The sequence below is a fragment of the Glycomyces niveus genome (assembly GCF_017592475.1).
GTDB classification, from domain to species: domain Bacteria; phylum Actinomycetota; class Actinomycetes; order Mycobacteriales; family Micromonosporaceae; genus Glycomyces; species Glycomyces niveus.
The window spans coordinates 385,259-441,509 of the sequence record NZ_JAGFNP010000002.1 but is presented as its reverse complement, the minus strand read 5'-3'; the positions used below and the strand labels follow the sequence as shown (position 1 = coordinate 441,509).

The 56,251-nt window shown below is 71.8% G+C and carries 53 protein-coding genes (2 of these 53 cut by a window edge); 24 read left to right on the top strand and 29 right to left on the bottom strand.

What is annotated here, in order from left to right:
* The 5 genes from J5V16_RS04985 to J5V16_RS04965 all read left to right on the top strand — a co-directional run.
* Positions 1-1,143, top strand: partial view of a carbohydrate-binding protein gene (locus tag J5V16_RS04985; protein ID WP_208494955.1) — the 3' portion only. It extends 288 nt beyond the left edge of the window; the window shows 1,143 of its 1,431 coding nt (coding positions 289-1,431); its start codon lies off the left edge, out of view; its stop codon occupies positions 1,141-1,143.
* A gap of 284 nt (positions 1,144-1,427) precedes the next feature.
* Positions 1,428-2,693, top strand: coding sequence for an extracellular solute-binding protein (locus J5V16_RS04980; protein ID WP_208494954.1), 1,266 nt, complete (start codon positions 1,428-1,430; stop codon positions 2,691-2,693).
* A gap of 74 nt (positions 2,694-2,767) precedes the next feature.
* Entirely contained in the window at positions 2,768-3,757 is a 990-nt protein-coding gene (locus J5V16_RS04975; protein WP_208494953.1) for a carbohydrate ABC transporter permease, read from the top strand.
* Entirely contained in the window at positions 3,754-4,695 is a 942-nt protein-coding gene (locus J5V16_RS04970) for a carbohydrate ABC transporter permease (protein ID WP_243900739.1), read from the top strand. Before J5V16_RS04975 ends, J5V16_RS04970 begins: the two co-directional genes overlap by 4 nt.
* A gap of 20 nt (positions 4,696-4,715) precedes the next feature.
* Positions 4,716-5,759 carry a LacI family DNA-binding transcriptional regulator gene (locus J5V16_RS04965; protein ID WP_208494952.1) on the top strand — a complete coding sequence of 348 codons (1,044 nt, stop codon included), beginning with the start codon at positions 4,716-4,718 and terminating at the stop codon, positions 5,757-5,759.
* Positions 5,760-5,771: 12 nt separating this feature from the next.
* On the opposite strand, the gene J5V16_RS04960 is transcribed toward J5V16_RS04965, so the two are convergent.
* Complete coding sequence (locus J5V16_RS04960) at positions 5,772-6,845, bottom strand: hypothetical protein (protein ID WP_208494951.1); 1,074 nt, start codon at positions 6,843-6,845, stop codon at positions 5,772-5,774.
* A 95-nt stretch (positions 6,846-6,940) separates the two neighbouring features.
* On the bottom strand, positions 6,941-7,084 hold the full coding sequence (locus J5V16_RS04955; RefSeq protein WP_208494950.1) for a GPGG-motif small membrane protein: 144 nt from the start codon (positions 7,082-7,084) through the stop codon (positions 6,941-6,943).
* Positions 7,085-7,174: 90 nt separating this feature from the next.
* Between J5V16_RS04955 and J5V16_RS04950 the strand changes: the two genes are divergently transcribed.
* From J5V16_RS04950 to J5V16_RS04930, 5 genes are all read left to right on the top strand, one after another.
* A complete protein-coding gene (locus J5V16_RS04950; protein ID WP_208494949.1) occupies positions 7,175-8,848 on the top strand; it encodes a bifunctional 3'-5' exonuclease/DNA polymerase in 1,674 nt (557 codons plus the stop codon).
* 246 nt (positions 8,849-9,094) lie between these two features.
* On the top strand, positions 9,095-10,015 hold the full coding sequence (locus J5V16_RS04945; RefSeq protein ID WP_208494948.1) for an ABC transporter ATP-binding protein: 921 nt from the start codon (positions 9,095-9,097) through the stop codon (positions 10,013-10,015).
* Positions 10,012-10,833: an ABC transporter permease subunit gene (locus tag J5V16_RS04940; RefSeq protein ID WP_208494947.1), complete on the top strand. Its 822-nt coding sequence runs from the start codon at positions 10,012-10,014 to the stop codon at positions 10,831-10,833. The genes J5V16_RS04945 and J5V16_RS04940 overlap by 4 nt, the downstream gene beginning before the upstream one ends.
* Positions 10,834-10,843: 10 nt before the next feature.
* Positions 10,844-12,055 (top strand): sensor histidine kinase, encoded by a 1,212-nt coding sequence (locus J5V16_RS25395; RefSeq protein ID WP_208494946.1) that lies wholly within the window; start codon positions 10,844-10,846, stop codon positions 12,053-12,055.
* Positions 12,052-12,726 carry a response regulator gene (locus tag J5V16_RS04930; protein WP_208494945.1) on the top strand — a complete coding sequence of 225 codons (675 nt, stop codon included), beginning with the start codon at positions 12,052-12,054 and terminating at the stop codon, positions 12,724-12,726. The genes J5V16_RS25395 and J5V16_RS04930 overlap by 4 nt, the downstream gene beginning before the upstream one ends.
* Before the next feature lie 191 nt (positions 12,727-12,917).
* Here the strand turns inward: J5V16_RS04930 and J5V16_RS04925 are convergent, their stop codons facing one another.
* Both J5V16_RS04925 and J5V16_RS04920 read right to left on the bottom strand, forming a co-directional pair.
* Positions 12,918-13,685 carry a class I SAM-dependent methyltransferase gene (locus J5V16_RS04925; protein ID WP_208494944.1) on the bottom strand — a complete coding sequence of 256 codons (768 nt, stop codon included), beginning with the start codon at positions 13,683-13,685 and terminating at the stop codon, positions 12,918-12,920.
* 31 nt (positions 13,686-13,716) lie between these two features.
* Positions 13,717-14,250, bottom strand: a complete 534-nt coding sequence (locus J5V16_RS04920) for a GNAT family N-acetyltransferase (RefSeq protein WP_208494943.1) — start codon at positions 14,248-14,250, stop codon at positions 13,717-13,719.
* Positions 14,251-14,400: 150 nt separating this feature from the next.
* On the opposite strand from J5V16_RS04920, the gene J5V16_RS04915 reads away from it, so the two are divergent.
* Entirely contained in the window at positions 14,401-15,051 is a 651-nt protein-coding gene (locus J5V16_RS04915; protein WP_208494942.1) for an HAD-IA family hydrolase, read from the top strand.
* A 102-nt stretch (positions 15,052-15,153) separates the two neighbouring features.
* Here the strand turns inward: J5V16_RS04915 and J5V16_RS04910 are convergent, their stop codons facing one another.
* From J5V16_RS04910 to J5V16_RS04900, 3 genes are all read right to left on the bottom strand, one after another.
* On the bottom strand, positions 15,154-15,726 hold the full coding sequence (locus J5V16_RS04910; protein ID WP_208494941.1) for an SWIM zinc finger family protein: 573 nt from the start codon (positions 15,724-15,726) through the stop codon (positions 15,154-15,156).
* Positions 15,723-17,636 carry a DEAD/DEAH box helicase gene (locus J5V16_RS04905; protein WP_208494940.1) on the bottom strand — a complete coding sequence of 638 codons (1,914 nt, stop codon included), beginning with the start codon at positions 17,634-17,636 and terminating at the stop codon, positions 15,723-15,725. Before J5V16_RS04905 ends, J5V16_RS04910 begins: the two co-directional genes overlap by 4 nt.
* A 526-nt stretch (positions 17,637-18,162) precedes the next feature.
* Complete coding sequence (locus J5V16_RS04900) at positions 18,163-18,573, bottom strand: hypothetical protein (RefSeq protein ID WP_208494939.1); 411 nt, start codon at positions 18,571-18,573, stop codon at positions 18,163-18,165.
* A gap of 189 nt (positions 18,574-18,762) precedes the next feature.
* Here J5V16_RS04900 and J5V16_RS04895 point away from each other — a divergent pair, with 189 nt between their 5' ends.
* Entirely contained in the window at positions 18,763-19,677 is a 915-nt protein-coding gene (locus J5V16_RS04895; RefSeq protein WP_208494938.1) for a sugar kinase, read from the top strand.
* Entirely contained in the window at positions 19,674-20,273 is a 600-nt protein-coding gene (locus J5V16_RS04890) for a bifunctional 4-hydroxy-2-oxoglutarate aldolase/2-dehydro-3-deoxy-phosphogluconate aldolase (RefSeq protein WP_307792859.1), read from the top strand. Before J5V16_RS04895 ends, J5V16_RS04890 begins: the two co-directional genes overlap by 4 nt.
* Positions 20,274-20,345: 72 nt before the next feature.
* On the opposite strand, the gene J5V16_RS04885 is transcribed toward J5V16_RS04890, so the two are convergent.
* The 12 genes from J5V16_RS04885 to J5V16_RS04830 all read right to left on the bottom strand — a co-directional run bounded on the left by J5V16_RS04885 (position 20,346) and on the right by J5V16_RS04830 (position 32,202).
* Entirely contained in the window at positions 20,346-20,861 is a 516-nt protein-coding gene (locus tag J5V16_RS04885) for an adenine phosphoribosyltransferase (RefSeq protein ID WP_208494937.1), read from the bottom strand.
* A gap of 142 nt (positions 20,862-21,003) precedes the next feature.
* Positions 21,004-21,390, bottom strand: coding sequence for a DUF4234 domain-containing protein (locus J5V16_RS04880; protein WP_208494936.1), 387 nt, complete (start codon positions 21,388-21,390; stop codon positions 21,004-21,006).
* A gap of 148 nt (positions 21,391-21,538) precedes the next feature.
* A complete protein-coding gene (locus J5V16_RS04875; protein ID WP_208494935.1) occupies positions 21,539-22,408 on the bottom strand; it encodes a carbohydrate ABC transporter permease in 870 nt (289 codons plus the stop codon).
* Positions 22,409-22,411: 3 nt separating this feature from the next.
* The gene (locus J5V16_RS24200; protein WP_208494934.1) at positions 22,412-23,380 is read right to left on the bottom strand and encodes a carbohydrate ABC transporter permease; all 969 of its coding nucleotides are present in this window, start codon (positions 23,378-23,380) and stop codon (positions 22,412-22,414) included.
* A gap of 13 nt (positions 23,381-23,393) precedes the next feature.
* Positions 23,394-24,692: an ABC transporter substrate-binding protein gene (locus tag J5V16_RS04865; RefSeq protein ID WP_208494933.1), complete on the bottom strand. Its 1,299-nt coding sequence runs from the start codon at positions 24,690-24,692 to the stop codon at positions 23,394-23,396.
* Positions 24,693-24,990: 298 nt separating this feature from the next.
* Entirely contained in the window at positions 24,991-26,196 is a 1,206-nt protein-coding gene (locus J5V16_RS04860; RefSeq protein ID WP_208494932.1) for an ROK family transcriptional regulator, read from the bottom strand.
* Between the two features lie 334 nt (positions 26,197-26,530).
* The gene (gene ptsP, locus J5V16_RS04855; RefSeq protein ID WP_208494931.1) at positions 26,531-28,186 is read right to left on the bottom strand and encodes a phosphoenolpyruvate--protein phosphotransferase; all 1,656 of its coding nucleotides are present in this window, start codon (positions 28,184-28,186) and stop codon (positions 26,531-26,533) included.
* A 9-nt stretch (positions 28,187-28,195) separates the two neighbouring features.
* A complete protein-coding gene (locus tag J5V16_RS04850; RefSeq protein ID WP_208494930.1) occupies positions 28,196-28,465 on the bottom strand; it encodes an HPr family phosphocarrier protein in 270 nt (89 codons plus the stop codon).
* A gap of 17 nt (positions 28,466-28,482) precedes the next feature.
* Positions 28,483-29,952: a PTS fructose transporter subunit IIC gene (locus J5V16_RS04845; protein ID WP_208494929.1), complete on the bottom strand. Its 1,470-nt coding sequence runs from the start codon at positions 29,950-29,952 to the stop codon at positions 28,483-28,485.
* Between the two features lie 31 nt (positions 29,953-29,983).
* Positions 29,984-30,433, bottom strand: a complete 450-nt coding sequence (locus J5V16_RS04840; protein WP_208494928.1) for a PTS sugar transporter subunit IIA — start codon at positions 30,431-30,433, stop codon at positions 29,984-29,986.
* 18 nt (positions 30,434-30,451) lie between these two features.
* Entirely contained in the window at positions 30,452-31,444 is a 993-nt protein-coding gene (locus tag J5V16_RS04835) for a 1-phosphofructokinase family hexose kinase (RefSeq protein ID WP_208494927.1), read from the bottom strand.
* Positions 31,441-32,202, bottom strand: a complete 762-nt coding sequence (locus J5V16_RS04830) for a DeoR/GlpR family DNA-binding transcription regulator (RefSeq protein ID WP_208494926.1) — start codon at positions 32,200-32,202, stop codon at positions 31,441-31,443. Before J5V16_RS04830 ends, J5V16_RS04835 begins: the two co-directional genes overlap by 4 nt.
* 199 nt (positions 32,203-32,401) lie before the next feature.
* Between J5V16_RS04830 and J5V16_RS04825 the strand changes: the two genes are divergently transcribed.
* Positions 32,402-32,908: an O-acetyl-ADP-ribose deacetylase gene (locus tag J5V16_RS04825; protein ID WP_208494925.1), complete on the top strand. Its 507-nt coding sequence runs from the start codon at positions 32,402-32,404 to the stop codon at positions 32,906-32,908.
* Between the two features lie 59 nt (positions 32,909-32,967).
* On the top strand, positions 32,968-33,843 hold the full coding sequence (locus J5V16_RS04820) for a hypothetical protein (protein ID WP_208494924.1): 876 nt from the start codon (positions 32,968-32,970) through the stop codon (positions 33,841-33,843).
* Between the two features lie 5 nt (positions 33,844-33,848).
* Here the strand turns inward: J5V16_RS04820 and J5V16_RS04815 are convergent, their stop codons facing one another.
* The 5 genes from J5V16_RS04815 to J5V16_RS04795 form a co-directional block, all read right to left on the bottom strand.
* Positions 33,849-34,412: a 3'-5' exonuclease gene (locus J5V16_RS04815; RefSeq protein WP_208494923.1), complete on the bottom strand. Its 564-nt coding sequence runs from the start codon at positions 34,410-34,412 to the stop codon at positions 33,849-33,851.
* 742 nt (positions 34,413-35,154) lie between these two features.
* Positions 35,155-35,799, bottom strand: a complete 645-nt coding sequence (locus tag J5V16_RS04810; RefSeq protein ID WP_208494922.1) for a class I SAM-dependent methyltransferase — start codon at positions 35,797-35,799, stop codon at positions 35,155-35,157.
* 91 nt (positions 35,800-35,890) lie between these two features.
* Complete coding sequence (locus tag J5V16_RS04805) at positions 35,891-36,079, bottom strand: hypothetical protein (RefSeq protein WP_208494921.1); 189 nt, start codon at positions 36,077-36,079, stop codon at positions 35,891-35,893.
* A 60-nt stretch (positions 36,080-36,139) separates the two neighbouring features.
* Positions 36,140-38,029, bottom strand: a complete 1,890-nt coding sequence (locus tag J5V16_RS04800; protein ID WP_208494920.1) for a hypothetical protein — start codon at positions 38,027-38,029, stop codon at positions 36,140-36,142.
* Between the two features lie 159 nt (positions 38,030-38,188).
* Positions 38,189-39,169, bottom strand: coding sequence for a sulfite exporter TauE/SafE family protein (locus J5V16_RS04795; RefSeq protein ID WP_208494919.1), 981 nt, complete (start codon positions 39,167-39,169; stop codon positions 38,189-38,191).
* 235 nt (positions 39,170-39,404) lie between these two features.
* On the opposite strand from J5V16_RS04795, the gene J5V16_RS04790 reads away from it, so the two are divergent.
* The 3 genes from J5V16_RS04790 (at position 39,405) to J5V16_RS04780 (ending at position 42,186) form a co-directional block, all read left to right on the top strand.
* Entirely contained in the window at positions 39,405-39,908 is a 504-nt protein-coding gene (locus tag J5V16_RS04790; RefSeq protein ID WP_208494918.1) for a DUF1269 domain-containing protein, read from the top strand.
* 109 nt (positions 39,909-40,017) lie between these two features.
* The gene (locus J5V16_RS25390) at positions 40,018-41,187 is read left to right on the top strand and encodes a PP2C family protein-serine/threonine phosphatase (protein ID WP_208494917.1); all 1,170 of its coding nucleotides are present in this window, start codon (positions 40,018-40,020) and stop codon (positions 41,185-41,187) included.
* A 48-nt stretch (positions 41,188-41,235) separates the two neighbouring features.
* Positions 41,236-42,186, top strand: coding sequence for a DUF4232 domain-containing protein (locus tag J5V16_RS04780; RefSeq protein WP_208494916.1), 951 nt, complete (start codon positions 41,236-41,238; stop codon positions 42,184-42,186).
* A gap of 65 nt (positions 42,187-42,251) precedes the next feature.
* Here the strand turns inward: J5V16_RS04780 and J5V16_RS04775 are convergent, their stop codons facing one another.
* Positions 42,252-43,022 carry a hypothetical protein gene (locus J5V16_RS04775; protein ID WP_208494915.1) on the bottom strand — a complete coding sequence of 257 codons (771 nt, stop codon included), beginning with the start codon at positions 43,020-43,022 and terminating at the stop codon, positions 42,252-42,254.
* A 155-nt stretch (positions 43,023-43,177) separates the two neighbouring features.
* Positions 43,178-44,764: a cation:proton antiporter gene (locus tag J5V16_RS04770; RefSeq protein WP_208494914.1), complete on the bottom strand. Its 1,587-nt coding sequence runs from the start codon at positions 44,762-44,764 to the stop codon at positions 43,178-43,180.
* A 464-nt stretch (positions 44,765-45,228) separates the two neighbouring features.
* On the opposite strand from J5V16_RS04770, the gene J5V16_RS04765 reads away from it, so the two are divergent.
* Genes J5V16_RS04765 through J5V16_RS04755 form a run of 3 tightly spaced genes read left to right on the top strand, consistent with a single transcriptional unit; the run spans position 45,229 to position 47,885 of the window.
* Positions 45,229-46,125, top strand: a complete 897-nt coding sequence (locus J5V16_RS04765; protein ID WP_208494913.1) for a dihydrodipicolinate synthase family protein — start codon at positions 45,229-45,231, stop codon at positions 46,123-46,125.
* A gap of 11 nt (positions 46,126-46,136) precedes the next feature.
* Positions 46,137-47,138: a proline racemase family protein gene (locus J5V16_RS04760; protein WP_208494912.1), complete on the top strand. Its 1,002-nt coding sequence runs from the start codon at positions 46,137-46,139 to the stop codon at positions 47,136-47,138.
* Positions 47,139-47,192: 54 nt separating this feature from the next.
* On the top strand, positions 47,193-47,885 hold the full coding sequence (locus tag J5V16_RS04755; protein ID WP_208494911.1) for a GntR family transcriptional regulator: 693 nt from the start codon (positions 47,193-47,195) through the stop codon (positions 47,883-47,885).
* 61 nt (positions 47,886-47,946) lie between these two features.
* Here J5V16_RS04755 and J5V16_RS04750 read toward each other — a convergent pair whose 3' ends face one another.
* Entirely contained in the window at positions 47,947-48,240 is a 294-nt protein-coding gene (locus J5V16_RS04750) for a hypothetical protein (RefSeq protein ID WP_208494910.1), read from the bottom strand.
* Positions 48,241-48,332: 92 nt separating this feature from the next.
* Positions 48,333-50,297, bottom strand: coding sequence for a glycoside hydrolase family 15 protein (locus tag J5V16_RS04745; protein WP_208494909.1), 1,965 nt, complete (start codon positions 50,295-50,297; stop codon positions 48,333-48,335).
* 213 nt (positions 50,298-50,510) lie between these two features.
* On the opposite strand from J5V16_RS04745, the gene J5V16_RS04740 reads away from it, so the two are divergent.
* From J5V16_RS04740 to J5V16_RS04730, 3 genes are all read left to right on the top strand, one after another.
* Positions 50,511-52,037, top strand: coding sequence for an ABC transporter substrate-binding protein (locus tag J5V16_RS04740; RefSeq protein WP_408612368.1), 1,527 nt, complete (start codon positions 50,511-50,513; stop codon positions 52,035-52,037).
* Positions 52,038-52,039: 2 nt separating this feature from the next.
* A complete protein-coding gene (locus tag J5V16_RS04735) occupies positions 52,040-53,773 on the top strand; it encodes an ABC transporter permease subunit (protein WP_208494907.1) in 1,734 nt (577 codons plus the stop codon).
* Positions 53,774-53,912: 139 nt separating this feature from the next.
* Positions 53,913-55,490, top strand: coding sequence for an ATP-binding cassette domain-containing protein (locus tag J5V16_RS04730; RefSeq protein ID WP_208494906.1), 1,578 nt, complete (start codon positions 53,913-53,915; stop codon positions 55,488-55,490).
* 310 nt (positions 55,491-55,800) lie between these two features.
* Here J5V16_RS04730 and J5V16_RS04725 read toward each other — a convergent pair whose 3' ends face one another.
* A protein-coding gene (locus tag J5V16_RS04725) for an NADH:flavin oxidoreductase/NADH oxidase (protein ID WP_208494905.1) crosses the window boundary here: on the bottom strand, positions 55,801-56,251 show its end. It continues 638 nt past the right edge of the window; the window shows 451 of its 1,089 coding nt (coding positions 639-1,089); its start codon lies off the right edge, out of view — the gene reads right to left on this strand; the stop codon is at positions 55,801-55,803.

Here is a 56,251-nt window from a genome sequence, read left to right as displayed (position 1 = left end):
GGCGAGATCGCCGCCCACACGAGCAACCCGGCGAACGTCGCCATGGACGGCAGCGGCAATCTCAAGATCACCGCGCTGCGCGATGGGGCCGGGCAGTGGACCTCGGCGCGGATCGAGACCGTCCGAGCCGACTTCAAACCGCCGCAGGGCGGGACGCTGCGCGTCGAGGGGCGCCTGCAGCTGCCGCAGGTGACCGGGGAGGCGGCGCTGGGCTACTGGCCCGCGTTCTGGTCCATGGGCGCGCCGTTCCGCGGGAACCACTGGAACTGGCCCGGCATCGGCGAGATCGACCTCATGGAGAACGTGAACGGTCTGGACTGGACGTTCGGGACCCTCCACTGCGGCGTCGCCCCGGGCGGGCCGTGCAACGAGTTCAACGGGCTCGCCGGGCAGACCTACTGCGGCGGATCGTGCCACAACGGGTTCCACACCTACCGGATGGAGTGGGACGAGTCGGGGGCGGCGGGCCAGCTGCGCTGGTACGTCGACGGGACGCTGTTCCACACCATCGACGAGGGCGACCTGCCGGCGGACACGTGGGCGCAGATGACCGACCACGCCGGGTACTTCCTGCTGCTGAACCTGGCGATCGGCGGGGCCTTCCCCGACGGCGTCTCGGGGCGGACGACGCCGACGGCGGCCACCGTGCCGGGGCACTCGATGCTCGTCGACTACGTGCGGGTGTTCACCGCCGGAGGCGGCGGCACCGGCGAGCCGACCGACCCGCCGACCACCGGGAACCCCGGCGGGGCGCGTGACGCGTATGCGGCGATCGCGGCGTCCTCGTTCAACGCGACCTCCGGTGCCACCGCGGGCGGTTCGTCCATCGGCCCGCTGGGCAACGGCGACTGGGTCCGGTACGACGACGTGAACTTCGGGTCGGCGAGCCCGGTGGACTTCGTCGCCCGGGTCGCCTCGGGCGCCGGCGGCGGGGTGAGCGGCCTCGTGGAGGTCCGCATCGACTCGGCGACGGCCGCCCCGATCGGCTCGTTCGCGATCGCGAACACCGGCGGCTGGACCTCGTGGCGGGACGTGCCGGGCAACGTCGCCTCGGTGACCGGCACCCACGACGTGTTCCTCACCTTCACGTCGGGCCAGCCGCAAGACTTCGTGTCCGTCCAGGAGTTCCGCTTCAGACGCTGATGCCGGCGGCGCGGCCGCGTGCTCCTGCCGCGGCCGCGTCTCCCCCGTCCCTCCTCAGTGGCACATCACATGTCACACGTGGCGCACCGGAGCCGACAGCTCCCGGGCGAAGCGACACACCGAAGGCCCCGCGAGCCGCGGGGCCGCCCCTTCGAGTGAGAGAGCGCTCTCTCACTCCGGCACCGATTTCGGCGCGGCTGTTCCGGCGGCGGCCGCGCCACCCGCTCCCGGGCCTTCCGGGCGCGGATCCCTCACCACCCATCGCACACAGTGGAGAACCACCGATGAAGACCAGACCGATCCGCACCGCGATGGCGGCCGCGGCCGCCGCGGCGCTCGCGTTGACCGCCGCCTGCTCCGGCGGCGGCGACGACGGCGGCAAGATCACCCTCAGCGTCGGCCTGTTCGGCGACTTCGGGTTCGGCCCCCTCTACGAGGAGTACTCGAAGCTGCACCCCGAGATCGAGTTCGAGGAGCGCATCGCCGAGTTCGCCGACCACCACACGAACCTGACCACGCACCTCGCGACCGGCTCGGGCGCCGCCGACATCGAAGCCGTCGAGGTCGGCTACATATCGCAGTACACCGCCCAGCCCGACCGCTTCCACAACCTCCTCGACCTCGGCGCGGCCGAGCTCGAAGGCCAATGGCTCGACTGGAAGTGGCAGCAGGCGCTCGCCAAGGACGGCGAGGCCCTCATCGGGCTCGGCACCGACGTCGGCGGCATGGCCATGTGCTACCGCCGCGACCTGTTCGAACAGGCCGGGCTCCCCGTCGAGCGCGACGAGGTGTCGGCGCTGTGGGCCGGGTCCTGGGAGGACTACGTGGCCGTGGGCCGACAGTACTCGGAGGCGACGGGCGGCGACTACTTCTTCGAGTCCTCGGGGAACATGTTCCGCGCCATGGTCGAGCAGGCCGACGAGGGCGTCTACGACCGCGACGACAACCTCGTCGTCGAGTCCAACCCCGCCATCGGCGAGGCCTGGGACCTCACCGTCGAGGCCATCGAGGCGGGCATGTCGAACCGCCTGCAGGCCTGGACGCCGGAGTGGAACGCCGGGTTCAACGAGGGCACCTTCGCGACCATCATCTGCCCGGCCTGGATGACCTCCTACATCGAGACGAACGCGCCCGACTCGGCCGGCCTGTGGGACATCGCCACCGTGCCGGGCGGCGCCGGGAACATGGGCGGCTCGCACCTGGTGCTGCCCGCGCAGGGCGACCACCCCGAGGAGGCCTACGCGTTCATCGAATGGCTCACCGCGCCCGAGCAGCAGCTCAAGGTGTTCGAGTCCACCGGGAACTTCCCGTCCACGCCGGCGCTGTACGAGGACGAGGCGCTCACCGGCATGACGAAGGCGTACTTCAACGACGCGCCCGTCGGCCAGATCTTCACCGCCGCCGCGCAGGCCGTCCGGCCGCAGTACCAGGGCCCGCTCCAGGGCGACGTGCTCGCCACGATCGGCCAGGGCCTCGGCCGCATCGAGGACGGCAGCCAGACGCCCGATGAGGCCTGGAGCCAGGTCCTCGGCGACCTCGAATCGTTCTAGCCCCCGAACGGGCCGGCCGGGCGCGCCCCCCGCGCCCGGCCGGCCCACCGCCCGACGATCCTGAAAGCGACCCGATGACCATCGCCGCCAAGCGCACCGGCCCCGCGCGCACCGCCGACCCGACCGGGCGGTCCTCCCCCGCCGGCCGCCGCTTCCAGCACCTGCGCTACCGCCTCGACCTCAAGGCCTCCCCGTACCTCTACATCGCCCCGTTCTTCGCGCTGTTCGCCGCGTTCGGACTCTTCCCGCTCGCCTACACCGCCTGGGTGTCCACTCACGAGTGGAGCCTGCTCTCCGACGAGCACGTCTTCGTCGCCTTCGGCAACTACCAGGCCCTCCTGAGCGACCCGTACTTCTGGAACGCCCTGGGCAACACCATGTCGATCCTGCTGCTCGCCACCGTTCCCCAGCTGCTCGCCGCACTCCTCCTGGCGCACCTGCTGACCCTGCGGCTGCGCGGGCAGACGTTCTGGCGCATGGGGATGCTCCTGCCCAACGTCGCCTCCGTGGTGGCCGTCGCCGTCATCTTCAGCCAGCTGTTCGGCCGCGACTTCGGCCTGGTCAACTGGGTCCTCGAATCCCTCGGGGCCGGGCGCATCGACTGGCAGTCCGGCAGTGCCACGTCACATATCGCCATCGCGGTTATGGTGGCGTGGAAGTGGACCGGATACAACGCCCTCATCTTCCTGGCCGCCATGCAGGCCGTCCCGCGCGACGTCTACGAGGCCGCGCACCTCGACGGCGCGTCGCGCATGCAGCAGCTGTTCCACGTCACCGTCCCGATGATCCGGCCCACGATCGTGTTCACCGTGATCGTCTCGACCATCTACGGGCTCCAGATCTTCGCCGAGCCGCAGCTGTTCGGCGGCGGCGGGCCCAACGGCGTCACCGGCGGCGCCTCCCGCCAGTTCCAGACGCTCACCCTCTACCTGTACGAGCACGGCTTCAACCGCGGCTTCGAGTTCGGCTACGCCTCCGCGGTCGCCTGGACGATGTTCCTCGTCATCGTCGTCGTCGCCCTCCTCAACTACCTGTTCATCCGCCGCATCAGGAGCGATTCATGACCCGTCCCGGCCTCGCCGTCCCGCCCGCGCCGGCCTCCGGTGCCGCAGTCCCCCGGCGGTCGGACCGCACCTTGCCGGGCCGGTCCGACCGCCGGGCACGGTCCCGGATGCGGGCGCTGCGCGAGCAGCCCGGCCGGCTCGTGTACCTGACCCTGGTCGCGGTGCTGTTCTTCTCGGGCTTCCCGCTGTACTACAGCTTCGTGGTCGCCTCGCGCGACAACTCGGCGCTCGCGCAGGTCCCGCCGCCGGTGCTGCCGGGGGCGAACCTCGTCGAGAACGTGGAGCGGGTCTTCGCGACGGTGCCGTTCGGGACGGCGCTGTGGAACTCGGTGGTCGTGAGCGCCTCGGTGACCGCGTCGGTGGTGTTCTTCTCGACCCTCGCGGGTTTCGCGTTCGCGAAGCTGGAGTTCAAGGGTGCCAAGGTGCTCCTGGTGACGGTGGTGGCGACGATGATGGTGCCGGTGCAGCTGGGCGTGATCCCGCTGTTCATGCTCATGATCGAGCTGGAGTGGACGGACACGCTGTGGGCGGTGGTCGCGCCGGGCCTGGTGAGCGCGTTCGGGGTGTTCTTCATGACGCAGTACCTGCGCGGCGCGCTGCCCGGTTCGCTCATCGAGTCGGCCCGGATGGACGGGGCGTCGACGTTCCGGATCTTCTGGCAGATCGTGATGCCCGCGGCGCGACCCGCCGCGGTCGTGCTGGGCGTGCTGACGTTCCTGACCTCATGGAACGACTACTTCTGGCCGCTGATCGTGCTCTCGAGCCCGGAGCGGCAGACGGTGCAGGTGGCGCTGTCGACCCTCAGCGGCGGGTACGTGACGGACCAGTCGTTGGTGCTGACCGGGACCATGCTGGCTACGCTTCCTCTGCTGGCGGTGTTCGCGCTCTTGGGCAAGTACATGATCAGCGGGATCATGCAGGGCGCGGTCAAGGGCTGAGACGTACGGAGGCGGAACGCATGCGGCGAGCGGAAGCGGTGCCCGGCGGCGGGGCGGTGCGGGCCCCCCGCACCGGCCGCCCCACGTTGGAGGAGGTCGCGGAGCGGGCAGGCGTGTCGCGCGCGACCGTGTCGCGGGTCGTCAACGGGCAGACGACGGTCGCCGAAGACCTGCGGCGGGCCGTGGAGGCGGCCGCGGCCGAGCTCGGGTACGTGCCGCACGCGGCCGCGCGGTCGCTCGTGACCCACCGGACCGATTCGGTGGCACTGATCCTGCCCGAGTCGCCGAACCGGGTGTTCTCGGACGACCAGTTCTTCCCGAGCGTCATCAGGGGCGTGGCCGGGGAGCTCGACGCGGCCGGAAAGCTGCTGGTGCTGCTGACCACCGGTTCGGCGGAGGCGCGGTCGCGGGCGGAGCGGTACGCGGTGGGCGGGCACGTCGACGGCGTCATGTTCGCGTCGCTGCACGACGCGGACCTGCTGCCGGAGCTGATGCTGCGCCGTGGTGTGCCGGTGGTGTGCAACGGGCTGCCGCATGTGGACGCCCCTTGCATCGACGTCGACCACGTCGGCGGCGTGAAGGCGGCGGTCGAGTTCCTGATCGCCAAGGGGCGCAGGCGGATCGCCACGGTCGCGGGCCCGCAGGACATGGTGGCGGGCCGCGAGCGCCTGGACGGGTACCGGGAGGCACTGGCCGCGGCGGACCGGCGCGCGATCGTCGCGGTCGGGGATTTCACCGCCGAATCGGGGCATGCGGGGATGCGGCAGCTGCTGGCGGACGAGCCGGACCTCGACGCGGTGTTCGTCGCCTCGGACCTGATGGCGCACGGTGCCCTGCAGGCGCTGCGCGAGGCGGGGCGGCGGGTGCCGGAGGACGTGGCGGTGGTCGGGTTCGACGACATCGCGCTGGCGACGTACTGCGATCCGCCGCTGACGACGGTGCGGCAGCCGATCGCGGAGATCGGCCGCAGCATGGCGCGGGCCATGCTGCGGCTCTTGGAGGGCCGTGAGGTCGCTCCGCTGCAGATCCTCCCGACCGAACTGGTGGTGCGAGAGTCCGCCTGAGGCCGGCCGCCCCTACAGGTAGTCCCCGCAGAGGATCGCGGTGGTCCGGCCTTCGATGTCGGTGACCTGCCAGAGGTAGGCGCCGCCGGAGCACGGGGCCGAGGCGGCGTCGGCCTCGTCGACCGTCATCTCGGCGGGCGGGTCCACGTGGACGGTGTCGACCACGGTGTACAGGGCGCCCCCGTCGCCGCAGGGCACGGTCCACCAGCGCTCGCTGTCGTCGAAGCAGTCGCCGGTGTCTGGCGTGATCGGGAGCCGGCCGAGCTCGTCGGGATTGCCGACGGCCTCGACGCAGTAGAACTCGGCCACGGACCTGGTGGCGTCTTCGTAGGTGAAGTAGAAGTCCTTCCAGAGCTCGCCGGGGTCGAACCGGCCGTGTTCGGGGCCGCAGACGTCGTACACGGTCTGCGGGTCCGAGATGGCGCCGTCGGCGTTCACGGTCGCGTCGACCGTGTCGCTGGCGGTGGTGACCTCCCAGAATGCCGCTGCGCTGTCGCAGGAGGTGGTGAGGTCGACGGTGACGCCGATGAGGACCGGTTCGAAGGGGAGGCAGGCGCCTACCGCTCCGGCGATGCCCGGTTCTTCCTCGCCTTCGACGTCGGGGCGCGGTTCGGCGTCCCCGGATTCGGTCTGCGATTCGGACGCGGACTTGTCGTCCTGGTCGCGGGTGAGGTTGAGCGCGATGAGCGCGAGGCCGCCGAGGACGAGCACGGCGGCGACGGCGATGACGGCGATGACGAGTCCGGTGCGGTGGGGTTTCGGCGGCGGCCCTTGCGGTGCCCACTGGTAGGTGTAGCCGCCGGTGGGCGGCGGGCCTCCGGGCGGGTAGCCGCCGCTGGAGGGCGGTCCGCTGGGCTGGTAGCCGCTGGCCGGTTGCGGGCCGGTGGGCCAGGTTCCGCTCGGCGGGTACGGGGACGCCGGCGAGCCGGGCGGCTGCGGCGGGCCCGCCCCGGGCGGGGCCTGCGGGTTCGGACCGTCAGGTTGCGGTTGAGGGCCTGTGCCGCCCGGTTGCCCGGTGTCGTGGCCCTCCGGATGCTGAGGATCGGGGCCCTGCGGCGGGCCGCCGGTGTTCGGAGGCATAGCCATGTGCCCAGAATATGAGCTTTCCTCGACCAGGGTCGCGGAACGGCGGGCAAGGCCGCTTCCGGCCGCACGTGTGCGTGCGGCCGGAAGCGGCCGCGCTACGTGAAGAGGCTCACCCCGCCGGGGCCGACCAGCAGGCCGACGATGATCACGACGATGCCTAGCAGCACCTGACCCCGGAAGATCATGACGATGCCGTAAATGACGAGAAGGACCGCGAGGATCCACAAAATGAGTGCCATGCGGACCGGTTACCCGCGACTCCGGAAAAGTATGTCTACAGTCCAGTCTGAGCGGGCGGGAATGTCGGGGGCCTGTGCTCCAATGGCTGCGTGGAGGTCGCACTCGTGCACGGTCGCGGCGGGGAGGGGTGGACGATGCCCCTCCCCGGCGGCGCCGTCGCCTACCACCGCGACCTCGCGGCCGCGGTGACCGCGCTCGAGGCCCAGGCCCGCGGCGGTACCGCGCAGCTTGAGGGCGACGCGGGCCGGCCCTTCGCGCCCGGCGCTCCCGAAGGCCCGCGCTGGGTCCTCGCCGAAGCCGCCCGCGACTACCCGCCGCTGCTGGAGGCGGGGGCCCGCCTCGACCGCTGCCGCGACCTGCGACTCGCCGAGCGCATCCTCTCCCGCGTCGAAGGCCGCGAGCCCCCGAAGGTCGCCGCCGAGTCCGACCCCGATGCGGGGACGCTCTTCGAGCGCGAGCCCGAGCCGGTCGACGGCCCCGCGCTCCTGGTCAAGCTCCAGGCGGCCTGGCTCGACCAGCGGCGGCGCACCGCCGCGGCCGACATCCCGGGCCTGGGCACGCTGCTGGCCGCCGAGTCGGCCGGGGCCCTGGTGGCCGCCGAGATGGGCCGCACCGGCGTGCCGTTCGACCGCGCCGTGCACGACCGCCTCCTGCGCGACCTGCTCGGGACGCGCCCGACCAAGGGCATGCGGCCGCGCAAGCTCCAGGCGCTCGCCGACAAGGTGGTCGAGGCGTTCGGGCACCACCTCAACCCCGACTCGACCAAGCAGGTCCTCGCCGCCTTCCACGCGGCCGGGCTCGAGGTGAAGACCACGCACTCCTGGGAGCTCGCCTCGGTCGAACACCCCGCCGTCGAAGCGCTCAAGGTCTACCGCGAGCACGCCCGCGTGTGGACGGCGTTCGGCTGGAACTGGGCCGACACCTGGGTCACCGCCACCGGCGCACCCGGGGCCGCGGCTGATCCGGCGCTCGCCGACCGGGGCCGCTTCCGGCCCGTCTATATGGTCGGCGGGGCCGACACCGGGCGCTGGGGCACCGACGGCGGCGGGGCGCTGCAGCTCCCCCACGCCGTGCGCGAGGCGATCCGGGCCGAGCCGGGGTGGAAGCTCGTCGCGGCCGACGCGGCGCAGCTCGAACCGCGGCTCCTCGCCGCGATCAGCGGCGACCAGGCGATGATCGCCGCCACGGCCGCCGACGACCTGTACACCGAGCTCGCGCCGCGCCTGGGCGGCGAGCGGTCGAAGGCCAAGATCGCGCTCATCTCCGCGATGTACGGCGGGACCGCCGGGGACGCGGCGCAGCTGGTGCAGCTCATGCGCGACCGCTTCCCCGCCGCGTTCCACCGGGTCGAATCGGCCGCTCGCATCGGCGAGAAGGGCGGCCTCGTCCGCACCTGGCTCGGCCGCACCGTGCCCGCCCCGGGCGAACGCTGGTGGCAGACCCTCAACTCCGAGGACGGCACCAAGGCCGCGACCGGCCGCGGCCGCTTCACCCGCAACTTCATCGTCCAGGGCACCGCCGCCGAATGGGCCCTGGTCCTGCTGGCGCTGCTGCGCCGCGAACTCCACGAGCACCGCCTCGGCGAACTCGTGTTCTTCCTCCACGACGAGGTCGTGGTCCACTGCCCCGCCGAACACGCCGCCACTGTCGGCGAGGTCATCGAACAGGCCGCGGCAGCCGCCACTACGACCCTCTTCGGCGACCTGCCCGTCCGCATCCCGCTGCGCCCCAAGGTGGTCGACAGCTACTCCGAAGCGAAATGAGCGACCGGCCCCCACCGCCCCGCTCCGATTGCGGCGGCCACCGGTGTCGGACCCGTGTGTCAGGGTTTTCCCAGGGGGTTTTCGATACGGGTAATATATGACGCGTCACGCACTACTTGTCTGATTCGGCCCGATCCCCTTGCGGCGCACCGGCTCGAAGTAGTAGTACCCGGGTACCACTCGCGTCCCTGAAGTTCGCTCTTGAAACGGATGAAGCGCCGCCGCCCGCGCCGTAGCGTTCGGGACATGATCGAGATCGAGCACTTGACGAAGCGCTACGGCAAGAAGACGGCCGTGGACGATCTGACGTTCGCCGTCAAACCCGGCGTCGTCACCGGCTTCCTCGGCCCCAACGGCGCCGGGAAGTCCACCACGATGCGCGCCGTCGTCGGCCTGGACACGCCCACCAGCGGCCTCGCCCGCGTCAACGGCAAGCACTACTCCGAGTTCCGCTCGCCCCTCACCGAGGTCGGCGCGCTCCTCGAGGCCAAGTCCGTCCACGCCGGCCGCAGCGCCTACAAGCACCTCCTGGCCCTCGCCCGCACCCACGGCATCCCCAAGCGCCGCGTCACCGAGGTCATCGACCTCGTCGGCCTCCACGAGGTCGCCGGCAAGCGCGTCGGCGGCTTCAGCCTCGGCATGGGCCAGCGCCTGGGCATCGCCGTGGCGCTCCTGGGCGACCCGGCCGTGCTGATCCTGGACGAGCCGGTGAACGGCCTCGACCCCGACGGCGTGAAATGGATCCGCCTGCTGCTCAAGGGCCTCGCGGCCGAGGGCCGCACGGTCTTCCTGTCCTCGCACCTGATGAGCGAGCTGGCCCAGACCGCCGAGCACCTCGTCGTGATCGGGCAGGGCAGGCTCCTGGCCGACACCACAGTGGACGCGTTTGTGTCGGGGAACGGGCAGGCGCGCGTGCGCGTCGTCTCCCCCGACGCCGCCCGGCTCGCCGAGCACCTCGCCGGGCCCGGGATCAGCGTCTCGAGTCCCGAGCGCAGCGTCCTGGAGGTGACGGGGACCGAGGCCGCCGTGGTCGGTCAGACCGCGGCCGCGCACGGGCTGGTGCTGCACGAGCTGCGCACCGACCGCGGGTCCCTTGAGGACGCGTTCATGCAGTTGACCGCCGACGCGGTCGAATACCGCCAGACCACGGAAGGGGCGAACCGATGACCGCCGCTGTGATGACCGACCGCCCCGCGGCCTACACGCCGCCGGCGCAGTACAAGCTCTCCACGGCGGGCCTGCTCCGTTCGGAGTGGACGAAGCTGTGGTCGCTGCGCTCGACCTGGATCGTGCTGCTGTGCGCGGTCGTGTTCAGCGCGGGCCTGGGCGCGATCATCGCGTCGAGCGTCCCGGACGACCAGGCGATCGGCGGCGCGGCGTCGGCGATCGACTTCTCGATGGCGGGCATCGCGCTCGCGTCGGTGTTCATCGCCGTACTGGGCATCCTGACGGTGACCGGCGAGTACTCGACCGGATCGATCCGCTCGACGATGTCGGCGGCGCCGAAGCGCCTGTCGGTGCTGTGGGCGAAGGCCGCGGTGTACGGGGCCGTGGTCGCGGTCCTGTTCGGCGCCATGGTGTTCCTGACGTTCTTCTTGACGCAGGCGATCTTCTCGGGTACGGGCCTGGGCGGTGTGTCGCTCTCGGACGACGGGGTGCTGCGGGCGCTGCTGGGCTACACGGCGATGATCGTGTACCTGGCGCTGCTGGCGCTGGGCATCGGCGCGATCCTGCGCAACTCGGCCGGTTCGATCGGGTTCTACATCGGCGTGATCATGATCCTGCCGCAGCTGGCGACGCTGCTGCCGTGGAACTGGGTGACCGACGTGACCCCGTACGCGCCCGGCAACGTGCCGAACACGCTCCTGATGGTCGACCCGGCCGGGGCGACTCTGTCCGTGGGCGAGTCCTGGCTGTGGATGGGCATCTGGCTCGTCGTCACGTACGGGCTGGCGGGCGTGCTGCTCAAGCGTCGCGACGTGTGAGCATGTACCCGTGGCCGAGGCCGTGACGGTTCCCCGCAAGCGCGGGATGTGGCAGCGGATGCTGGAGTTCGACTCCCGGCATCCGCTGCTTTGGAATCTCTTCCCGATCGCCGTGTACGCGTGCTTCGCCTGCATGGGGGCGCTGGCGGCCGCGGTGGGCGAGTTCGAGGCGGAGCGGCCGCTGCTGCAGCTGGTGCTGGCGGCGATGTTCCTGGTGCCGACGATCTGGCGGCGCCGGTACCCGTTCGCGGTGCTGCTGAGCCAGTGCGCACCGCTGGCGGTGACGATCCCGTTGGCGTACACGAGCAATCCGAACGCGGGGTTCGTGAACGGGGCGGCGGCGGTGGCGTTCACCGTAGTCTTGTACAACCTGGTGCTGCGGCGGCCCTTGAAGCTGTTGTGGTGGGCGGGGCTCGTCTCGCTGGTGCCGTCGCTGGTCGACTGGCTGGTGAACGAAGAGATCTCGGTGTTCGGGTTCTTCGGGTACTTCGCGCCGACGGCGGTCTACTTCGGGTTCATCGTGACGATCGGCATGCTGATGCGCACGCGCCGGGAGTTCCAGCACTCGGAGCGCGATCAGGCGGCGCAGCAGGCGGTGACTGTGGAGCGCAACCGGATCGCGCGGGAGATGCACGACATCATCGGGCACAACCTGGCGGTGATCAACGCGCTGGCCGACGGCGGGGCGTACGCGGCGACCGCCAAGCCGGAGAAGGCGAAGGAGGCGCTGGAGGCGATCGGCCGCACGAGCCGGGAGGCGCTGGCGGAGCTGCGGCGCGTGCTGTCGGTGCTGAAGGCCGAGGAGGGCGAGGAGCTGGAGCTGGCGCCGCAGCCGGGACTGGCCGATCTGGACGCGCTCATCGAGCGGGTGCGGGAGGCCGGGCTGCCGGTGACGGTGACGGTGACGGGCGAGCCGCTGGCGCTGTCGGAGAACCAGCAGCTGGCGGTGTACCGGACGGTGCAGGAGTCGCTGACGAACGTGTTCAAGCACGCGCGCGGTGTCAAGCGGGCCAAGGTGTCCCTGGAGTACCGGGAGTCCGGACTCGCCGTCACGGTGCACAACACGGGGAACCGGGTGGACGAGGCCGGCACGGCCCGTGGTCTGGCAGGCTTGTCGGAGCGTGCGGCGGCGTTCGGCGGCACGATGGTGGCCGGGCCTGAAGCGCTCGGCGGTTGGCGGGTCGCCTTGTGGCTGCCCCGGGACGGAGAGGAGCGCCGGTGACCACGTTGCTGATCGTGGACGATCACCCGTTGCAGCGCATGGGGTTCCGGATGCTCGTGGAGAGCCAGCCGGATCTGGTGGTGCTCGGCGAGGCGGACAACGGGGCCGACGCGGTGCGGCGGGCGACCGAACTGGGCCCGGATGTGGTGCTCATGGACGTGCGCATGCCCGGCGTGGACGGGATCGAGGCGACGCGGCGGATCATCGCGGCGGGCGGTCGCAGCCGGGTGCTGGTGCTGACCACGTTCGACCTGGACGAGTACGCGTACGCGGCGCTGCGGGCCGGCGCCAGCGGGTTCCTGGTGAAGGACGCACAGCCGGAGGAGCTCCTCGCGGGCATCCGCGTCGTTGCGGCCGGGGACGCGGTGGTGGCGCCGAAGCTGACGCGGCGGCTGCTCGACCGCTTCGCCGACCAGTTCCCTGTTGAGGGTGAGGAGGAGCCGTCGGCCTCGGCCGAGCGGCTCGAGGTGCTGACCGAGCGGGAGCGGGAGGTGCTGACGGCGATCGGTCGCGGCTGGAACAACACCGAGATCGCCGAGCGGTTCCATCTCGCCGAGTCGACGGTGAAAACCCACGTGGGCCGCATCCTCGCCAAGATCGGTGCCCGGGACCGCGTGCAGGCGGTCATCTTCGCGTACAACACCGGTCTCGTCACCCCCGACGGCAACTAGGGACCGAGCAAGGCGGTCGGGCCGGTCGCCGGTGGCATGTCACATGTCATGTGGCGCGAATCCCGACGCTGGTATGGGTCAGCGTTCTGATCGCGGTGGCATGTCGCATGTCATGTGGCACCGCCTGAATCCGAACGGTCGAGACCGGCGGTGCCATGTCACATGGCACCGGCGCGGCAGCATCACGAGATTCAGCAGCGGGTGAAGGCGAGCAGGTCGCATTCGGATTCGACCGGGCGCGGCACGGTCTCGTCGGCGGCGTCGTCTTCGAGGGCCGCGAGCCCCGCCCGGTACTCCTCGTCGGTCAGGTGCTCGTAGACCGACAGCGCCCGCATGCGCTGCCGCCCGGCGTACTCGGTGAGGCTGTCGGCCGACCGGTGGTGGACCTCGGTGAGCTCGGCGTGCGCGAACCCGGCATCGGCGAACACCTCCACGGTCTCCGCGAGCGTGGGGAACACTTCGGCGTCGATCTCGCGGGTGCGCGGGAAATACCGGTAGAGCAACAGGTCTTTCAGCCGGTCCGAGAGCGTGGTCGCCATGAGCAGCCGCGCGCCGGGCCTGAGGGCCCGCGCCAGCTCCCGCGCGGCCGCGGGCCGGTCGGGCACGTGGTGCCAGACGAGGAACATGAGCGCCAGGTCGGCGCTCGCGTCGTCGAGCGGCAGGTTCGCGGCGTGTCCCGGCACGTACGTGACCAGCGGGTGCGAGGACTCGACGTGGGCGACCTCCCGCATGCGGGCCGAGGGTTCGACGCCGATCACGTCGGCCCCGAACTCGTCGGCCAGCGCGGGAGTGAACCGCCCCGTGCCGGAGCCGACGTCGACGATGGTGCCGATGCGGCGGTCGCCGGCGTGCGCGCGGAAGGCCCGGAGCCAGGTGCGGCGGCTCGCGGGGAGGAGCCTGCGGCCCTTGGCGTATCCGGCGTGCTGTGTGCGGTCGTAGTCGACGCGTTTGAGTCCCACCTTGTCCCCCAACCTGTGTCAGCTTGCGTTGCTATGTCGCGGTGGGCACCCAGTACCTGAGTTTGCCGCCGCGTTCGTCTTCGAGTACCCCTCCGTTGGCTTCGATGACCTTGCGGGAGGCGGTGTTGTCGGTGTCGCAGGTGACGAGGGCTTCGGTGATGCCGAGGGCGGCGGCGCGGGGCAGGACGGCGGCGAGCATGGCGGTGGCGTGGCCGCGGCGGCGGGCGGTGGGGCGGACGTCGTAGCCGATGTGACCGCCGATCTCGCGGAGGTCGTCGTTGAGACGGTGGCGGAGGTTGATGCGGCCGAGGTAGATGTCGGCCTCGGTCCACCAGTAGGTGGTGGCGGGGACGAAGTCGCGGGGCGGGTCGGTGGTGAGGCGGTGCTCGAAGTCGAGGACGCGTTCGATCCATGCGTCGGTGCCGTCGGGCGGGCCGGCGTCGCGGAGGAGGTTGCCGAGGAGGGAGCGGTCGTCGGGTCCGCCGCGGCCTTCGGTCTGGAATTCGCGGAGGGCCGCGGCGAAGGAGTGCCCGAGGCGGGCGGTGGGGAGGATGAGCGCTGGCACGGTGTCGACGCTAAGGGGCCGTGGGGTTTCGCGCAACCGTTATCGGTGCGGCGGGGGGCTCACGAGGGCGGTGTTCGAATCCTTCGTGAGAGTTAGCGTGGCCGTCATGTTCCGTTGGTAGCGTGACGGTCCTGACGCGAGGAGGTACGCATGGGCGATTCGGTGCTGACGGGTTCGGTGCTGCTGTTCGACATGGACGGGACGCTGGTCGATTCGACGGCTTCGGTGGAGCGGGCGTGGGGGCGGTTCGCGGCCCGGCACGGTCTGGAGGCGTCGGCGATCTTGGCGGTGGCGCACGGGCGGCCGACGATCGAGGTGGTGGCGGAGTTCGCGCCGCGCGGTGTGGACGTGGTGGCGGAGACCGACCGGATCGAGGCGGAGGAGATCGACCGGACGGACGGGATCAGCGAGGTGCCGGGTTCGGCGGCGCTGCTGCGGGGGCTGGACCGGGACCGGTGGGCGGTGGTGACGTCGGCGACGCGGGCGCTGACGCTGCGGCGGCTGGCGGCCGTGGGCATTCCGCTGCCGAAGATCCTGGTGGCGGCTGATGACGTGACGAGGGGCAAGCCGCATCCGCAGCCGTACATGCTGGCGGCGAAGGCGCTGGGTTTCGACGCGTCGGAGGCGGTGGTGTTCGAGGACGCTCCGGCGGGCTTGGCTTCAGCGAAGGCCGCTGGTGCGGCGACGGTGGTCGTGGGCGATTACGAGGGCGAGGTCGCTGACGGACTGCCGCGCATCGCCGACATGCGGTCGGTGACGGTGTCCGCGAACGGTTCGGGCCTGTCGGTGGTCCTTGGCTGAATCACGGCGGTCCGTCAGCCGGGGAGCCCAGTCCCTTCGCCGCCCTTGATGTCGGCTGGGAAGCCGGGCCGCGAAACGCGGCCCGGCTTCGGCGTGTTCGGCTCAGACGGGTTGGGCGGCGTCCATGCTGGCGACGCGGGCGGCGCGGAGGCGGCCGGCGAGGTCGCGGGTGGGGCCGCCGCGCAGGAGGAGGACGAGCCAGGGGTCGTCGTCCATCTTGGCGGCGCTGACGAGGGCGAGCGCCATGATGTGGGCGCAGACTTCGCGGTTGTCGGCGCAGGGGCAGCTGGCGGTGATGCGGTTGTGGTCCTCGGTCACGAACTTCTTGGGCAGCAGGCGCATGCCGGTCTCGGCGAGGACGTCGTCGATGCGTTTGGGCAGGCGGCCGGCGAGGAGCCCGGCGACGCACGAGGGCGAGAGCGACAGCGCGGTCATCCCGGCGGCCCACGCGGAGGCGTTGTAGACGGGGATCCGGATCTCGGTCTCGAAGGTGCCGTTGGTGTCGCTGACGCGGCCGGAGACCTTGCCGGGTTCGATGGACATGCCGGTGACGGCGCCGTGCCCGGCGAGGGCGCGGCCCTTGACGATGCGCTGGTCGGGGTAGTTCAGGCCGATGGTCTCCAGGGCGCGCCACCACTTGCGGCCCCACCAGGTCCGTCCGTACGGGTCGCTCACAGGTGGCCTCCGGCGTCGTCGAGTTCGATGAGTTTGCGCAGCTGGGAGTCGTCGAGGTCGCCGAGCCAGTCTTCGCCGTTGCCGACGACGGCGTCGGCGATGGCGCGTTTGCGCTGGAGGAGCTCGTCGACGCGTTCCTCGAGGGATCCGGCGGTGACGAGCTTGTGGACGTAGACGGTCTGGGTCTGGCCGATGCGGTGGGCGCGGTCGGTGGCCTGGTCTTCGACGGCCGGATTCCACCAGCGGTCGTAGTGGACGACGTGGGAGGCGCCGGTGAGGTTAAGGCCGGTGCCGCCCGCGCGCAGGGAGACGAGGAGGATCGCGGGGCCTTCGCCGGTCTGGAACTCCTCGACCAGCCTGTCGCGGGCGGGCTGGTCGAGCCCGCCGTGCAGGAACGGCGCGGCGACGCCGAGTTCGGCGTGCAGGTGGCGCGAGAGGAGCTCGCCCATCTGCCGGTACTGGGTGAAGATGAGGGTCTTGTCGCCTTCGTCGACGACTTCGGTGAGCATCTCGGTGACCCGGTCGAGCTTCCCGGAGCGTTCGGCCAGGCCGACGGCGGCGCTGTCGCCTTCGCCCACGTACTGGACGGGGTGGTTGCAGATCTGCTTGAGGCGGGTCAGCAGTTTGAGGACGCGGCCGCGGCGGGTGATGCCGTCGCCCAGGCCCTCGTCGAAGGCCTCGCGGATGGCCTCCTTGTAGAGTCCGGCCTGCTCGTCGGTCATGGTGCAGGCGACGACGGCCTCGATCTTGGGCGGGAGGTCGGCGGCGACGTCTTCTTTCATGCGGCGCAGGACGACCGGGTCGATGCGGGCGCGGAGGGTCGCGGCGGAGACGGGGTCGCGGCCGATCTCGATGGGGTCGGCGAAGCGGCGCTTGAAGTCGGTCTGGCCGCCCAGGAGGCCGGGGTTGACGAACTCGGAGATGGACCACAGCTCGGAAAGGTGGTTCTCGACGGGCGTGCCGGTGAGGGCGACGCGGACGCGGCCGGTGAGGTCGCGGACGGCCCCGGCGGTGCGGGACCGGTGGTTCTTGATGGCCTGGGCCTCGTCGATGACGATCGTGTCGAACGCGATCTGGCGCAGCAGCTTGATGTCGCGCAGCGCGATCGAGTACGAGGTGACGACGACGTCGGCCTCGGTGAGCGGCGCGCGGTCCTTGGTGCGGGCCGGCCCGTGGTGGAGGTGCACCGTCAGCTGGGACGCGAAGCGGGTGATCTCGCGCTGCCAGTTGCCGACGAGCGAGGTCGGGCAGACGACGAGGTGCGGGGCGTTCCCGGCGCGGCGCACGAGCAGCCCGATGGACTGGAGGGTCTTGCCCAGGCCCATGTCGTCGGCGAGGATGACGCCCGCGCCGCCTTCGGCCGCGGCCTCGAGCCACGCGATGCCGTGCGCCTGGTATTTGCGCAGGTCGGCGTTGACGCGGACCTCGCCGGGGTCGGAGTGCTGGGCGGTGATGAGGCGCAGGTTGAGCCCGGAGTCGGAGCGCAGCAGCTCGGTGAACGACTCGACGAACGCGCCCACGAGGGCCTTCGCGGTCCACACGTGCCCTTCGGAGTGCGGGACGGCGTGGCCTTCGGCGGGCAGTTCCCCGGCGATGCGGTCGAGGTCGTCGAACTTGTCGTCGTCGACCGCGTTCGCGATCCGGGCCCAGACCGCGACCGACTCGGTGATGTCGGGGCGGGAGGCGATGCGCGTGAGCGCGGGCAGCACCGGGCGCACCGGCATGGCGACGCCTTCGACCTCGTGGAGCTCGCCGCCGAGGTAGAGCTCGGCGTCCACCGGGTCGCCAGGGGGGAGCCCGAGCTCGGCCACCGCGGCCCCCGGGTGCGCGCCGCCGAAGAAGAGCAGCCGACCGTCGGCCGGGGAGGCGTGGTCGGGCAGGAAGGTGGCGTGCAGTTCGCTGGGTGGCAACGAGGCTCCTACGGGTCAACGGCAGACGTGCCATTTTGCCACAAGCGCGGCCCCGGACCCAAACGCGCGGTCCGCGGGCGGCGCCCGGGAACGGGTGAAACCGCAGCTCGGCGCTCCCCCGCGGCAGCGGGGGTGTGCGAAGGCAGACGAACGCTTGCACCGGCGCGATCCGGCCTATCGGACCGGTTGCACGGACGGTAAGGCCCCAGGGGGACGCGGAACGGGGCGGGCCCGTCCGTCGCCGCCTCGGCCGCGATCACGCGGCCCGGGCGCCTTCGGGCGGTCCCGCCCCGTCAACCCCAGAGCAAAGTCCGCGCGGAGGTGCTACGGGCCGGGCGCTCGCGCACCGTGCCGCGTTCCTCCACATTGAGGTCCACTGGACATCCCTCGAGCGGAAGGATGTTCGAACGTGTAGAAGTTAGCGGTAATTTCGAACACTGTCAATACCTGTGTCCAGGTTGCGGGCATGCCCAGTGCACCGGTGTCCGCACGCTGGGTGTCCGGTTCGGGGTTCGGTGCCGGTCGGTCAGCGCAGGGGGCAGCGCATCGCGAGACCGAGGGCGGCGTCGTCGCGGAACGCGGCCTGGGCGTCGGCGAGGGCTTCGGCGTCACCGGCCGGGACGTCGGCGACGATCGCCTGGATCTGCTGAGCGAAGTTCGCGGTAAGCGACTTGAGGTTCGGGTCCTCGATCTCGGTGCCGAGGGCGTCGATCTGGTCCACGACGCCGTCGACGCTGTCGCCGTCCGCGCCCGCGGCCAGGTCGAGGGCCTGCCACGCGTTCTCGCAGTCGGCGGCGTACTGCTTGTCGTCGCGCTCGAGGTCCTGGTAGCCGGGGTCGATCTCGTTCGCGCCGCCGAGGCATTCGGTGAGCATCCACAGCAGGATCAGCACGCCGATCGTCCATGCGAAGAGCTTCACCAGACGCAGGTCGGTCATGTCCGGCTCCAAGGTGAGAGGCCTGTGTCACAAGTCTACGCGGGCGGTCGGCCCCGCATTGGGACCCGGCGCGCCGCCGAATGAGCGGCAAGCGGTGACCGCCGCTTTGTGAATGCGTTTTCCAGTCGGTAGGCTGAAGCGGACTCTCGCCGACCCCACACGCGCGAGCGCGGACACGAACGGAGCCATATGGACGTCCTGTGCCTGGGCGAATCGATGATCGTCCTCGCCCCCGCGGCCGCCGAACCCCTCCGCGGCGCCGTCGACCTGCACATGGGCGTCGCCGGAGCCGAATCGAACGTCGCCGTCGCGCTCGCCCGGCTCGGCGCCCGCGCCGCCTGGTGCGGCAAGGTCGGCGACGACCCGCTCGGCCAGCGCGTCCGTGACGTCCTCGACGAGGCCGGGGTCGACTGCCGCCACGTCCAGACCGACGCGTCCCGGCCCACCGGCGTCTATTTCAAAGACCCTGGGCCCCAAGGCACCCGCGTCCACTATTACCGGCGCGGCTCCGCGGCCTCCACGATGGGGCCCGGCCACCTGGACGGCGTCGCGCCGCCGCGCCTGCTGCACCTCTCCGGGATCACCCCGGTCCTCTCCGAGTCCTGCGCCGCGCTCATCGACGAACTCATGGTCGACCGGGCGCTCGCCCCGGCGACGGTGAGCTTCGACGTCAACTACCGACCAGCGCTGTGGCCCGTGAGCGAGGCCGGGCCGGCGCTGCGGCGGCTCGCCGACGCGGCCGACATCGCGTTCGTCGGGCTCGACGAAGCCCAGACCCTCTGGGGCGCCGACACCGCCGACGACGTGCGCAAGCTCGTGCCGGACGCGGGCGTGCTCGTCGTCAAGGACGGCGGGAACGGGGTCACCGCGTTCGCGGACGGCGAGCGCTGGTACTCCCCCGCCGAACCGGTCGACGTGGTCGAGCCGGTCGGCGCCGGCGACGCGTTCGCCGCCGGATTCCTCTACGGCCGCTTGCAGGACGCCTCGGTCGAGGCGTCGATGCGGCTGGGCCACCGGCTCGCGGCCGGGGCCCTCCAGACCGTCGGGGACCTCGCGCCCCCGCCGCCACCCGAGACCGTCCGAGCCATCCTGGAGGACCAGTGACCTTTGATCAAGGCGAATTCTTCGACCGCCTCTTCGCCGGGCAGCGCGTCATGGCGATCTGGCGGGGGCTGCCCGCCGAGGAGACCGTGGCGCTCTCGGAGCGGGTGTGGGAGGCCGGGTTCGACCTGGTCGAGGTCCCGATCGGCAAGCCCGGGCAGGAGGAGGCGCTGGCCGCGGCGGTGAAGGCCGCGACGCCGAGCGGGCGCCTGGTCGGCGCGGGCACGGTCGTCTCGGCCGGGCACGTGGAGCGGGCGGCTGCTGCGGGCGCGGCTTACACGATCGCGCCGGGCCTGAACCCGGCGGTGCTCGAGGCCTCGCACGCGGTCGGGCTGCCGCACCTGCCGGGCGTGGCGACGGCGAGCGAGGTCGGTCTAGCGCGGGACCTGGGGTGCACGTGGGTGAAGGTGTTCCCGGCCTCGACGCTCGGTCCGGACTGGTTCAAGGCCATGCACGGGCCGTTCCCGGACATGAAGTTCGTGGCGACCGGCGGTGTCGGCCCTGACGAGATCGAGACCTACATCAAGGCCGGGGCCTCGGTCATCGGCATGGGGTCGGCGCTGGCCGACCCGGCGAACCTGGCGAAGCTGACCGGCTGAGCAGGTCTTTCGCATAGACCGATGGCGCGTGACATGTGACATGTCACGCGCCATCGGTCTATATCGGCGGGCTCAGAGCTTGCCGAGGAGCGAGATGATCGGGTAGCCGTCGAGGCGGTCGCGGCCCGAGAGGGAGGCGATCTCGAGGAGGGCGGCGCAGGCGGCGACGGTGCCGCCGAGGCCTTCGACGAGGCGGATGCCGGCGGCCATGGACTCGCCGGTGGCGATGACGTCGTCGACGAGGAGGACGCGGTCGCCTTCGCTTACGGCGTCGGCGTGCATCTCGACGCGGACTTCGGCGTACTCGCCGCGGTAGGACTCGACCGCGGCCTCGCGCGGGAGCTTGCCGGCCTTGCGGATCGGGATGAGGGGCGTGCCGGTGCGGTCGGCGAGCGGGGCGGCCCAGAGGAACCCGCGGGCGTCGAACGCGGCGATCGCGTCGTACGGGTGCGCCGCGCAGGCCTCCAGGAGCCGGTCGACCGAGGCGCGGAAGGCCTCGGGGGCGGCGAGCAGCGGCGTGATGTCGCGGAAGCCGACCCCCGGCTCGGGGAAGTCGGGGACGACGGGCACGTATTCGGTCAGATCCACAGCGGCAAGGTTAGCCGGTCGGGGGCGGTCCGGGGCGGTGCTGCGGCGGCGCAGTGGCATATCACGCGTCACGCACCACGAAGCCCCCGGCCGCATGCGGCCGGGGGCTTCGCCTCCGCGTGTGCAACGACGGGAGGGCGTCTTAGGCGGGGACGCCCTGACGGGCCTTGACGGCGTTCACCACGAGGTTCTGCTGGGCCTGGATGTAGCAGAGGTTGGTGCCGGCGACGAAGCAGAGCAGGGTGGCCACGCCGGTGTTGAAGGTCGGGGCCAGACCGGCGGCCTGCTGCTCGGCCTTGATCGAGGCGCACAGCTTGAACCAGTTGATGATGGGCACGATGTAGAGGGTGATGAAGCCGAACAGCATCCACACGACGAGGCTCGAGCCGCTGACGTTCCCGGGGTTGTTCGGGTTGACGGCCTTGATCTGGGTGGCGGTCTTGGCGTACCAGAACAGGCCGTAGATGCCGAAGGTGACGAGCGTCAGGATCCACACGCCGAACGGGGACCGGATCTTCAGTTCTTCCACTGGGGATGACTCCTTGTGCAAAGGGGACGGGCGCGGTCAAAGCGCACGGCTGCGGGCGGGACCCGCAGCCGGTTGGGCTCGCTGACCGAAGTGCAGCTCACATTAGCATTTGCAATTGTCGTGTTAGGAACTAGGGCGTCCCTCGCTATCAGCCCTTTAGCCCGGTTTGCGCAACTCCTTGGACCAGGAAGCGCTGCAGGAACAAGAAGACGAACAGCAAGGGCAGCATTGCGACGAGTGCCGCGAGGAACAGCTGCGAGAGGCTCACGGTCTGCGCCGTCAGGAACGTCGACAGCGCCACCTGCACGGTCCACGAGTCCGGCGAGCGACCGATCACCAAGGGCCACAGGAACGAGTTCCAGGAGCCCACGAAGGTGATGACCGCGATGGCCGCCAGGAAGTTCCCGGAGTTGGGGATCACGATGCGCCAGAACGAGCCCCAGTAGCCGAGGCCGTCGACCCGCGCCGCCTCCTCGAGCTCCCGGGGGAAGCTCAGGAAGTACTGGCGGCACAGGAAGGCCACGAACCCGTTGAACAGCGTCGGGATGACCAGGCCCCGCAGGTCGGAGATCCAGCCGAGGCTGGAGACCATCACGAAGCTGGGCACGAACGTGATCGCGCCGGGGATCATGAGCGTGGCCAGGACGATGTAGAAGACCTTGTTCGCGTGGCGGTAGGGGATGCGGGCGAGCCCGTATCCGGCCGTGGCGCACAGGAACAGGGTGCCGAGCGTCGTCAGGATCGCCACGAGCGCCGAGTTCAGGAGCGCGCGGGCCATCGGCACCGACGGGTCGGTGAAGAGCTTCTCGATGTTCTCCCAGGCCGGCGAGACGGGGAACCACATCCAGCCGGGCGCGGTGATCTCGGCGTCGGTCGAGAGCGCGTTCCGCAGGATCAGGTAGAACGGGATGAGGAACAGCACCGCGAGGACGCTGAGCGCCAGGAAGTTGACCGTGCCCCCGGAGCTGGGGCCGCGCCTGCGGCCGACCGGGGCGGGTCGCTTGGTCTCAGTGGTCATGGCTCACCGATCTTCCGAGTTGCCGAAGCCGAGGAACTTGCCCTGCAGGAGGGTGACGATCGCGATGAGGAGCGCCAGGATGAGCGCGCCGGCCGAGCCGGTGCCCAGCTCCTGCTGCATGCCCAGCGAGGTCTGGTACAGGTACACCAGCGGCGGCCGGGCCGAGGGCATGGTGCCGACCAGGAGCAGGAACTCGTCGAACGCCTGGTAGGCGGCGATGAGGATGAGCATGAGCACCGCCACGGACGTGGCGCGCAGCTGCGGGAGCGTGATGTGCCAGAACGTCTGGCGCCCGGGCTTCGCGCCGTCCACATAGGCGGCCTCGTAGAGGTGCTGCGGGATCTGCTGCAGCGCGGCTATGAACAGGATCATGTAGAAGCCCACCTGGATCCACAGGCGCAGCGAGACGATGACGAGCCAGAACCACGGCGGGTCGGGGCGGAAGAGCCACGCGATCTCGTCGACCCCGAACAGGTCGAGGACCGTGTTGGCCAGGCCGTAGCGAACGCCGTTGAAGATCGACATCTTCCACACCAGGGCCGCCACCACATAGGAGCATGCGAACGGCAGGAAGAACACCGAGCGGAAGAACGCGCGCATGAAGCGCACCCGGTTGAGCATGAGCGCCAGGCCGAGCGAGAACGCGAAGGTGACCGGGACGATGAACGCCGCGAACACGGTGAACGTGACGAGGCTGTCCTGGAACGCCGGGTCGGTGAGCATCGCCGTGTAGTTGCCGAACCCGACGAAGTCCTCGGGCGTCGGGCTGACGGTGTTCGTCGCGTCGAAGAACGACAGGTAGGCGCTCCAGCCGACCGGGATGATCGTGAAGACCAGGAGCCCGATCAGGAAGGGCCCCACGAAGCCCCAGAAGGTGAGGGCGGTCCGCCGCCGTCCGCCTCGGCGGGCCCGGGGAGCGTGCTCCCCGGTGCCCGCCGTCGCGTCCGCGGCGGTCGCTGCGGAGACTGCCACGTTGCGCACTCCCCTAGCCGAAGATCGAGTCGAGTTCGCCCTGGATGGTGGCGGCGGCCGCGTCGAACTCGGCGTCGGGGTCGGCCCCTTCCAGCACGATGTGGTTCATCATGTCGTCGACGGCGGTCTCCATCTTCGGGGTCCAGTTGGGGTTCTCGGCCCAGCCGTACTCCTCGGAGATCCGCACGGCCTCGGCCGCGGGACCGGACTGCAGCTGCTCGGCGCTGCCGCGCATGGAAAGGCGGGGCGGGATGTGGAAGCCGTAGGAGAGGTTCCAGTCGAGGATGAACTCCTCGTTGTCGATCCAGAGCCACTTGACGAACGCCTTGGCCTCGTCGATATTGGCGGACTTGGCGTTGACGAAGGTGTCCCAGCCGCCGTTGAAGACCGTGGGGGTGCCGCCGTTGAAGCCGGGCACGGGGATGACGTTGATGTCGTCGCCGTGGGCCTCGATGATCTGCGGGAGCGCCCAGAGGCCGCACCACTGGATGGCGCAGAGGTTCTGGATGATCGAGGACGGGTCCCACGCCTCGGTCGGGGCGCCGACCAGGAGCGAGGAGGAGTCGTGCAGCTCCTTGACCTGCATGGCCCCGGCGAGGACGGTCTCCTTGGTGAAGCCGATCTCGTTGGCGTCGGTCAGCAGGGTCTCGCCGGCGGAGAAGACGATCGGCTGGAACAGCTTGGTGGCGGAGTCGTCGTTGCCGAGGAACAGGCCCTTGACGTCGCCGGTGGTGAGCTCGGCGGCGGCGGCCATGAGCTCGTCGAAGGTGGCGGGCGGCGTGATGCCCTTGGCCTCGAGGAGGGAGGGCCGGTAGTACAGGAACTGCGGGTCGTCGATCATGCGGACGCCGTAGATCTTGCCGTCGATCGTGTTGCGCGCCAGGTCGTCCGGGGTGTAGTCGTCGAGGACGTCGGCGAGGATGTCGTCGAGCGGGATGATCTGCTCGGACTCGACCATCGCGCGGTTGAGGTGGCCCTCGAAGACGTCCGGGTAGTCGCCCTCCTTCTCGGCCAGGAGGCCCGAGGAGAGCGCGGTGTCGTAGTCGCCGGGGATCCAGTTGATGGTGACGGTGGCGTCCTTGTACGCGGCGGCGTACTTCTCGGCGGCCTGCTGGGTGCCGGCCTCGCCGTACTGGTGGTACCACTGCGAGAGATTGACGCCGTCGCCGGAACCGCGGCCGGTGTTGCCGCCGCACGCGCTGAGCGCGCCGGCGCCGGCGGCGAGGCCGCCCAGGGCGAGCATGCGGCGGCGGTTCATCGCCAGCTTGGCGAACGTTTGCTGGGAAGAGTTGTTGCGCTTGAAGGCAACCATGACTAGCTCCTCGCTACGTTGAGAGGTCGGAAGGGCTCCCGTGCGACCCCGGGTCTGGTCGACGCCGCAGCGGAGTTTCGACAACCGTCGATTCGCCTCCCAGTGTTGCGAGCGCCACTCACTTTGTCAATGGGTTGGAGTAAGGGCTCGGATAACGATTTGCGCTCGATGTGGGTGGGAGCGGTCGCTATGGGAGAGGCTGGTGTTTCCCCAGCGCACAGCAGAGAAAGCCCCACGCCGAACGGATCGACTGGGGCCGGTGAGGCAGATGCGGCGGGCGGTGCGGACGCCGCCGTGTTCAGCGGCGGCTGCGGGAGCCGACCGTGTTCAGGCGGTTCAGGTGCCCTTCGAGGGCGAGCGCGGCGGCGCCGAGGGCGACCATGTTGCGGTCCTGGCCGTTGCGCTTGAGGCGGGCGGCTTTGAGGGGGGCCTCCATGGCGTGGTCGGCGAGGCGGCGTTCGAACTCGGGGATGAGGGCGTCGCCGAGGACGCTGGTGACCCAGCCGTCGAAGACGACGAGGTCGGGGTTGAAGAGGTTGAGGAGGTTGGCGACGCCGGCGGCGAGGTATTCGGCGACGGTCTCGACGGTGCGGACGGCGGTGGCGTCGCCGGCCTCCCAGGCGGTGGCGAGGGCGGCCATGGCCTCGGTCTGGGAGCCGGCGCCGGCGCGGCCGTCGAGTTGGCCCCAGTGCCAGAGGATGGCGGGCGCGCCTACGTAGGCTTCAATGCATCCCTTTGCACCGCAACGGCATTGGGGGCCGCCGGGATTGATGGTGGTGTGGCCCCACTCCCCCGCGGAGTTGGTGGCGCCGCGGTAGAGCTGGCCGCCGAAGGCGAGGCCCGCACCGACGCCGGTGCCGAGGATGAGGACGGCGAGGCGGTCGACGCCGCGGCCTTCGCCGAACCAGAGTTCGCCGACGGTGATGGTCTTGAGGGGGTTGTCGAGGTAGATGGGGACGCCGAGCTGCAGGCGGTCGGCGAGGAGCTTGCGGAAGGGGACGTCGTGCCAGTTCCAGTTGGGGGCGAAGCCGGAGACGCCCCAGGTGACGTCGACCTGGCCGGGGAGGCTGACGCCGAGGCCGAGGATGGCGCGGTCGCCGAGACGGGCGCGGATCTGGTCCATGGCGGAGGCGATGTGGCCGATGACCTGCTCAGGGGCGTTCTCGCTGGGTTCCATGCGCTCTTCGACGCGGTCGACGACGGCGAGGGTGAGGTCGTAGACCTCGAGGTAGACGTAGGTCTCGGCGACGTCGACGCCGATCATGACGCCGCCGCCGGCGTTGGGGGCGAGCAGGGCGCGGGGCCTGCCGCCGCCGGAGTCCTCGCGGCCCACCTCCACGACGACGCCGAGTTCGATCAGGTCCGTGACCAGGTTGGAGACCGTGGCGACGCTGAGGTCGGTCTCGCGGGCGAGGATCTGGCGGGAGGTGGGGGCGTCCGCGATCAGGTGCCGCAGCACTGCGAAGCAGTTGCGGAGGCGAATGTCGCGCGAGGTGGACTTCATGGATGCATGGTACGGCGCGATTGCCGCCTTTGTAAATGGGTTAGTCGAAGGGTCCGTTATCGGCCGAACTGCCAAGCCCTACGTTGGCGGCGCGCTCGCGTTGCTGCCGCGATTTCCAGTACTACATCACATGTCACACGCCGCCCGGCGGCCGGGAGCGGTCGACCGACGCCCCTCCCCGCGTCGATCAAGAGGCGGGACCGTCGCCGGGTGCAGCGGTGGCACATCACATGTCACGCATCATCTGTGCGTCTCGGCTACGGCGGCGCCGTCTCTCCGCGGCACGGCCGGCAGGGCAGCGGTAGCGCGTGACATGTGATGTGCCATTGGCGGTTCAGTAAGCGGCGACCGCGCGGCGGGCCTCGTCGGCCTCGTTGGCGTGGAGGGCCGCGGCGGCCATGCCCGCGCAGTCCGCGAGCGTGCGGACGGCCAGTTCGGCGCGGACCGCCGCGACCGCGCTGGGCGCCATGGACAGGCTCGTGACGCCGAGTCCGACGAGGACGCACGCCAAGAGCGGGTCGCTCGCGGCCTCGCCGCATACGCCGACCGGTTTCTCGGCTTCGCGTCCGGCTTCGGCGGCAAGGCTGACCAGGTCGAGCAGCGCGGGCTGCCACGGGTCGAGGAGGTCGGCGAGCGCGCCGTTCATGCGGTCGGCGGCGAGCGTGTACTGGCCGAGGTCGTTGGTGCCCAGGCTGGCGAAGTCGCAGCCGTCGAGCACGCGCGAGGCGCGCAGTGCCGCGGCGGGGACTTCGATCATGGTGCCCGCGGTGGGCAGTCCGTGGGCGCGGCACCGGTCGGCGAAGGCGGCGGCTTCGGCCGGGGTCGCGACCATGGGGGCCATGACCCAGACTTCGGCGCTGTGCTCGGCAGCGGCCGCGGCGATCGCGGTCAACTGGTCGTCGAGAAGGGAGGCACCGGATTCGGTGCGGGCCAGGCGAATCCCGCGCACGCCGAGCGCGGGATTGGGCTCGTCGCCGTGGTCGACGAACGCGAGCGGCTTGTCGGCCCCGGCGTCGAGGGTGCGGACGACGACCTTGCGTCCCGCGAACGCCGCGAACACCTGCCCGTAGGCCTCGACCTGCTCGTCCACAGTCGGTGCGGTTTCGCGGTCGAGGAACAGGAACTCGGTGCGGAAGAGTCCCACGCCTTCGCTGTCGACCGCGGCGGCGGCCGCGAGGTCGGCTTGGGAGCCGAGGTTGACCAGGAGTTGGACGGCGTGGCCGTCGGCGGTGCGGCCGGGGCCGCGGCTGGCGGCGAGGGCGGCGGTGCGTTTGGCCTCGGCGTCGAGGACGCGGCGGACCCGCCCGGGTTCGGGGTCGGGGACGACGAGGCCGGTGCCGCCGTCGACCAGGACTTCGGTGCCGTCGGCGAGCGCGGCGGCGGCTGGGCAGGCGACGACGGCGGGCAGGCCCATGGATTTGGCGAGGATCGCGGTGTGGCTGGTGGGCCCGCCCTGCTCGGTGATGATCGCAACGACCTTGGCCGGGTCGAGCGCGGCGGTGTCAGCGGGAGCGAGGTCGTTGGCCACCAGCACGAACGGGTGCCCGGGGTCGGGCAGGCCGGGCATCGGCCGGTCGAGGAGGACGGCGATGGTGCGGTCGCGGAGGTCGTCGAGGTCGGCGGCGCGTTCGGCGAGGTAGCCGCCGGCGGCTTCGAGGGCGGACCGGAAGAACCCGTAGGCCTCGATGACCGCGTGCGGGGTCGAGCGGCCGTTCGCGAGGGCCTTCTCGACCTGGTCGGCGAGGGCGGGGTCGCGCGGCATCATCGACTGGGCGTCGAGGATGTCGGCGGTGGTGCCGGTGGCGGCCTCGGCGCGTTCGTCGAGGTCGGCGGCGACCGCTTCGAGGGCGGCCCGGGCTCGCGCGAGCGCGGCGGCCGGGTCGGGCTCGGGCCCGGTGTCGGCGGGCGGTGCGGGGACGGGCGCGAGGCGGGCCACCGGCGCGTAGACCGCGCCGGGGCTGACGCCGATGCCGGTCATCTCAGCGGTCACCTGGACTCCTCAGGGTTCGTCGCGGTTGGTCTGGAGTTCGGCGGCGAGGGCGTCGAGAGAGGCCTCGGCGCCCTCGCCTTCGGCGGTGAGGACGACCTCGTCGCCGCCCTTGGCGTCCAGGGTCAGGAGCATGAGGAGGGAGCGGGCGTCGACCGGCTCCTGGCCCTCTTTGGCGATGGTGACCTTGGCGGGCTGCTCGGCGGCGAGTTTCGCGAACATCTTGGCCGGGCGGGCGTGGAGGCCCACGGTGGAGGCGATGGTGACGCGGCGTTCGGACATCGGTGTTCCTTCCTCGATCAGATGACGGGCATGGCGGCTTCGTCGGCGGCGGTGGCCGTCGAGCGCCAGGCGGTCTTGAGGGCGATAGCGCACAGGCAGGTCGCGGCGGTCCCGGCGAGGATCGCGATGAGGAACCCGCCCGGGTTGCCGATGAGGCCGATGACCCAGATGCCGCCGTGCGGGGCGCGCAGACTCGCGTCGAAGGCCATGGAGAGCGCTCCGGCGACGGCGCCGCCGACCATCGTGGACGGGATGACGCGCAGCGGGTCGGCCGCGGCGAACGGGATCGCGCCTTCGGTGATGAAGGACGCGCCGAGGAGCCATGCGGCCTTGCCGGACTGGCGTTCGGCCTGCGTGAACAGCTTGCCGCGCACAACCGTGGCGAGGGCGAGGCCCAGCGGCGGGACCATGCCCGCGGCCATCACGGCGGCCATGACGGTGAAGTCGCCGCTGGCGAGCGCGCCGACGCCGAACAGGTAGGCGACCTTGTTGACCGGGCCGCCGAGGTCGAAGCCCATCATCGCGCCGAGGATGAGGCCGAGCAGGACCGCGTTGACGCCGGAGAGCCCGGCGAGCCAGTCGGTGAGCCAGGACTGGGCTTCGGCGATGGGCTTGCCGACGACGACGAGCATGATGAAGCCGACGGCGAAGACGCTCACGAGCGGGATCACGACGATCCGCATGATGCCCTGGAACGCCTGGTTGGCCTTGATGAGCTTGAGGGCCATGACGATCGCGCCGGCGAGCAGGCCCGCGACGAGGCCGCCGAGGAAGCCCGCGCCCACGGCGACGGCGATGAGGCCGCCGACGACGCCGGGCGCGATGCCCATGCGGTCGGCCATGCCGAAGGCGATGAACCCGGCGAGGATCGGTACGAGCATGGAGAAGGCCAGCCCGCCGATGTAGAACAGGACGCCCCAGAAGCCGGCCTGCGCGAGGATGTCGGTCGGATTGGCGATCGCTTCGTAGGTGACGCCTTCGAATTCGCCGCCGTTGACCTTCGTGGCGATCTCGGCACCGCCGAAGACGAACGCGATCGCGATCAGGATGCCGCCCGCGGCGACGAACGGCAGCATGTAGGACACGCCGGTCATGAGCCAGAGACGGAGTTTCGCGCCGGGGCCGAGCTTCGGTCCGGCCGGGGCGGCGGGCACCGCAGTGGGCGCGGCCGAGGCCGGCGCGGCCTGGGCCTTCTCGACCGCTTCTTCGACCATCTCGGCGGCGTGGTTGATGCCGCGCTTGACGCCGCCGGAGACGATCGGCTTGCCGGCGAAGCGGTCCTTGTCGCGGACGTCCACATCGGCGGCGAAGATGACCGCGTCGGCGGCGGCGATGACGGCCGGGTCGAGCGCCTCGGCGCCCGCGGCCCCTTGGGTCTCGACCTGGATCTCATGCCCGGCCGCGATCGCGGCCTGTTCGAGGGCTTCGGCGGCCATATAAGTGTGGGCGATGCCGGTGGGGCATGAGGTGACTGCTACGAGCTTCATTGTTCGTGCACCTTCTTCTGAGTGGGCTTTTTTAACTGGGCAGGTTCTGCTTGATGAGGGCGGCGACCGCTTCGGCGTCGGGGGCCTCGCGGAGCGCGGTCTTGAAGTCGGCGTGGATGAGCTTGCGCGCCAGGGACGCGAGGATGGTCATGTGCTCCGAGCCGCCGCCTTCCGGTGCGGCGATGAGGAACACGAGGTCGGCAGGGCCGTCCTCGGCGCCGAAGTCGATGCCCTGGGCGGCCCGGCCGAAGGCGAGGCTGGGGGCGGTCACATGGGCGCTGCGGGCGTGCGGGATGCCGATGCCGCCTTCGATGCCGGTGGGCATCTGCTCTTCGCGGGCGCGCACGTCGGCGAGGAACCCGTCGACATCGGTGACGCGCCCGGCGGCGGCGAGGAGGCCCGCGAGCACCGCGGTGGCCTCGTGGCGGTCGGCCCCGCGGAGGTCGAGGTCGATCAGATCGGCGGTGATGAGATCGGACATTGGCTGTGCTCCTTCGGTTCAGCTCGCCTCGGGCGAGCTCAAGACGTGGTCGGCGTCCGGGTCCCGGACGACTTGGACGGCGCTGAGGTCGATGTCCTTCGGGCCGGGCATCACACTGCCGGGCAGGGCGACCGCGGCGGTGCCCCAGGCGACGGCGGCGGCCAGCGCGTCGGGGCCGTGTCCGCCGGCGGCGAGGAAGCCCGCGAGGGCGGCGTCGCCGGCGCCGACGGTGCTGGCGACGGGTCCGGCGAGCGGGGCGCGGGCGTGCCAGACGCCCGCGTCGTCGACGAGGATCGCGCCCTCGGCGCCGAGCGAGGCGAGGACCGCTCCGGCCCCGGCCTCGCGCAGCGCCTCGGCGGCGGCGACCGCGTCGCCGAGTGTGGTGATCGGCGTGTGCGCGGCCTCCGCGAGTTCTTCGAGGTTGGGTTTGACCAGGTCGGGCCGGGAGGCGAGGCACGCTTCCAGTGCCGCGCCGGAGGTGTCGATGACGGTGGCCGCCCCGGTTTCGCGGGCTCGGTCGACGAGGAGGGCGTAGAAGTCGGCGCCGACGCCGGGCGGGAGGCTCCCGCAGCCGGCGATCCAGGCGGTCGGCCGGTCGATGCTGCTCGAGGGCGTCTGGAGGGCGTAGTTCGGCGGCGCGGCGATGGCGGCGTCGAGCAGTTCTTCGATCTCCTCGGCCCGCAGGACCGGCCCGGCCTCGTTGAGCTTCGTGACGGTGCCGTCGGCTTCGGCGAGGGTGAGGTTCGAGCGGACCCCTTGGGAGACCGGCACTTCGATGATCGGCACGCCCGCTTCGGCGAGGAGGTCGAGCAGTTCGGTGCCGGCGTGGCCGCCGCTGATGAGGACGGCCCGGGTGGCGTGGCCGTTGGCGACGAGCGCGCGGGAGACGTTGACGCCCTTGCCGCCCGGGTCGACCCGGTCGCCTACGGCGCGCTGCACTTCGCCGCGCCGGAGCCGGTCGACCTCGATCGTGCGGTCGAGGCTCGGGTTGGCGGTGACGGTGACGATCATGCGCGCACCACTTTCAGGTCGGCGGCTTCGAAGTCGGCGGCGAGGTCGTCGTCGAGTCCGGTGTCGGTGACGAGCACGTCGACCTGGTCGAGCGTGCCGAAGCGGGCGAGGCAGTCGTTGCCGGCCTTGGTGTGGTCGGCGACGACGACGGTCTTGCGGGCGGCCCCGATCATGGCGCGCTTGACGGCGGCCTCGCCGGTGTCGGGGGTGGTGAGGCCGCGTTCGACGCTGATGCCGTTGGCGCCCATGAAGGCGACGTCGACGTAGGTCTCGGCGAGGGCGCGCAGGGCCCAGTCGTCGACGGCGGCCATGGTGCGGCGGCGGACCTTGCCGCCGACGATGAGGACGGTGAGGCGGGGTTTGGCGGCGAGGAGGGAGGCGATGAGGACGTCGTTGGTGACGACGGTGAGGTCGCGGTCGGCCGGGAGGGACTGGGCGATGCGGGCGGTGGTGGTGCCGGCGTCGAGGAGAATGGCGCCTTCGTCGGGGACTTCGGCGAGGGCGGCGGCGGCGATGCGCTCCTTCGCGGCGGTCTGGACGGCGTCGCGGGCGGCGACGGTGGGTTCGAAGCCGATGCGCTCGAGGGGGATCGCGCCGCCGTGGACCTTCTTGACGACGCCTTGGCGCTCGAGGGCGGTGAGGTCGCGGCGGATGGTCTCGGTCGTGACGGCGAAGTCGGCCGCCAGGGCCGCGACGTCCACGCGCCCTTCGGTGCGCGCACGTTCGGCGATGCGCTGCTGTCGCTCTTCCGCGAACATGTGGTTTCACCCCCGTTTCACTTGGATTTATTTGGTTATACATGGCTGCTTGTTGCTTTGTCAACGCGTAGCGGGGGCGTGGACGCGTTGCGAGTGCATAACAAGCCCGTGACCTCGAACGGTACTGCCGGGTCCGGCCGCGGGGCGCCGAAACGACGGGGCCCGGGCCGCGCCCGCGCACGCGTGCTTCAATGCGGGCATGGCCATCCGAATCCTGAGCGGCGACATCACCGAGCAGCACGTCGACGTGATCGTCAACGCCGCGAACTCCGCGCTCCTGGGCGGCGGCGGGGTCGACGGCGCGATCCACCGCGCGGGCGGCCCGGCGATCCTCGCCGAATGCCAGGACCTGCGCCGCTCCCACTACGGGAAGGGGCTCCCGACCGGGCAGGCCGTCGCGACCACCGCCGGCCGCCTCGACGCCCGGTGGGTGATCCACACCGTCGGACCCGTCTACTCGAAGGAAGAGGACCGCAGCGCGCTCCTGGCCTCCTGCTACCGCGAGTCCCTCGCGCTCGCCGACCGGCTCGGCGCCGACTCGATCGCGTTTCCGGCGGTCTCGGCCGGGGTATACGGCTGGCCGGCCGAATCGGCCGCCGACATCGCCGTCGCCACGGTGCGCGAGACCGCGACCAGCGTCGAGGACATCCGGTTCGTCCTGTTCAACGACGACGTCCTCGCCGCATTCCAGCGCGCGGCCCGCTGACGTCGCACCCGGCCGGTACGGTCGAGACTGCACCGCAGCCGCACCGAAGGGGCCCGAAGATGAAGACGCTCAGCAAGGACGCGTTCGCCGCCGCGGAGCGGTACCTGGTCCTCAACGCCCGCCGCATCGACCGGGCCCGCTACGCCAACCGCTTCGAGGACGGCCCGGCCGGACCGGTCGTCCACGCCGTGCGGTCCTACCAGAACCCCGACGGCGGCTTCGGCCACGCCATCGAACCGGACCTGCGCGGCGCGGGCAGCCAGCCACAGGGCGTCGAGGCCGCCTTCTGGGCCCTCGACGACGTCGGCGCCTTCGAGGAGGCCATCGTCCTCGCCGCCTGCGCCTGGCTCGAAGTGAACTCCACTGAGGACGGCGGCGTGCCGTGGGTGCTGCCGAGCGTCCTCGACGACGAGCGCGGCCCCTGGTGGCAGCCGCAGGGCGATCGCCCGCCCGCGGCCCTCAACCCGACCGCGCCCATCGCCGGGCTCCTCCACGCCCACCACGTCAAGCACCCCTGGCTCGAGTCGGCCACCGAGTTCTGCTGGCGGGCGATCGGCGGCCTCGACGAGGTCGGCGCCTACGACGCGATGTGCGTCCTGCGCTTCCTCGAACGCGTCCCCGACCGCGACCGGGCCGCCGCAGAGTTCGAGCGCCTGGGCCCGTCACTGCGCGCCAGCGCGACCCTGGACCCGGACGAGCCCGGACACAACCACTCCCCGCTCGACCTCGCTCCGACGCCGGAGTCCATGGCCCGCAGCCTGTTCAGCGAGGCCGAGATCGACCGGCACCTCGACCACCTCATCGACACCCAAGGCCCCGAAGGGGGTTGGGCGCCGAACTTCCAGATGTGGACGCCCGTGGTCGCCCACGAATGGGGCGGGTACCTGACCCGGGGGACCCTCGCGACGCTGCAGGCCTACGGCCGCATCGCCTGAGCAACCTAGCCCTCGGGCCATTCGCCGTCCGCGGCGAGGTCGAGGACGAGCGCGGCGATGTTCCAGGCGTCGTCCGCGCCGGAGTGGTGGCGGCCCTCGAGCGGCATCCCCGCGATGTCCAGCGCCTCGGCCATGCCGGGGCGGCGGCGCAGGCCGCGGGCCTCGGTGAAGCGGAGCTTGACGTTGGTGTGGCGACTGCTGAAGGGGTAGCGGGTGCCGGTCGCCCGGCATTGGCGCTCGAACTGGCGGCGGTCGTACTCGCCCCAGCTCGCCCACGGCCGCGAGTCGGCGCGGTGCTCGGCGCCGAGGAGGCGGCAGGCCTCGGCGAACTCGACGCCGGTGTCGACCTCCCTTTGGGTGAGGCCGGTGAGGTCGGTGCAGAACACGCTCACCGTCGACCGCTTCGGCCGCACCAGGATCCGGTGCTTGGAGAGGCGTTCGCGCCGGGCGATGTCGACGACGGTGAGGCCGATCTCGATGATCTCGCTGACCGCGCCGGGCGGCGGCCGGCCTTCCCAGCAGGTCGCCTCGACATCGACGACGTTCAGCAGGTGCTGCGGCAAGTCCATGCCGTGCAGGGTATGCCGCGAATGCGCGCCCGCTCAAATGGTTTCGGGCCGCCCACAGCGATGTCGCCTCCCGGCGGGCGTCCGCGGGGAGTCAGGGCTCCGCTCGGTGCCGGGGTGGATGGGGCGGGTCTCGAGTCGGCCGCCGACACGCAGGACGGCGTTAGCGATGGCCTCCAGCAGTTCCGCGTGTGTGTGCAGGTCGAGGTGCTCGGCGAGGCCGGAAAGGACCAGTCGGCCTTCGCCGCCCGGACGCCGATGGTCGGCGAGGCCGGAGAGGAAGCCGTTGCATGGCGCCTTGCGGGTTGTAGACGCCTCCCTCGACGGCCGAGACGGGCCTGCCGGGCTGCCACGCGGGGCGGCGTAATGCGACCCCGGCAGGCAGGCCGAAGTCGCACGACAATCGCTTGACGAAGTGTGGGCTGCCGGCCCACGCGGTCGACATACCGGCGAACATCAGTGCGAACACTGCGAATGCCACGAAGATGACCTTGCGCATGATGCTGCCCATCATGAGAGCTCGCAGTGGTCGCCGCGGCCTCCGGCCACTGATGGCGAGTGAGACACCGCGATCGCGATGGCGGCCGCGAGCGGTTGCGGCGCCGAGGGGTCGCCGGGTACGGCGGAGCACAGTGCGGGACCGGCAGGTCCTAATTTGCAATTCATCTTCTCCGGTCGGTTCCGACTGGCAAGAAGGGATGACTCTACGACGCGCGCCTGGTCGGCGCCTGCCCTGACCGCGGTGCTAGAGCTGTACGGGTTTGCGGGCGGTCCCGATCAGGTGCGGGCTCACTGAGAGCGGGAATGGCAGGTCGGGGTACCGACTCGGCTTGAGATCCTTGGTCTCGAACCCGGCCCTGGCGATGGCCGCGCCCGTGTCGCGGCCGGTGTGGCAGCCGCCGAAAGCGTGCGACCAGAACACCGCGTCGAACGCGCGCTCGCCCAAGCGGATCGCCCGGTTGGCGGAGGCCACGTGCTCCAGGCACACCAGCGCGCCGCCGGGTTTGAGCACCCGGTGGATCTCCGCGAGCGCCCGGTCCTCGTCATCGACCGAGCACAGGACCAGGGTGGTCACGACCGCGTCGAACGAGCCGCTTTCGACGGGCAGCGCTTCGGCCTGGCCGTCGAGCAAGGTCACGACGCGGTCGAGCGCCGCCGCCTGCTCACGGGCGAGGTCACGCAGGCGCTCCTCGGGTTCGACGGCTACGAGCTCGCTCACGGCCTCGGGGTAGACCGGGAAGTTGACACCGTGGCCGCAGCCGATCTCGAGGACGCGGCCGGTGAGCCCGGCAAGCAGGAGGCGGCGCCGCTCACCCAGACCCCGCGTCTCCAGTGACGCGGCGAGGCCCGGATACCAGCGGGCGAACAGGGGGCGCTTGCGGCGTGCCATGGGTGTCCTCTCGTCCGGGTGCGTGCCGTCGGGGACGCTCCCGGTCTCGAGCCTAGCCACACCGCGCCCGGCCGTGGGTCCGTCGCCGCGGTCAGTCCTCGCCGTTGGAGGAGCGGGCGAGGACCACGACGGCGACCGCGATGGCGCCCAGCAGGATCACGGCCACCAGCAGGGTGTCGACCGCGAACAGGGCGTTGAACATCTGCGCGATGAACGGCGCCAGGACCACGAGCAGGGCGATCAGGGCGATCCATCTCGCGTTGCGGCGCATGAAGTCCATCGAGGCTCCTCCCGGGGTTGCCCCGAGCCTACGGGAGGAGCCGGGCCGATGCGCCGCGCGTCAGTTGGTCCGCGTGTTGGGCAGGTGGTCGCCGAGGTAGCCGATCCAGACCTTGCCGGTGGGTCCGCCCGCGTCGTCGAGGAAGTGCATGCGCGGCGCGGGCGAGCCGACCTGCTGGAGCTTGATGTGGGAGGGCATGTACACGCTGCCGGACGGGTCGATCTCGGCCGGGACGCGGAAGACCCTGGCCCGGTGGTACTTCGGGTTGCCCGAGACCGAATCGGACTCCTTCATGGACACCATGGCCGGGGTGATGATGGGCGCGCCGGGGAGCGGGCGGGCGCACCAGTCGTAGAAGCCGCCGGTGAAGCGGTCCTCGGCGCGGGCGGCGGCGTAGGCGTCGAGGGCGCGCAGGGCGTCCCAGGTGCGGCCGGTCCAGCGGCGGCGCTGGCGCGGGTACATGACGTCGAGTTTGGACACCTCGGTGTCGAGGGCGTCGGGGAGGTCGAGGCGGCGCAGCTGCTTGCGGGCGCGCTGGACGACGTCCATGAGGCTCTCGGCCTCCCAGCAGCCGTCGTCGCCGGCCTCGGCCTGGAGGCCGTAGACGGGGTCGGCGTGCTCGGCGAGGCGGCCCTCGAGCCAGCGGATGCGGTCCTGGGCCTTGCGCTCGTGCTCCTGCAGTTCGGTGTAGTCGAGTTCGAGCTGGTCGTACTGGCCGCGGAGGCGTTCGAGCTCCGCACTGGGGGCACGGGGGGCGAGGAGTCCGGCGGCCTCGACGGCGCGGGTGAGGGCGTCGAGGTGGGCGGACATGGTCTTGATGAGGGCGGTGGTCTCGGAGTCGCCGCCGCGGGCCATGTCGACGAGGGCTTCGAGGACGCTGTCGTCGAGGCGGTCGGCGAGCTTCGCGGCGATCTCGTCGGCGAGATCGGCGGAGTGGTCGCCGACGGGCTCGACGGGTTCAGGTTCGGGTTGCGGCGGTTCGGGTGTCGTCAGTTCGGGCGGCGGCGGTGTCTCGGCTGCGGGCGCCTCGGGTTCGACCGGTGCGGCGGGCCTGGGTATGCGCGGCCCGCGCGGGACGGCTATCGCGGCGGGGCTGGGCGGGGCGGCGTGGAGTTCGCCCGGCGGCAAGGCCCCGGCGAGTATGCGGGCGACGCGGGGCTCGGTCTGGCGCACGTCGGTGGGGAGCGGGCGGTGGACCGAGAGTTCCACGACGCCTTTGACGACCACTTCGAGCGAGCGGACGCCCTGGTCGCGTATCGCGCCGCCGCCGCGCGGCTGGTGGCGCATCGCGTACGTCTCCTCCCCCGGGCGCACGCCCGGCAGGTAGGTGCGCAGGCCGCCGCCGAAGACGCTGAGGTCGCCCCCGAGCCAGGCGTTGAGGTCGTCCTGGGTGCGGGCGTCGTAGAGGCGGGCGACGACGGCGATGCCCGACAGGGTCTCGGCGAGGTGGTCGGCGCAGGCGGCGACCAGGTTCGGGTCCGAGCGGTCGACGGTGAGGACGATGACCGGCACGCCGCGGTCGGCCCGGGCGAGCCAGCGGGTGAGCTCCTTGACCTCCTCGGGGCCGACGACGAGCGGCCCGGCCTCCACCGGGACGGCCCCGTCGGTGGCGCGGCCGGTCGCGAGGAAGGCGGGCATGAACCCCGGGGCCGTCACGTCGGCCTGGTCGAGGTCGCCCTCGACGGTGACTCGGACCCAGCCGGGGGCGCCCTTGCGGCCCGCGGCCCAGGTCGCAGTGGTGCGGAGGCGGCCTTCGCCGGCGGGGCCGTCGTGGACGTACCGGCCGCAGAGCTCGTTGTCGGCGAGCGCGGTGCGGGTGCGGCCCTTGGCGTGCTCGAAGGCGGGGTCGCCGTCGTCCTCTACGCCGGCCCATGCGGCGAAGCACCGCCGCAGCCGGGGCCCGAGCCGGGGCCCTCCGTCCCGGAGCAAAGCTTGGTAGAACTGCGTCACGGCGCCTCCAACGGTCCAGCTCACGGCCACGTTGAGGCAACATGCTACTTGAAGTTCACTTTGCCGTCGTCATCCAAATCCAATAGGGACAGTGGCTCGGAGGAGCGGAGACGGCCGCGGCCCGCACCGTGGTCGGTGCGGGCCGCGACGGCGTTCGAATCAAGCGGTCTCGGCGGCCGGTTCGTCTACGCGGGCAGGCGTTTCGACGGCGACGGGGCCGGTCTCGGGATTGTCGGCGGGGTTGTTGGCCTTGTCGAGGACGGGGCCGCCCACGTCGCGCTCGGCGAGGTGGCGGCGCACCGAATAGGCGACGGCCGCGACCCAGGCGAGGGCGATGACGATGTAGACCGCGATCGCGACGCCGCCGGGGGCGGCGATCCAGTCGCTGCGCAGCAGCGTGCGGGTGTTGGTCAGGACGATGACGCCGCCGACGGCAGAGCCGAGCACGCGCGGCGGGATGTGGCGGACCAGCCAGGCCGCGATCGGCGCGGCGATGAGGCCGCCCAGCAGGAGCACGCCGACCCACGCGAAGTCGATGCCGGCGCTGCCGATGCCGACGAGGAAGCCGGCCGAAGCCGCGAGCGCGACCAGGAACTCCGAGGTGTCGATCGAGCCGATGACCTTGCGCGGCTCGATGCGGCCGCTGGCGAGCAGCGCGGGCGTGCCGACCGGGCCCCAGCCCCCGCCGCCGGTGGCGTCGAGGAAGCCGCCGACGAGGCCGAGCGGGGCCAGGAACCGCTTGCGCAGGGGCTTGCCGAGGTTCTTTCGGTCGAGACCGCGCACGGTGAAGCGGATCAGCAGGTAGAGGCCGAGGGAGAGCAGGATGATCGACATGACCGGGGCGGCGACCTCGGTCGAGAGCCGCGACAGGACCGTGGCGCCCGCGAAGGCGCCGATCGCGCCCGGGATGCCGATCTTGAGGACGACCTTCCAGTCGACGTTGCCGAAGCGCCAGTGCGAGGCGCCGGAGGCGAGGGTGGTGCCGATCTCCGCGAGGTGGACGGTCGCCGAGGCGGCCGCCGGGTTCGCGCCGATCGCGAGCAGCAGCGTGGTCGAGGTGACGCCGTAGGCCATGCCGAGGGAGCCGTCGACGAGTTGGGCGGCCAGGCCGACGAGGCCGAGGAGGACGAGCGAGCGCACGAGCGAGCCTTCCGAGTGATGACCGGAACGATTTCTCTACCAAATCTATGGGAAATATAGATTGCATGGCCGGTGAACGTCAACCGCCGGTCCCGCCTAGCGGGAATACCCCGTCCGAAGGGTTCGCAGCCGCCTCCCGGGCCGGAGTTTGGCGGGCGTTTCCCGGCGAGTCCCGTCGAAGGGGGACAGAATCGGGCGAGACGCCGCCGACGGCGGCCCGCAGAGAGGAAGACGCATGAGCAAGCTCATCGCCGTGGCCTATCCCGACGTGCCCACCGCGCAGACGGTCCTCGGCAAACTCGCCGACATGCAGAAGCGCGAGATCATCAAGCTCGACGACGCGGTCGTGGTCGAGCGGCGCGACGACGGCAAGGTCAAACTCCACCAGGCGAACTCCCTCGTGGGCGTCAGCGCCGCCGGCGGCGCGCTGTGGGGCGGCCTCATCGGCCTGCTGTTCTTCGCGCCCCTGCTCGGCATGGCCGTCGGCGCGGCCGCGGGGGCCGCGGGCGGGGCCATGACCGACATCGGCGTGGACGACACGTTCATGAAGGACCTCGGCAGAGATCTCGCTCCCGGCACCGCCGCCCTCGTGGTGCTGGTCCGGTCCATGACCGAGGACAAGGTCCTCGAAGAGCTCCACGGCCAGTACCAGGGCAAGCTCATCTCCACGAACCTCTCCACCGAGGAGGAGACGCGCCTGCGCGAGCACATCGACGCCGCCACCGGCGCCGGCAGATAGAAGAGCGCATCGGAGCGGACGGGAGCGGCCCCCGTCCGCTCTCGCGCGTCCAGGACCCGTTTTCACTGTTCAAGGCCGGGATTCAGACGGTGCCGCTTACGCTCTCCCCGTGAAGGGCAAGCCGGCCGGGCCGGAGATGCAGGGGTACTTCCGGTCCTATGTGCCGCCCAAGAGCCCCTGGAGCCGACTCGCCGCCGGGCAGCCCGGATCGGTCCTCGTCCTGCGGCTCATGCCCTACATCCTCCTCGCAGCGACCTTCCCGATCGCGTTCCTCGACGACACCGCCGCCGAGTACGCCGACTTCGCCGTGGTGCTCCTGCCCGCCTTCACCGCTCTCGTCAACGGCCCTGTCGCCACCGCCTGCTCGACCCTGTTCGTCATCGCCGTCATCAGCGTCGGGCAGGACGCGCTCGGCCTGCTCCCCTACCCCTCGTCGTCCTGGCACGACGTGCCGCCCGTGGCGATCATCGGCGTGCTGTGCACCGCCCTGGCGTGGGTCCGCAACCGGATGGTGCTCCGCCTGCTCGACATGACGCTCGTCGCCGAGGCCGTGCAGACCGCGATCCTGCCCGAACTGCCCTCCCATGTCGGCGGCGCGCGCGTCGCCGTCGCCTACCGGACCCACGACGGCAGCCCCGGCCTCGTCGGCGGCGACTTCTACGAGGTGCAGGAGACCGACCTCGGGATCCGCGCGGTCGTCGGCGACGTGCAGGGCCACGGCCTCACCACCGTCCACCTCACCGAAGCGCTCCTGGGCACCTTCCGGGAGCGCTCGCTCGACGACCCCGACCTGCACGTCCTGGCCGCGCGCATGGAGCGGCGGGTGCGCATGCACAACCGGTCCCGCACCGAATGGGAGCAGTCGTTCGCCACCGCCGCGCTCATCGAGATCACGCCCCGGTTCGACACGATCCGGGTCGTCCTGTGCGGCCACCCCGCCCCGCTCCTGGTGCGCGGCTCCGCGCAGCCCCTGGGCGCCCGGCCGATGCCCCCGCTCGGGCTCGCCGACTTCAGCTTGCAGCGCACCGAGATCCGCGAGGCCACGCTCATGCCCGGCGACCTGGTCGTGGTCTTCACCGACGGGTTCATCGAGAGCCGCAACGCCGCCGGGGAGACCTTCCCGGTCGTCGAGCGGATCAACGCCCACGTCGCCGCCGGCGTCCGCAACCCCGACCGGCTCCACCGCAAACTCAAGGCCGACTTCCAGAGCGGCGGCTACGAGCGCACCGACGACCTCACCGTCCTCATCATCCAGGCCCCCGGTGCAACCTCGCGCTAGGTGCTCGGCGTTAGGGAGGGTGGAAACCCGAACGACCGAAGGAACCGCATGCGACGCACCGCCCGGCCACTGGCACTGATCGCCGCCGTCCTCGCCCTCGCCGCGGCCGGATGCAGCGGCGACGAGGAGCGGCCGCCGGCAGCCGCGGCGACCTCGACCGAATGCGACGACCTGGGCATCCAGATGTCGCTCACCCCGACCGGGCAGGTGGCCGACCGGGTGTTCATGGCGATCGGCCTCGTCAACTGCGGCACCGAACCGCTGCTGCTCGACAGCATGCCGCAGGTCGGGGTCTTCGGCGGGAACGTCCTCGCGCCCCGCGACGCCAACGTCGAGGAGTCCATCACGGTCGACCCCGGCCAGGCCGCGGTCGCGCCGCTCTCGTGGGTCGAGGCGACGCGCTCCCGCGAGGTGATGGACGTCGACCGGTTCCTCATCAACGCGCTCCCGGTCTACGCCGGATACGAACTCGAACTCGCCCAACCGGTCCAGCTCAACACCGACCACGTGCTCGACCTCGGGGCCTGGCAGGTCGCCGGCGAACCGGCGATCCCGCCGGCCGAACCGGTCGCGCCCGCGACCGACCGGCCCGAAGAACCGGCCTGTCCCGAAGGCGGCTTCCACGTCACCGTCACGCAGGGCAGCGCCGCGATGGGCGTGCGCTCCGCCGGGATCGAACTGGTCAACTGCGGCACCGAGGACATCGCCATCAACGGCTACCCGGTGATCGAGGTCCCCGGCGTCGAGATCGAGGTCCGCCACGGCTCGGACACGCTCCAGGACCCCGGACCCACGGCGATCACCCTCGCGCCCGGCGACACGGTGAGCGCGGGCATGCTGTGGCGCAACACGGTCGAGTCCGCGGACGAGGGCGACGTCGTCAATGCGACCGAGATCCTCGTCGGCTACGCCGAGGGCTCGCCGCTGGAGACGGTCGGCCCCGAGGCCCCGATCGACCTGGGCACCACCCGCGAAATCGAGGTCACCGCCTGGCGGTGATGCGGTAGACCGCACGGCGATGGCGGCGGCGCATCGGCGCCGCCGCCATCGGTCCGTCTGAGGCGCTACTCGGCGCCTTCCGCGTGCTGCGGCTCGAAGTACGAGCGCGACGGCGCTTCCAGCGGGACGCCCATCGGCAGGTCCACGGTGACCGCCTCGCCGTTCGAGAACACGAACGTGACCTCGACGCTCGAACCCATGAACACGTCCTCCTTCAGCCCGTCCAGGAGCAGGAAGGAGCCCGTGGTCGGCGTCAGGCGCATGTACGAGGACGGGGCGAGCTCGATCTCGAAGTCCCGCTCCCCCATGATCTCCGCGACCGGCGCCTCGGGCGAGGCGGAGGCCTCGTCGTCGCCGGTCGGCGTCGCATCGGACGTCGGCGAGGCCGCATCGCCCGTCGGGGTCTCGGACGCGTCCGCGGTGGGCGTCTCGGTGGCGTCGGCGGTCGGCGTCGCCGACTCGTCGCCGGCCGGGGCCGAGGTCTCGCCTTCACCCGGTTCCTCGGTGACGAGGACGTCGGCCGCGAGGAGCACCGCCTCGGCGGCGGGGCTCGTGACCGCTTCGAGGAACACGGGCTCGTCGCCCTGGTTGTCCATCCAGATCCGCAGCGGGGCCTGCCCGCCCGCGGGGTAGAACCCGGTGTCCCCGAAGTCGACCTGCATGTCGCGCAGGGCGATCGCCCCGGCGTCAACGTCGACCCCCGAGATCGCCGTCTGCATCCCGCTGGTCTGGGCGCTCCGGCCCGCCCCGCACCCGGCTACGGCCAGACCCACTACCGTCAAGGCGGCGGCCCAGCGGACCCCGGCCGCCACCGCCCTCGCTTCTCGTCTCTCCACAAGCGCCACCTTAAGCGCGAGAGGACGACGCTCCCGGCCGCGACATACCGGGCATCGCTCACACTCTCTCCTCCGGACTCCCGATGCCGCGTGACATGTCACATGCCACATGCCACATAGCACTCCCGGAATACGAGAGGCGGCGAAGCGACCGGTCAGGAAGCGTGGCGGCGGCTCACCGCCCGGTGGTCGAGGGCGGCGAGGACGCGGTCGACGAGCACCGGGTCCTGCCCGGGCGAGGACCGCAGCTGCAGCACCCGCGCGGTCGCGGCCGACAGCATCTCGCCCTCGATGCGCTGGAACGTGTCGAAGCGCTCGGCGAGCCGCTCGGTCTCGGGGTTCTCGCGGTCCTCGACCATGGCGGTGATCTGCTCGGACCGCTGGTCGAAGCGGCGCTCCATAGCCGCCGCGACATCGTCGTCCACTTCGCCCTCGAGCCGCAGCTCGCGCAGCCGTGCCGTGGCCGCCCGGCCCGCCTCCCCCATGAGGAACCGCAGCGACGCCGTCTCCTTGTCATCGTCGGCGCGCACCCCGAGGAACGCGATCAGCCCCGGCAGGGTGAGGCCCTGCGCGACCAGCGTCGCGAGCACGACCGCCACCGACAGGAACTGGATCTGCTCGCGCCCGGGGAACGGCGAACCGTCCGCGGTGAACTGCGGGATCGCCAACGCGGTCACGACAGTGACGACACCGCGCATGCCCGCCCAGGCGGTGACGACCGCGAGGCGCGGCTGGTTGCCCAGCGATGTCCAGCCGATGCCCCTGCGGCCCAAGAGGATCGCCATGCCGAGCCAGAGGACGCGGACGGCGATCACCGCGCCGGCGACGGCGAGGGCCTTCCACAGCAGGTCGGTGACGCCGGGGCCGATCGCGTCGATGATGTCGACCAGCTCCATGCCGACCAGGCCGAAGGTGAGGGCGATGAGGCCGGTCTCGAGGACGTCCCAGACCGAGCCCTGGACGAGCCGGCCTTCGAAGTCGTCGGGGTCGTTGGAGCGGGCGACGAGGTAGAAGGCGGCGCAGATGACGGCGAGGACGCCGGAGGCCTTGACGACGTCGGCGAGGAGGTAGGCGATGTAGGGGGCGGTGAGGCCGAGGGCGGTGCGGACGCGGCTGTCGTCGACGAGCGAGCCGAGCCTGACCAGGAGCCAGCCGACGCCGAGGCCGATCGCGGCGGCCGCGACCGCGGAGTAGACGAAGAGTCCGGCCGTCCACATCGCGGAGACCGAGCCGGTGACGACGCCGAGGACGGCGACGTTGTAGAGGGTGAGGGCGGTGACGTCGTTGAAGAGGCCTTCGCCTTCGAGGATGGTGACGAGGCGGCGGGGCAGGCCGAGCCGGTCGGCGACGGCGGTGACGGCGGCGGCGTCGGGCGGGGCGCAGATCGCGCCGAGGACGACTGCGGCGCCGACGGGCAGGGCCGGGCTGATGGCGGCCGCGAGCGCCGCCACGGCTGCGGTGGTGACGAAGACGAGGAGGACGGCGAGGAAGAGGATGGGCCGCCAGTTCGCGGCGAAGTGCCGCCAGGAGGATTTGCGGGCGGCGGCCCACAGGATCGGGGGCAGCAGGACCGGCAGCAGGTGCTCGGGGTCGAGGTCGAGGGCGGGGATGCCGGGGATGAGGCCGAGGGCGAGTCCGTAGAGGCAGATGAGGACCGGGGCGGGGACGCGCATCCATTCGGCCGCGGCCGTCAGGAGGAGCCCGCCGACGGCGAGTGCGAAGAGGATCGCGACCAGCTCCATGCCACCTCCGACGCAGGGGAACCCTCGATGTCCGGACACCTTACGCCCGCCGGTTCAGGATCGGGCGCAGTCGGCCGTGGCGGCGTCGTCTTGCGGCCACCCATCGCCCGCGCGATCGCGGCCGAGGAAGCGCAGGAGTGGCACGGCGAGCCGGTCGCCCAGGCTTGACCAACGGACAGCCGAGCGCTGCGCCTCGCGGGAGCGCGGTCTCCGATACGGCAGGCCCGCGGGCGAGTCGGGCGATCGGCGTTCGAGGCATCGGGCCTCGATGTGCGTGACGGTTCGCCGTCGGTCCGCGACCCGTTGCCCCGCGGGACCCTCGAGCCGACTATAGTATGTGACATATTACTGATGCTGATCGGTGCGCGGCCGCTACCGCTGCGGGCCGCCGCCGCGGTCGCTTGCGGGTCGTCGCAGGCGTCAGCGGCAGTACCATGTCACACGTCATCGAGATTGGAAGCCCCATGTCGGCACCCGAATCGCGCCCCTGGCGCGGCGTCCTCGTCGCCACCGCCCTGCCGTTCAACGGCGACGGCACCGTCGACTTCGCGGCCTTCGACGAGCACTGCGCCTGGCTGGTGGCGAACGGCTGCGACGGCGTCACTCCCAACGGCTCCCTCGGCGAATACCAGACCCTGACCGAGGCCGAGCGCGCCGAGGTCGTCACCACCGCGGTCGCCGCGATCGGCGGCGAGCGGGTCATGCCCGGCATCGCCGCCTACGGCGCGGCCGAGGCCCGCCGCTGGGCCGAGCAGGCGCGCGACGCCGGCTGCGGCGCCGTGATGCTCCTGCCGCCCAACGCCTACCGGGCCGACGAGCGCTCCGTGATCGCCCACTACGAAGAGGTCGCGAAGGCCGGCGTGCCGGTCGTGGCCTACAACAACCCGATCGACACCAAGGTCGACCTCACCCCCGAGCTGCTGGCGAAGCTCCACGCCGAAGGCCTCATCCAGGCCGTCAAGGAGTTCTCCGGCGACGTGCGCCGCGCCTACCGCATCGCCGAGCTCGCCCCCGGCCTCGACCTGCTCGTGGGCGCCGACGACGTGCTGCTCGAACTGGCCGTCGCGGGCGCCGTCGGCTGGGTCTCGGGGTACCCCAACGCCCTGCCGAAGTCCACTGTGGCGCTGTACAGGGCGGCCGTCGCGCAGGACCTCGAGACGGCGCTGCCGCTGTACCGCCAGCTCCACCCGCTCCTGCGCTGGGACTCGAAGGTGGAGTTCGTGCAGGCCATCAAGCTCTCGATGGACATCGCCGGCCGCAAGGGCGGCCCGTGCCGCCTGCCGCGCGTCCCGCTGCTGCCCGAGCAGGCCGCCGAGATCCGCACCGCCACCGAGCAGGCCCTCGCGGCCGGGCTCGCCTAGGAAGGGGACCCATGCGCAGCAGGCTCGTGCTCCAGACCGTCGAGTCGCACACCGAAGGGATGCCCACGCGGGTCGTCACCGGCGGCGTCGCCCCGATCCCCGGGGCGACGATGATGGAACGCCGCGACCACTTCATCGCCCACCTCGACCACGTCCGCGAGTTCCTCATGAACGAGCCGCGCGGACACGCCGCCATGAGCGGGGCGATCCTCCAACCGCCGTCCCGCCCGGACGCCGACTGGGGCGTGCTGTTCATCGAGGTCTCCGGGTGCCTGCCCATGTGCGGGCACGGCACGATCGGGGTGGCGACGGTGCTCGTCGAGACCGGCATGGTGCCGGTGACCGAACCGGTCACCACCGTCCGGCTCGACACGCCCGCGGGCCTGGTCACCGTGGACGTGCAGGTCGAGGACGGGGCCGCGAAGGCCGTCACCCTCGTGAACGTTCCGGCCTACGCGGTGGGGCTCGACCGGACGGTGACCCTCAAGGACGGCCGTGAGGTCCCCTACGACCTGGCGTTCGGCGGGAACTTCTACGCGTTCGTCGACCTCGACGACCTCGGCCTGCCCTTCGACCGGGCCGCCAAGAACGAGCTCATCGCCGCCGGGCTCGACATCATGGCGGCGGTGAACGCCGAGTCGGAGCCGGTGCACCCGCTCGAGCCGTCCATCCGGGGCCTGCACCACGTCTACCTGACCGCGCCCGGCTCGGACGCGGCGCACTCGCGCCACGCCATGGCGATCCACCCCGGCTGGTTCGACCGGTCCCCCTGCGGCACCGGCACGTCCGCGCGCATGGCGCAGCTCCACGCCCGCGGCGAGCTGGCCCTGGGCCAGGAGTTCGTCAACGAGTCGTTCATCGGCTCGCGCTTCACCGGCCGCCTCGTCGGCGAGACCGAGGTCGCCGGCAACCCCGCTGTCATCCCGTCCGTCACCGGCCGGGCGTGGATAACCGGTACCGCGCAGTACGCCCTCGACCCCGATGACCCCTTCCCCAGCGGTTTCATCCTCTGAGCCCTCCCGCATACTGTGACGCGCCACGTGTGACATACCACTGAGGAGGTCCCCATGCCAGCTCGAGCCGGAGCCGCGCCCGCCGTCGCGATGACCCTGCCCGAGATGGGCGGGCGCCGCGCCAGCTACCGGGAGCGCATCGGCGAGGCCCTGCGGGCCGCCGTCATCACCGGCGAGCTCGCCCCGGGCAAGGTCTACTCGGTGCCGGTCCTCGCCGAGCAGTTCGGGGTCTCCGCGACGCCCGTGCGCGAGGCGATGCTCGACCTCGTCAAGGAGGAGCTGGTCGAACCGGTGCCCAACAAGGGCTTCCGGGTCAAGGTCGTCTCCGAGGAGCAGCTCGACGAGTACACGAAGCTGCGCGAGCTCATCGAGATCCCCACGACCGTCGCACTCGCGACCACCGCCGACCCCGCCGACATCGAGGCGCTGCGCCCGCTCGCGCAGGCCATCATCGACGCCGCCGCCGAAGAGGACCTCATCGCCTACGTCGAGGCCGACATGCGCTTCCACCTGGAGATGCTGGCGCTCTCGGGCAACATGACCCTCGTCGACACCGTCCGCAACCTCCGCCAGCGCTCGCGCCTGTACGGCCTGACCGCGCTCTTGGAGCTGGGCGAGCTGGAGGAGTCGGCCGGGGAGCACATGGAGATCCTGCACGGCCTGCTCACCCGCGACCCGGAGTACGTGCGGCAGGTGATGGAGCTGCACCTCAGCCACGTCAGGGGTTCCTGGGCGCAGCCCTCCTGACCGGAAACGGAGCGCGGCCGCGGGCGGAAGCCCGCGGCCGCTTCGCTTTGCGCCGGACCGGTCAGTGGTCGTCCCAGTGCCCGGCGTGGGCGGCGTGGCGGTGGCCGTCGTGCACGTAGTCGGTGTGGTCGCCGTGCATCACCGCGACGTGCCCGCAGTCCTTGCCGTGCTCGTGGGTGTGCCCGTCGTGGATTCGGTGGCGCTCCGGTTCGCATTCGTCGACGTGGTCGCCGTGGATCCGGTGCAGGTGCCCGTCGTGGGCGTAATCGGTGTGGTCGCCGTGCATGACCGCGACGTGGCCGCAGTCCTTGCCGTGCGTGTGCGAGTGCGCGGTGTGTTCTTTGTGCGCGGCCATGTCGCCGCCCTCCTCGGTCTTTCGTGGCGAGCCGGCGCGAAGGCGGCTCACCGGTCACCGTAGCCGCCCGACACGCCCCCTTTGAGGGCTTTTCACGATCCGGGGGGACGGGTTCCCGACAGGCGCTCGGCGTCGTGGATGGCGGCGGCCGCGTTGATGAGGCCGATGTGGCTGAAGGCCTGCGGGTAGTTCCCGAGCATGGCGCCGGTCGCGGTGTCGACCTCCTCTGACATGAGGCCGAGGTCGTTCGCGCAGGCCGCGGCCTCCTCGAACACTTCGCGGGCGCGTTCGACCCGGCCGGTGAGGGCGAGGGCCTGGGCGAGCCAGAACGTGCACATGACGAACGCGCCCTCGTCGCCGTCGAGGCCGTCGGTGCCGGTCTCGTAGCGGCGCACCAGGCCGCGGCCGGCGCGGAGGCGATCGGCGATGGCGTCGACAGTGGAGACGACGCGGGGGTCGTCGCCGGGGAGGAAGCCGACGGCAGGCAGGAGGAGGACGGCCGCGTCGAGGTCCTCGCCGTCGAAGGCCGCGCCGAACGCGCCGATGCGGGGCTTCCACGCGTACGTCTCGATGGCCTCGCGGATGCGGTCGCGCGCCGCCGCCCAGCCCGGCGCGAGCTTGACCGGGTTGAAGTCCTCGGGCCTCAGTTGCCTGGAGGCGAGGATGTCCGGGCCGAAGTACAGGGCCTCGTGCGCTTCGACCTCGATGAGCTCGGCGTTCTTGACGGCGCGGTCGAGGGCGACCCAGCACATGAGCTTGGAGTAGGTGTAGTGGCGGGGTGCGCCGCGGGACTCCCAGATGCCCTGGTCGGTCTGTCCCCACTGGTCGGCGGCGGCATCGGCGACGACGGTGAGGAAGTGGCGGGCGGTGGCGTCGAGGTGGCCGAGGTGGTGGCGCAGCTGCCAGGCCGCGTCGAGGAGTTCGCCGTAGACGTCGAGCTGGGGCTGGAGCCAGGCGGCGTTGCCCACGCGCACGGGGCGTGACCCGCGCCAGCCGGAGAGGTGGGTGAGCTCCCTTTCGGACAGGTCGTGCTCGCCGCCGACGCCGAACATGATCTGGAGCGGGCTCTGCGGGTGGTAGTGGGCGGCGGCGCGGGTGATGAACTCGAAGAACGCGACGGCCTCTTCGGTGCTTCCTGCCGCCGCGAGCGCTTGGACGGTGAAGCTGGCGTCGCGGATCCACGAGAAGCGGTAGTCCCAGTTGCGGCCGGCGCCGACGGCTTCGGGCAGGGAGGTGGTGGGGGCGGCGACGAGGGCGCCGGTCGGCTGGTAGCGCAGGGCCTCGAGGACGAGGATGGAGCGGCGCACGAGGTGGGGCAGGGGGCCGTCCCAGGCGGGGTGGGCGTCGCTCCAGTGCTGCCAGCCCTGGATGGTCTCCTCGAGTTCGGCGTCGACGGCTTCGGGGGTCCAGGTCGCGGGCGGTTCGTCGGCGAGGCCGGCCGACTGGGTGACGAAGCGGAGCTTGTCCCCGGTGCGGAGGACGACGCGGGCGTGGGCGCTGTCGTCGATCTCGAGCGGGATGGGGCTGGTGAGGACGAAGCGGACGGGACCGCCGGTCGCGAGGATGCCGCCGGGGACGGTGGTGAAGATCGGTTTGACGAGGCCGAATTCGGGGCGGGGCTTGAAGTCGAAGTCGATCTCGACTTCGCCTGCGGTGCATTCGAGGACGCGGAGGGTGGCGCGGGGGGCGCGGGAGGCGAGGCGGAGGCGGACGCCGGTCTCGGCTTCGATGGAAGGGCCGATGGCGAAGGTGTCGATGAGGTGGGCGGTGCCGGTGGCGGTGGTGAAGACGGTGCGCAGGACGAAGGTGTCGCCGACGTAGCCGCGTTCGCTGGTGAAGGGGCCGGCGGGGCGGATCGACCAGTGTCCGGCGTCGTCGTCGAGGAGGCGGGCGTAGACGGCGGGGCTGTCGAAGCGGGGCCGGCAGAACCAGTCGATGGAGCCTTCGGAGGAGACGAGGGCGGCGCAGCGGCGGTCGGACAGGAGCGCGTAGTCCTCGATGGGGCGGCCGCTGCCGTGGGCGGTCGCGCCCGGTTCGGCGGTGTCCCCGTGGTCCATGGTCGGCTCCTCGCCTTCGGCGCTGGCGGCATTCTATGGCGCTCATCGACAGGTGCGGGCGGGTTTCACCCGTTCACTGATGCATCACGTATGCCATGCGACATGTGACATACCACTGGTCGAGTGGCGGGAGTGAAAGGCGAGTCGGGTTCCGGAGTTGTGACCCGGAGCAAGTCCCCACCCGGTAGAAATGAATACGGTTTTCATTTGTATATGGTTCCGGAGCGTACCGTCCGAACCTCCCGATGGAGTCCTCCCTTGCCTGTCTCCCGCCGTTCACTCCTCGCGGCCGCTTCCGCCGCACCGGTCCTCGGACTGGCCGCCTGCTTCTCCGAAGGCTCCGAAAACGCGGGCGCGTCCGGCCGCGTCCGGGTCGCCCACATGCTGCCGCCCCGCTCGGGCCTCTCGCCCCTGAGCGACGACGCGTTCAAGCTCTCCCGCTGGGCCACCGCCGAGACCCTCGTCGTCCTCGACGCCGACGGCAACGCCCTTCCCTGGCTCGCCACGGCATGGGTCCAGGACGGCAACGCCTGGACCTTCACGCTCCGCGAGGACGTCGCCTTCCACGACGGCACCCCGTTCACCGCCGAAGCGGTCGCCCACTCGCTCACCGTCGCCGCCCAGGCCGCGCCGAAGCCGCGCATCCTCGACGGCGTCGACCTCACCGTCACCGCCTCGGGCAACACGGTCACCGTCACCACGGCCGACACCGATCCGCTGCTCCCCCACCGGATGTCCTCGCCGCAGCTGTCGATCCTGGCGGCCAAGGCCTACCGCGACGGCATCGTCGACCCAATTGGGGCCGGCACCGGCGCGTTCGTCCTCACCGCCGTCGACGGCACCGTCTCGGCCTCCCTCGACCGCAACGACGACTGGTGGGGCGGCGAGGTCCTGGCCGCCGGGATCGACGCGTCGTTCGTCCCCGACGGCACCGCCCGCGCCGGCAAGCTCCGCGCGGGCGAGGCCGACATCGTCGAAGCCATCCCCGTCTCCCAGGCGGGCCTGCTCGAGCCCGACCAGATCACCGAAGTCCCCATGCCCCGCACCTGCACGCTCTACCTCAACTGCTCAGCCGGGCCCTTCGCCGACCCCGGCGTGCGCGCCGCCGCCCGCGAAGCGATCGACGCCGCCGTCATCGTGGACGGCGTCTACGACGGCCGCGCCGATCTCGCCGATGGGCTCCTCGGCCCCGCCATCCCGTGGGCCGCCGAACGCGCCGGCCGCACCGCACCCGCGACGGCCGCGAACGCCGCCGGCACGGCGATCACCTTGGGCACCTTCACCGACCGGGCCGAACTGCCCGAGGTCGCGCAGGTCCTCCAGCAGCAGCTGCAAGACGCGGGGTTCACCGTGTCGCTCGACGTCCGCGAGTATGCGAACATCGAGGCCGACGCGCTCGACGGCGCGTTCGACGCGTTCCTGCTCTCGCGCGCCACCGTCCTCGACTCCGGCGACCCCGTCGCCTACCTGTTCTCCGACTTCGCCTCCGAAGGCTCGTTCAACCTCTCCCAGTTCGCCGACGACGGCGTCGACGCGGCCCTCGAGACCGCGTCCGCCACGGTGCCCGGCGACGAGCGGCGCGCGGCCGTCCTCGCGGCTGAGACCGCGATTCTCAACGCAGACGCGGCGATCCCGCTCCTGCACGAACGCGTCATCCAGGGCGACGCCGCGCACGTGACCGGCTCCATCAAGGACCCGCGCGAACGCGAACTCGTCGGCCCCGAGACCAGCGTGGCCTAGCGGTGCGCCACGCGATCGCCCGGCTGGGCGCGCTGGCGGCACTGCTCGCCGTCGTCGGCCTGCTGCCGTGGCTCTCCCGCAACGACCCCGCGCTCACCGTCCTCCGCGCCAAATCGGCCGAGCAGGAGGCGACCCCCGAAGCGCTCGACGCGATCCGCGCCGACCTCGGCCTCGACGCCGGACCGCTCGCGCTCCTCGGCCGGTGGGCCGCGGGTCTGCTCCGCGGCGACCTCGGCACCTCCTGGGTCTCCGGCTACCCCGTCGCCCCCGCAGTCGTGTCCGGGCTCGGCACCTCGTTGACGCTCATGGCATCCGCGCTCGCGGTCGCCCTGCTCCTCGCGGCCGCCCTGTGCGCGCCGACGGTCTGGCGCGGCGCACGCGGCACGCTCGGCGAAGGGCGCCCCGGCGGCGCGATCGGCGCGGCCCTGGTGGCGTGCCCCGACTTCCTCATCGCCACGGTCGGGCTCATCGTCGTCGGCGTCTGGCTCGGCTGGCTGCCGACCTCGGGATGGGACGGACCCGCCAACCTCGTGCTCCCGGCCGTCGCCATGGGGATTCCGGCCGGGGCGCTCCTCGGGCGGCTCGTCGGCGACGCCCTGCCCGGCGCGTTCGACGAGCGGTGGGTCGCGCTGTGGCGCTCGGCCGGCGTAACGGAATGGCGGATCGCATTCGGCGTGCTGCGCCGCGCCCTGCCCGCCGTGATGCCGCAGTTCGGGATGGTCGTGGTCGCGGTGACCGGCGGGGCCGTCGCGGTCGAGACGATCTTCGCGGTCCCCGGCATCGGCCGGACCGCCTTGGGCGCCGCCAAATCCCAAGACCTGCCGCTGCTGCAGGGATGCGTGCTCGCGCTGATGTGCCTCGGCCTCACCGCGGGAGCGCTCGGGCACCTCGCCCGGCGCGCCATGCTCGGCTCGGGCCTCCACGACGCCGCACTCAGCCCGCCCCCACCGCCGCGGAACGCCTCCGGACCGCGGCAGTACGCGGTGCCGGCCGCGCTCGCCGCGATCCTGGCCCTGGTCGTGGCGTGGGGGCTCCTCCGCGATCCGCTCACTGTGGACGTCACCGCGAAGCTGCTGCACCCCTCGTGGGCGCACCCGCTGGGCACCGACGCGCTGGGACGCGACGTGCTCGCCCGGCTCGGCCACGGCGCGGCCCGCACGGCCGGGTCGGCGGTCGCGGTGTGCGCGTTCGGCTTCGTGCTCTCGCTGGCGCTGGGATTCGCGCCGCGCGTATCGGCGGGCGTCGCCGACGTCGCGAACGCGGTACCGGCCGTCCTCGCCGGCGTGCTCGTCGCGGCGGCGCTCGGCCCGGGGACCGCGGGCGCGGCCGTCGCCGTGGCGCTCGTGTCCTGGCCGAACCTCACCGCGCACGCGGCCGCATTGACGCAGGAGGCAAGGGCCGCCTCGTATCTGACCGCGCAGCGGGCGCTGGGCGCGAGCCCGGCCTGGATCACGGTCCGGCATGTACTGCCGGAGGTGGCCGGACCGCTGGCGCGGCACGCGGTCCTGCGGCTGCCCGGGACCGCGCTGGCAATCGCATCGCTGGGGTTCCTGGGGCTCGGCACGCAGCCGCCGACGCCCGAGTGGGGGTTGCTGCTCGACGAGTCTCGCGCCTATGTGGAGGTCGCGCCAGCGGCCGCGCTCGCGCCGGCGATCGCGATCGGATGCCTCGCGGCACTGACGGTCTCGAGTGCGAACCTGGCGAGGTTGCCGCGCCGAAAGGCGGCGTACGTATGAACCCTCACGTTCCCGAGAGTCCGGCGGTTCACGGCATCGGCCATCAAATCGGGCGCCCTGGGGACCCCCCGATGCAACGATGCCCGCCGAGTACGACAACCCAGCGCCCTCAAGCGTCACTCGAAAAGGTGAAGGCCCAGTGAGCGATCCCATACTCGACGTCCGCGAGCTTCGCGTCGCGATCGGACCCGACGAGGCCGTGCGCGGCGTGTCGTTCGGCATCGCGCGCGGCGAGACCGTGGCGCTGGTCGGTGCCTCGGGCGCCGGGAAGTCGTTGACCGCCAAGGCGATCCTGGGGCTCCTGCCGCGCGGCGCGCAGGCGTCGGGGAGCGCGGTGGTCGACGGGACCGAGGTCATCGGCGCGGGCCGGGCGGTCCTCGGCGAACTGCGGGGCCGCGCCCTCGCCTACGTGCCGCAGGACGCCCTCACCGTGCTCAGCCCGGTGCACCGGGTGGGCGACCAGATCGCCGGGGCGATCGCCTCCGTGCGCGGCATCGGCATCGAGGCCGCACGGCGGGCCGCGATCGACGCGCTCGACACCGTCGGCATCCCCGACCCGGCCGCGCGCGCCCGCGACTTCCCGCACCAGTTCTCCGGCGGCATGCGCCAGCGGGCCGTCATCGCCCTGGCCGCGGCCGCCTCGCCCAAGCTCATCGTGGCCGACGAGCCGACTACGGCGCTCGACGTGCGCACCCGCACGCAGATCCTCGACCTGTTGCGAGACCGCTGCGCCGCAACAGGTGCCGGGATGCTGATCATCACCCACGACCTGGCGGTGGTCGACGAGTACGCCGACCGCGTGCTCGCCATCGAGGGCGGACGGCTGCTCGCCGAAGCGGCCCCCGAGCGGCCCGCGGTCGCCCCGCGCACCGAGCTCGGTGCATCGCCGACGCTGCTGGAGGTCCGCGACCTCACTGTGGAATATCACATGTCACATGTGCCGCTTCACCATCGCCTCGGCATCGGGCGGCGCCGCTCAAGCGGGGACACGGGCACGAGCAGCGGTACTCGAGGCCGGTCGGGCGCCCGCGCCGTCGACGGCGTCTCCTTCGACATCGCGGCCGGGGAGACCTTGGCGCTCGTCGGTCCTTCGGGTTCAGGGAAGTCCTCGACCGCTGCGGCGGTGCTGCGGCTCCTCAAGCCCGCGGCCGGGACGATCCGATTCGAGGGCCGGGACCTCACCGCCATGTCCGACCGCGAGCTACGGGCGCTGCGGCCGCGGTTCCAGCCGGTGCTGCAGGACCCGTACGGTTCGCTCAGCCCGCGCCTCTCCGCCGGCGAGGCCGTGGCCGAGCCGCTGCGGGTGCAGCGCCGCTGGGACCCCGAGGCCGGCCCTAACAAGGTGCGGGAGCTGTTCGCGCTCACCGGACTCGACCCCGAACTCGCCGACCGGCGGCCGCACGAGCTCTCGGGCGGCCAGTGCCAGCGCGTGAACATCGCGCGGGCGCTGGCGAGCGAGCCGCGCCTGCTCGTGCTGGACGAGCCGACGTCGGCGCTCGACGCCCCGCTCCGGCGCGGGATCTTCGAGCTGCTGATCGGCCTGCAGGAGCGGCTGGGCTTGAGTTACCTGTTCATCTGCCACGACCTGGAGGCGGTGCGCGGGTTCGCGCACCGCACGGCGGTCATCGAGCACGGCCGGATCGTCCGGAGCGGGCCGACGCAGGAGGTCTGCGACGAGCTCGGCGCAGTGGAAGCGACTGCTGCCAAAGCGGTCTGAGGCAGCGGCGGGGGCGAAAGTCCGCCCATGGGAGCAATCACCAACGGCCGCAACGGCCTCCGGTCCGACCGGTCGTCGCGGGGCGCCGGCCGCTGAAAGCGGTCTGGGGCGTGGGCGCTGGGTCGGGTCCGCGATCCGGAATCGCGCATGGCCGCAATGGTCCAAGGCCCGACCGGTCGTCGCGGTGAACGCCCGGCGGGGCGGGGGCCATTTGCGCCTTCGAACGCCTCGGTCGGATACGACGGCCGCGCACGGCCGCAACGAGAAACGGGCGGCGGCCCTAGCGGGCCGCCGCCCGTTCGGGCTCGTCTCAGGCGGCTTTGCGTTCCGCGCGCCGGTACTGGCGCGGGAGCGGGTGCTCGACGCCGAGCTCGTGCGCGGCCTGGCGGGGCCAGTAGGGGTTGCGCAGGAGCTCGCGTCCGAGCAGGACGGCGTCGGCGCCGCCGTCGGTGAGGATCTTCTCGGCCTGCTGCGGTTCGGTGATGATGCCGACGGCGGCGGACGGGATGCCGCTCTCACGGCGGACCCGCTCGGCGAACTGCACCTGGTAACCGGGCCCGGTGGGGATGCCGGCGGCGGGCAGGTTGCCGCCGGTGGAGACGTCGATGAGGTCGACGCCGTGCTCGCGCAGCAGGGCGGCGAGGCGCACGGTCTGGTCGGCGGTCCACCCGTCGGGCTCGATCCAGTCGGTGGCCGAGACCCGGAACAGCACCGGCACCTGCTCCCCCACGACCGCGCGCACCGCGTCGGCGACCGCGAGC

What these genes read in the sequence shown, in the direction of transcription:
- J5V16_RS04815 (WP_208494923.1), bottom strand. Translation starts at nt 34,412, where the DNA reads ATGGACTTGCCGCAGCACCTGCTGAACGTCGTCGATGTCGAGGCGACC.
- J5V16_RS04765 (WP_208494913.1), top strand. Translation starts at nt 45,229, where the DNA reads ATGTCGGCACCCGAATCGCGCCCCTGGCGCGGCGTCCTCGTCGCCACC.
- J5V16_RS04965 (WP_208494952.1), top strand. Translation starts at nt 4,716, where the DNA reads ATGCGGCGAGCGGAAGCGGTGCCCGGCGGCGGGGCGGTGCGGGCCCCC.
- J5V16_RS04900 (WP_208494939.1), bottom strand. Translation starts at nt 18,573, where the DNA reads ATGACCGACCTGCGTCTGGTGAAGCTCTTCGCATGGACGATCGGCGTG.
- J5V16_RS04945 (WP_208494948.1), top strand. Translation starts at nt 9,095, where the DNA reads ATGATCGAGATCGAGCACTTGACGAAGCGCTACGGCAAGAAGACGGCC.
- J5V16_RS04840 (WP_208494928.1), bottom strand. Translation starts at nt 30,433, where the DNA reads ATGTCCGATCTCATCACCGCCGATCTGATCGACCTCGACCTCCGCGGG.
- J5V16_RS04850 (WP_208494930.1), bottom strand. Translation starts at nt 28,465, where the DNA reads ATGTCCGAACGCCGCGTCACCATCGCCTCCACCGTGGGCCTCCACGCC.
- J5V16_RS04970 (WP_243900739.1), top strand. Translation starts at nt 3,754, where the DNA reads ATGACCCGTCCCGGCCTCGCCGTCCCGCCCGCGCCGGCCTCCGGTGCC.
- J5V16_RS04975 (WP_208494953.1), top strand. Translation starts at nt 2,768, where the DNA reads ATGACCATCGCCGCCAAGCGCACCGGCCCCGCGCGCACCGCCGACCCG.
- J5V16_RS04740 (WP_408612368.1), top strand. Translation starts at nt 50,511, where the DNA reads ATGGTTCCGGAGCGTACCGTCCGAACCTCCCGATGGAGTCCTCCCTTG.
- J5V16_RS04845 (WP_208494929.1), bottom strand. Translation starts at nt 29,952, where the DNA reads ATGAAGCTCGTAGCAGTCACCTCATGCCCCACCGGCATCGCCCACACT.
- J5V16_RS04755 (WP_208494911.1), top strand. Translation starts at nt 47,193, where the DNA reads ATGCCAGCTCGAGCCGGAGCCGCGCCCGCCGTCGCGATGACCCTGCCC.
- J5V16_RS04810 (WP_208494922.1), bottom strand. Translation starts at nt 35,799, where the DNA reads ATGGCACGCCGCAAGCGCCCCCTGTTCGCCCGCTGGTATCCGGGCCTC.
- J5V16_RS04770 (WP_208494914.1), bottom strand. Translation starts at nt 44,764, where the DNA reads ATGGAGCTGGTCGCGATCCTCTTCGCACTCGCCGTCGGCGGGCTCCTC.
- J5V16_RS04830 (WP_208494926.1), bottom strand. Translation starts at nt 32,202, where the DNA reads ATGTTCGCGGAAGAGCGACAGCAGCGCATCGCCGAACGTGCGCGCACC.
- J5V16_RS04865 (WP_208494933.1), bottom strand. Translation starts at nt 24,692, where the DNA reads ATGGTTGCCTTCAAGCGCAACAACTCTTCCCAGCAAACGTTCGCCAAG.
- J5V16_RS04780 (WP_208494916.1), top strand. Translation starts at nt 41,236, where the DNA reads ATGCGACGCACCGCCCGGCCACTGGCACTGATCGCCGCCGTCCTCGCC.
- J5V16_RS04820 (WP_208494924.1), top strand. Translation starts at nt 32,968, where the DNA reads ATGAAGACGCTCAGCAAGGACGCGTTCGCCGCCGCGGAGCGGTACCTG.
- J5V16_RS04875 (WP_208494935.1), bottom strand. Translation starts at nt 22,408, where the DNA reads ATGACCACTGAGACCAAGCGACCCGCCCCGGTCGGCCGCAGGCGCGGC.
- J5V16_RS04860 (WP_208494932.1), bottom strand. Translation starts at nt 26,196, where the DNA reads ATGAAGTCCACCTCGCGCGACATTCGCCTCCGCAACTGCTTCGCAGTG.
- J5V16_RS04760 (WP_208494912.1), top strand. Translation starts at nt 46,137, where the DNA reads ATGCGCAGCAGGCTCGTGCTCCAGACCGTCGAGTCGCACACCGAAGGG.
- J5V16_RS04825 (WP_208494925.1), top strand. Translation starts at nt 32,402, where the DNA reads ATGGCCATCCGAATCCTGAGCGGCGACATCACCGAGCAGCACGTCGAC.
- J5V16_RS04835 (WP_208494927.1), bottom strand. Translation starts at nt 31,444, where the DNA reads ATGATCGTCACCGTCACCGCCAACCCGAGCCTCGACCGCACGATCGAG.
- J5V16_RS04980 (WP_208494954.1), top strand. Translation starts at nt 1,428, where the DNA reads ATGAAGACCAGACCGATCCGCACCGCGATGGCGGCCGCGGCCGCCGCG.
- J5V16_RS04805 (WP_208494921.1), bottom strand. Translation starts at nt 36,079, where the DNA reads ATGGACTTCATGCGCCGCAACGCGAGATGGATCGCCCTGATCGCCCTG.
- J5V16_RS04745 (WP_208494909.1), bottom strand. Translation starts at nt 50,297, where the DNA reads ATGGACCACGGGGACACCGCCGAACCGGGCGCGACCGCCCACGGCAGC.
- J5V16_RS04955 (WP_208494950.1), bottom strand. Translation starts at nt 7,084, where the DNA reads ATGGCACTCATTTTGTGGATCCTCGCGGTCCTTCTCGTCATTTACGGC.
- J5V16_RS04940 (WP_208494947.1), top strand. Translation starts at nt 10,012, where the DNA reads ATGACCGCCGCTGTGATGACCGACCGCCCCGCGGCCTACACGCCGCCG.
- J5V16_RS04895 (WP_208494938.1), top strand. Translation starts at nt 18,763, where the DNA reads ATGGACGTCCTGTGCCTGGGCGAATCGATGATCGTCCTCGCCCCCGCG.
- J5V16_RS04915 (WP_208494942.1), top strand. Translation starts at nt 14,401, where the DNA reads ATGGGCGATTCGGTGCTGACGGGTTCGGTGCTGCTGTTCGACATGGAC.
- J5V16_RS04960 (WP_208494951.1), bottom strand. Translation starts at nt 6,845, where the DNA reads ATGGCTATGCCTCCGAACACCGGCGGCCCGCCGCAGGGCCCCGATCCT.
- J5V16_RS04750 (WP_208494910.1), bottom strand. Translation starts at nt 48,240, where the DNA reads ATGGCCGCGCACAAAGAACACACCGCGCACTCGCACACGCACGGCAAG.
- J5V16_RS04790 (WP_208494918.1), top strand. Translation starts at nt 39,405, where the DNA reads ATGAGCAAGCTCATCGCCGTGGCCTATCCCGACGTGCCCACCGCGCAG.